The following is a 57,447-nucleotide window of genomic DNA, read 5'->3' as shown; positions in this document are numbered from 1 at the left end:
ACAGTGATCGTCATCGCGACGTTGTGGCTACTGGGCACCTTCGGCCTGATCGGGACCTGGGTTGGGCTCGACTACTCCTGGCTCGAGTCGCCACTCTGAGCTGAAAGTGGCTTGTTAACTTCAGTCGGTTGACTCGTCGGGTCGGCAGGGTAGATAACATGATCGTGCACGTGCTCGCTGTGGGTGCGATGCACGATTTACTAGCCGCAATACATTAGGAGCACATCGCCGTGACCAGTCCCGCGCCAGAGCACTCAGCCGCCCCACTTCGGGTGCCCGCGGGGACGACCGCCGGGACTGCGGTGCGTGAAGCTGGATATCCCACGAAGGGGCCGGACGTCATTGTTGTCGTTCGTGACAGCGAAGGAACGCTCAAGGATCTGTCGTGGACCCCGGAGGTCGACGTCGAGGTGGAACCCGTTGCAGCCTCCACCGAGGACGGCCGCAGCGTTATCCGTCACTCGGCCGCGCACGTCTTGGCGCAGGCAGTGCAGAAGGAATTCCCCGACGCGAAGCTGGGAATCGGCCCGCCGATCACCGATGGCTTCTACTACGACTTTGCCGTCGATCGTCCGTTCACTCCGGAGGATCTGACCAAGCTCGAAAAGCGGATGAAGCAGATCATCAAGGGATCGCAGCGATTCTCGCGTCGAGTTGTCGATTCCATCGAGGACGCTCGCGTCGAATTGGCAGACGAGCCGTTCAAGCTCGAGCTCATCAACGACAAGTCTGGCATCGATGATCCGGAGATCATGGAGGTCGGTGGCAACGAACTGACCATCTACGACAATCTTGATCCGCGTACCGGCGACACCATCTGGTCCGACTTGTGCCGTGGTCCGCACATCCCGACCACGAAGCACATTCCGGCCTTCAAGTTGACCCGAAGCTCCGCAGCCTACTGGCGCGGCAACCAGGACAACGCCGATCTGCAGCGTGTCTACGGCACAGCCTGGGAGTCCACCGAGGCGCAAGACGAATACCTGGAGCTCCTGGCCGAAGCCGAGCGCCGCGATCACCGCAAGCTCGGTACCGAGCTCGATCTCTTCAGCTTCCCGGACGAGTTGGGCTCCGGCCTGCCGGTCTTCCATCCGAAGGGCGGAATCATCCGCACCGAGATGGAGAACTACTCACGTAGCCGCCACATCGAGGCCGGCTACGAGTTCGTCAACACCCCGCACATCACTAAGGGCCACCTGTACGAGGTCTCGGGTCACCTCGACTGGTACAAGGACGGCATGTTCCCCGCGATGCACGTCGACGCGGAGCTCAACGAGGACGGCACGGTGCGCAAGCCGGGCCAGGATTACTACCTCAAGCCGATGAACTGCCCGATGCACAACCTGATCTTCCGTGCGCGTGGCCGCTCGTACCGCGAATTGCCTTTGCGGCTCTTCGAATTCGGCTCTGTGTACCGCTACGAGAAGTCGGGCGTCATTCACGGTCTGACGCGCGTGCGCGGCATGACTCAGGACGACGCGCACATCTACTGCACCCGCGAGCAGATGCGCGACGAGCTCACCACCACGTTGCAATTCGTGCTGAATTTGCTCAAGGACTACGGTCTCGACGATTTCTACCTGGAGCTGTCCACCAAGAACCCGGACAAGTTCGTCGGTAGCGACGATGTCTGGGAAGAGGCAACCGCAACACTCGCCGAGGTCGGCGAGGCATCAGGCCTGAACTTGGTGCCGGACCCGGGTGGAGCCGCGTTCTACGGCCCCAAGATTTCCGTGCAAGTCAAGGATGCGCTCGGCCGCACGTGGCAGATGTCGACCATTCAGCTCGACTTCAACCTGCCCGAACGTTTCGACCTCGAATACACCGGCAGCGACGGCGTCAAGACCCGGCCGGTCATGATCCACCGGGCGCTGTTCGGCTCGATCGAACGATTCTTCGGTGTGCTGACCGAGCATTACGCAGGCGCGTTCCCGGCGTGGCTCGCGCCGGTGCAGGTTGTCGGTATCCCGGTCGCTGAGGCCTTTGTCGATCATCTCTTCGATGTCACCAAGAAGCTCAAGGCGGCAGGCGTCCGCGCCGAGGTCGATTTCAGCGACGACCGGATGCAGAAGAAGATCCGCAACCACACGACGCAGAAGGTTCCGTTCATGCTGCTCGCCGGTGAGCGGGACGTCGAGGCCGGAGCGGTCAGCTTCCGCTTCCGCGACGGAACGCAGATCAACGGTATTCCCACCGACGACGCGGTTCGGATCATCACGGAGTGGATCGCTCGACGCGAGAATGCTTCTCCGAGTGCAGAACTGGTTCAGTCAAGCGTGGCGCCATGAGCGCGCCGGGTAGTGAAGGCCCCGGTTCGTTGATCGATCAGGGTGTCGGAGATCCGGACCATCTTCAGCGGATCTGGTCGCCCCACCGGATGTCGTACATCACCGAGGCACCCAACACCCCGGGCACAACGGGTGAGCCGTTCATCGACATTCCCAAGATGTCGGATGAGGAGGGGCTGATCGTCGCCCGCGGTGAGCACGTGTACGCGGTCCTGAACCTTTACCCGTACAACCCTGGTCATCTGATGGTGGTGCCGTACCGCAAGGTCGCGGCGCTCGAAGACCTGACGCCGGAGGAAAGCGCCGAGTTGATGGCGTTCACGCAGCGCGCGCTGCGGGTCATCAAGAGTGTGTCCAATCCGCATGGCTTCAACGTGGGTCTCAACCTCGGCGCCGCTGCCGGTGGCTCGCTGTCCGAGCACCTTCATCAGCACATAGTTCCGCGGTGGGGTGGCGACGCCAACTTCATCACCGTATTGGGCGGGGTCAAGGTAATGCCGCAGTTGTTGCGCGAGACCAGGGGATTACTCGCTCGTGCTTGGCAAGAGTGAGCGGGCCGAGGTGATTCGTCGGGTCCCGGTTCGGGGCTCACTACGTGGAGGTTTCCAGAGGTGTTGAGCTTCTTCGGACGCGCATCGGTGTCCAAGGTGACGGCACCGATGGGTAAGGCTCTGATCAAAACAGGTTTGACGCCTGACGCGGTCACGATCATCGGTACGGTCGCAAGCATTGCCGGCGCCGTGACGCTGTTCCCGTCCGGGCATCTTTTCTGGGGAACTATTTTCATCTGGTTCTTTGTCATGTTCGACATGCTGGACGGAGCGATGGCGCGCGCACGGGGCGGCGGAACCCGCTACGGCGCGGTTCTCGACGCCACGTGTGATCGAGTTGCCGACGGCGCGATTTTCGCGGGTTTGGCTTGGTGGGCCGTCTACCACGAGAACAACAAGTGGCTCCTGGTGGCGACGCTCATCTGCTTGGTCACCAGCCAGGTCATTTCGTACGCGAAGGCCAGAGCAGAGGCGAGTGGCCTGACGGCCGACGGTGGCTGGATCGAGCGCCCTGATCGTCTGATCATCGTGCTGGTCGGTGCCGGACTCACCGGACTCGGATTGCCGTGGGCGATTCACATCGCGATGTGGGTACTTGCCGCAGGCAGTATTGTGACTGTTTTCCAGCGTGTGCTTGCGGTGCGGAATTCGCCTGGTGCGCGGGAACTTCTACCGATCGCACCGGCTGGATCCGACACCGAAGGTGAGTCCGACAAGTGAGTGTTGCCGAACGCGCTACTGATCTGGGTTACGCCGCGGGTTGGCGACTGGTTCGCAGCCTGCCGGAGTCCGTCGCGGTCAAACTTTTCAATGTCGGCGCGGATCTTGCGGTGCGTAAGGGTGGTCCCGAACAACTGCGGAAGAACCTGGCCCGAGTTCTCGGAGTCACGCCGGCTGAGGTTCCGGATCAGCTGGTCAAAGAGTCGATGCGCTCGTACGCGAGGTACTGGCGCGAGGCCTTCCGGTTGCCTTCGATGGATTTGGCTGCCACGGGCAAGGCGCTCAACGATCTGGTCGAGGGGCAGGAATACCTCGAGAAGGCAATGGCCGACGGCAAGGGCGCAGTGTTGGCCTTGCCGCACAGTGGCAACTGGGACATGGCCGGCGTGTGGTGCGTTCAGCAGTGGGGTGGTTTGACCTCGGTCGCAGAGCGATTGAAGCCGGAATCGCTGTACGAGCGTTTTGTGGAGTATCGCGAGAGCCTCGGTTTCGAGATATACCCGCTCAGCGGCGGGGAGCATCCGCCGTTCGTGGAATTGTCGAAGCATCTGCACGAGAACAAGATCGTGTGTTTGTTGGGGGAGCGTGACCTGGCAAAGAAGGGCGTGCCGGTGACGTTCTTCGGCGAACCCACTCGTATGCCGGCGGGCCCTGCAAAACTTGCCATCGATACCGGAGCGGCCTTGCTGCCGGTGCACTGCTGGTTCACCGACGACGGTTGGGGATTCAAGATCGATCCACCGGTCGATGTGTCTGAGGGAATCGGCCCGGCCACTCAAGCGCTAGCCGATCAGTTTGCGATCAACATCGCGGCGCACCCGGCAGATTGGCACATGCTGCAACCACTCTGGCGTTCCGACCTTTCCGAATCGCGGCTCGCCCGCATGGAGGGTGAATGAAAATCGGCATGATCTGCCCGTATTCGTTCGACGTACCTGGTGGGGTACAGGCGCATGTGGTGGATCTGGCCGAGGTGTTGATCGAGCGCGGGCACAAGGTGAGCGTGTTGGCGCCGTCGTCGGATGACGACGAGCTGCCGGAGTTCGTCGTGTCGGCGGGCAAGGCCGTCGCGATTCCGTACAACGGTTCCGTTGCGCGGTTGTCGTTCGGCCCCACCGCGAATGCGCGCCTGCGTAAGTTCATCGCCGAAGGCGGCTTCGACGTATTGCATATTCACGAACCCAACGCACCCAGTCTGTCGATGCTCGCGTTGCGTATTGCGGAGGGCCCGATCGTCGCTACGTTCCATACCTCGACCACGAAGTCGTTGGTACTGAGCACTTTCCAAGGCGTGTTGGCTCCCTATCTCGAAAAGATCAGTGGTCGCATCGCCGTTTCGGAGCTGGCCCGTCGGTGGCAGGTCGAGTCTCTGGGATCGGACGCCGTCGAGATCCCGAACGGCGTCGACGTTGCTGCGTTTGCCGGGGCGGAACTTCTGCCCGGTTATCCACGCGACGGTGGAACCATCCTGTTTCTCGGTCGCTACGACGAACCGCGCAAGGGGATGGCTGTGCTGTTGGGTGCATTGCCGGCGCTGGTCGAGCGTCATCCGGATCTCGAGGTCATCGTGGTGGGACGCGGCGACGAGGACAAGCTTCGTAAAGAGGCGGGGAAGTACTCCCGTCACCTGCGGCTGCTCGGTCAGGTCAGTGACGAGGAGAAAGCGTCGGCGTTGCGCAGCGCCGACGTGTATTGCGCGCCCAACCTCGGTGGAGAAAGTTTCGGAATCGTGCTGGTGGAGGCGATGGCAGCCGGTACTGCTGTCGTGGCCAGCGAGCTCGACGCCTTCCGCCGGGTACTTCGCGACGGACAGGCCGGATTGTTGGTTCCGATCGGGGATTCCGACGCGCTGGCCGTGGCCATCGATTCGGTTCTCGGCGATCCCGACCGTCGTCGGGCATTGGTCAATACCGCGACTGCGGTGGTTGCCGAATACGACTGGCCTGTGGTGGCTGAACAGATTCTGCGGGTCTACGAGACGGTGACTGTGGGCGGCACCGGCGTGCACGTGGTGGGATCGTGACTTTTTCTGCACTGACAATTTTTGTCCTCGGGCTCATTGCTGCCGTCGTTCTGGTTATCGGACTGTGGGCGTACGGAACGGCAAACCGGTTGGACCGCTTGCACGTCCGTTCGGATCAGTCGTGGCTGGCGCTCGATGCGGCTTTGTCGCGTAGGGCCGCTGTGGTTCGAGCTGCGGCGGTCGACATGAGTGCCGAGGATGCTCGACGGTTCGTGACGCTGGCGGATGCGGCGGAACGTGCCGATCGGCAGGACCGTGAGCTGGCAGAGAACAGACTGTCGAATGCTCTCGCCGCATATGGAACGACGTCGTTGCGGCCGCAGCTGGTTGCGGAGTTGGCTGACGCGGAGGCCCGGGTGCTGATCGCTCGGCGGTTCCATAACGACGCTGTGCGTGACACCCTCGCGCTGCGAACCCGCAGACTGGTCCGCTGGCTTCACTTAGGCGGAACCGCCCCGCTGCCACAGTATTTCGAGATCACCGAACGAACGACAGCTGCCGCAGTGCCCGAGGGAATTACCGTGGATACGGCTCGGACGTCGGCGCGGGTGGTGCTGCTCGATCAACAGGACCGCGTGCTGCTTCTGCGCGGACACGATCCGAAGATCCCGGACCGGCAGTTCTGGTTCACTGTCGGTGGGGGAATCGAACGGGGTGAACAGATTCGCGGCGCCGCAGTTCGTGAGGTTGCCGAGGAAACAGGGTTGGCGATCGCGCCGGAAGACCTCCGTGGTCCGCTGTGGCGTCGCGTCGCGATTTTCCCGTTCGACGGCGAGTTGATCCGCTCGGAGGAGTTGTTCTTCACCACTCGAACCTCTGGCTTCACTCCGGTGTTCAAGGGTCACACCGAATTGGAACAACGCGCGATTTCCGGTTTCCGCTGGTGTAGTGCCGACGTCATTCGCGAACTGACAAAGGCCGGTGAGCCGGTGTACCCCCTCGATTTGGCAAACCTGCTGGCAGAAGCTGCGACCATCGCTGACGGCACCGAAGATCCTGAAGTGCGCTCGATCCGCTGATCGTATTTAAGGCCAGCAATGGCAAATTGGCTACGGAATCAAAGGCCGGTTCGTTCTACAGTTCTGGGGTTCGATCATGACGCCACTATTGCAGGAGTTTGCTGTGAGCACCCCCGATTCCGCCCCCACCACTGCCGTTGGCACCGCACGCGTCAAGCGCGGTATGGCCGAGATGCTCAAGGGCGGTGTGATCATGGATGTGGTCACCGCCGAGCAGGCCAAGATCGCCGAAGATGCCGGCGCGGTTGCCGTCATGGCACTCGAGCGTGTCCCGGCCGACATTCGCGCCCAGGGCGGCGTCTCGCGGATGAGCGACCCGGACATGATCGACAGCATCATCGCCACCGTCAGCATCCCCGTCATGGCGAAGGCCCGCATCGGCCACTTCGTGGAAGCGCAGATCTTGCAGAGCCTCGGCGTCGACTACATCGACGAGTCCGAAGTTCTCACCCCGGCCGATTACGCCAACCACATCGACAAGTGGAAGTTCACGGCACCTTTCGTCTGTGGCGCTACCAACCTCGGTGAAGCACTGCGTCGCATCAACGAAGGTGCGGCCATGATCCGTTCCAAGGGTGAAGCCGGCACCGGAGACGTCTCCAACGCAACCACCCACATGCGCACCATCCGCGCCGAGATCCGTCGCCTCACCTCGCTCAGCGAGGACGAGCTGTACGTCGCGGCAAAGGAACTGCAGGCTCCGTACGAGCTGGTCGTCGAGGTTGCCAAGGCCGGCAAGCTCCCCGTCACCATGTTCACCGCCGGTGGCATTGCCACCCCGGCTGATGCCGCGATGATGATGCAGCTCGGGGCCGAGGGCGTTTTTGTCGGCTCGGGCATCTTCAAGTCCGGCAACCCGCAGCAGCGTGCCGAGGCCATCGTCAAGGCCACGACGTTCTTCGACGACCCGGACGTGCTCGCCAAGGTCTCCCGTGGACTGGGCGAAGCGATGGTCGGCATCAATGTCGACGACCTGCCCGTCGGACATCGTCTCGCCGAGCGCGGTTGGTGATTTTTTCCAGGGCGGTAATCTGACTCGGTGCCTGATCGTCAATCCCTTGCGGCTCTACTCCCGTTGGGGTTGGCGATGGCATTGGTCGGTGCTTCGTTCGGAGCGGTTGCGGTAGCGGCGGGGGTGTCGTTGCCGCAGGTTATTGCTCTGTCGGGCATCGTCTATGCGGGCGGAGCTCAGTTTCTCGTGGTGGCGGCGGTGGTTGCAGGTGCAGCCCCCGCCGCCGTCGTTTTTGGTGGGCTGCTTCTCAACGCACGTCATCTGCCGTACGGCTTGGTGCTTGCCGACGTTCTGCGGGGGAGTTGGCCCTCACGCATCTTCGGCGCGCACCTGATGACCGACGAGGCCACGGCGTTCACCACAGCGGAACTTGCGTCGCACGGTGATGTGTCCCGGGCCCGCAAGACATTCTTCGCCGCTGGGATCACGCTGTTTCTCGCGTGGAATATCGGCACGGCAATAGGCGCGGTCGGCGGAAATCTTCTGGGCGATCCCAACGCGCTGGGGATCGATGCTGCATTTCCGGCCGCTCTGCTGGCGCTCACAGCCGGCGCGTGGCGAGACCGTGTCGATCGTCGGGTTGCGTTGCTGGGGGCGGCAATTGCGGTGGTTCTGACGCCCGTACTGCCTGCCGGTCTCGGCGTCATTGCCGGGTTGCTCGGTTTGATCGCGGCGGGCCGCAGCCGATGAGTTGGTGGATCATCGGTCTGATCGCCCTGGGGACCTTCGGGTTTCGTGTTTCTGGACCGCTGTTGCGGGATCGGATACACCTGAGTCCGCACACAGTGCGCATGCTCGGGTTGGGTGCCACGGCACTTCTGGTGTCGCTGGCCGCTACCCAGACGGTCTACTCCGGCGACGGTTTTGCCGGGTGGGCGCGAGTGCTCGGCGTCGTCGTGGCAGGCGTTCTGATTTGGCGTCGTGCACCATTCGTGGTGATAGTCGTCGGTGCGGCGACGGTGACCGCGCTGCTGCGAGTCGTCGGCATCGCTTGAACGGTATGTGTGTCACATGGTTTCGACGGCCGAGGTCATGATCCATGGAATGGATGTCGGCACCGGCAGAATTCGAGCAACCCAGCGTAGTAGTCCATGGCCACGATCTCGGCACACCGAGCGGGCTGTGGTGTGAGTTTGAGGCAGCGTTCGATCCACCCGCGTCCCAGGGAGGGAGCGGGGTGAGTGCAGTTCACGCATTGACCGGGGCGATCCGCGACACGGACGCCGGCTGAGTGCATCACGGGCATGAGCCCAGGCTGACAGCATCCGCTCACGAGATCAATGATTTGGCTCGAGCGGAAACTATCTGGGCAAGGTTGACGACGGCGTTCGTAGCTTGAAACGTCGAAAGCTCGATTCCTAGCGTCGAGGCTACAACCGAACAGATTCGGATCACCCCGAAATCTGGCAATTCATTCTGAGAGAATCGACGCGATGACACAGGCAAGCGGCGATTTCGAATTGACGATGGACGAGTTGCGCACGGTCGCACGGTTCGCTGCCGAGAGCGCTCAACAGTTGCTGTCGGCATTCGAGGCCGAAGCGCCTGACGACCGACGTCCGCGAGCGGCACTCGACGCTGCATGGGCTTTTGCCGATGGGGATCCGAGAACCAACCTGCAGCGTGTCACCGCCCTCGATGCCCACCGGGCTGCAAAGGAAAACGGAAGCGAGATCGGACAACTCGCAGCGCGTGCGTGCGGGGACGCCGCTGCCGCCGCCTACTTGCATCCCATCGCGAGAGCGACGCAAGTCGGCCACATCTTGCGAGCGGCGGCGTGTGCCGCTCGAGTCGCTGAGTTGGATGCAGACGGAGATGAAGCCGCCGCAGCACAATCCATAAAGTCGACGTGCGATCGCGCTACATCCGTGTTGCTCGACGTCCTCGGGTGGTACCCGGCCGCACCTGTGGGGAAGAGCAGGCTTGCCCAAATCATGAGCACTCTCGACGTTTCCCTACGCCGACGCGAGCCCTAGCTCCGAATCACCTTCTCGCGGAATTGCGTTTCGATCAGATTGGCCCCGGTGCTGCCGTCATCGCCGACTGTTCGGACCGGACCGCTCAGGCAACCCTGAGGTCGCTGATATAGAACACAATTTCATTTTATCTGACGGGCGATATGACGGGCAGGCCCGAATCCGATGGTGCACCAGTATTCGAACCAGTGCCGATAACTTGATGTTTAGTGGATCCATGGCGGCTCTGGACTTCAGCCCGACCAGGCTCTACTCTCAGGACAATCGATCAAATAGAACACAGTTTCATTATTGACCATTGGGTCTAGTGGATCAAAGGTGGAGGAGTCACAGGTATGACGCCATTCGAGGGCATTCCCATCGTCGACACACTTATCGGGTTTCGTGAGTCCGGTGGGCACGAGTACGACTTCATCACCAAGCAGACCAAGGACCGGGAAAGTCGCGAGTCGTTCGAGTTCCCGGCCGAGTATATGTTCAAGGGCGTTCCCAAGGATCTGTCTACCGCCGACCCGGTGTCGGTGACGTTGCACGAGATGGACAAGCACGGTATCGAAATCGGCATGGTCACTGTGGCGACCGAGTCGGGTAGGAGTGCAGTGCAGCAGTTCCCCGACCGTTTTGTGCCACAAGGTTCGGCGGTGGACCCCAACAACATCATGGGCACTCTGTCGACGATGACGCGGGAATACGAGGAATTCGGCATCAGATCGGTGAGTTCGTTTGCCGCGGGCACCTTTCCGCAGGTGGCTCTCAATGCAGCGCAGATGTATCCCATCTACGCGAAGTGCGTCGAACTGGATATTCCGATCTTTGCGTGCGCCGGTATCGCCGGACCTCGATTGAAATCCGCGGTACAGCACGTGGAACTCATCGACGAGGTGATGTTCGATTTCCCTGATCTGGTGTTCGTCACCAGGCACGGCTGTGAACCGTGGGAGGAACTGGCCGTCAAGCTCATGCTCAAGTGGCCCAACTTGTACTACTCGACGTCGGCTTTTGCGCCGAAGCACTACCCCAAGTCGATAGTCGACTACGCCAATTCGCGTGGTGCCGACAAGATTATCTACGCAGGTTACTTTCCGGCCGGGTTGACATTGGACCGTATCTTCGCAGACATGCCACACGTACCGTTCAATGCAGACGTGTGGCCGAAGTTCTTGCATCTGAACGCCCGCAAGGTTTTGAAGCTGAAGGAGTGATCGAGCGATGACTGAGGTGGCTGCCGCAGCACCGATGAACGCCGACAACATGACGGCGTCGCAGCAGGAGCGTCGGAAAGCGCTCACCGACACCGTAATCGAGATGCTCGCGGAAATGAGCCCGGACTCCGTCCAGATTCGCGAGGTTGCCGAGCGTGCGGGCGTCGCCTTGGGAACTCTGTATCGCTACTTTCCTGCCAAGCAGCATCTGATGGCAGCGTCGATGGTTGCGTGGAACGCACGTTTCGACGCCGGCGTTACCGGTGAGCGTTCAACGCGTTCCGGTAGTGAATCGGTCCTGAATCGAGTCCTCGAGATGTACGCCAGGCAGATGGATGCATTTCACCGCAGACCGAATTTCGCTCGCCTCGAGATCGAGCTGCAGACTTGCGCAGACCCGTACGTCCGAGACGAGATGGACGACCGCGCCGCCGCCAATCGGACAGCGCTGTTCGGCGTGATGAACGGGGTGCCACCCGAGCTTGCCCGGGTGGCTTCACTGTCCATCGGCAGCACGATGTTGAATTCGATGATTCTCTGGACCACGGGGCGTATCGGCTTCCCGGAGGCCCTTCGGAACGTTGAGGATGTCTGTCGGTTGGTTCTCGCCGACTACGCCTGAGACTGTCGATCGCCCTGTGCCCTGTAGATCCCCAGGTCGGAGATCTGGGGGATCGGGTCCGGCGGATAGGGGTTGGGCGGCGGTGGGGTCGGAGGCACAGGCGGCGGTGTCGGCGGGACAGGGCCAGGCGCTGGCGGGATTGGTTCAGGCACAGGGTTCGGCGGCACTGGATCGGGCCCGGTATCCGACGGAAGCGGAATGCTGTGCGCCAACGCAAAAGGATCGATCATGCGGGTCATGTACCCCGATACTCCGGTCGCAAACACTGATGCGGGTGGGGCGTCGGATAGGTTGGTCGTATGGGGGAAACCAGGGGACCTGATCCGATTGCCGTCGAGTCGGATTCGGAGGAGCAGACCGATATTTCGACGGTTCGGAGGCCGCGGTGGCGATTCCTTCGCGTCGTGCGATGGATCTGCGTCGCGATACTTGCGATAGTTGTTGGTGCTGTTTCGATTTCGACCATCGATCATCGGTGGCAAACTCCTCGGGACAAGCAAGCCATCGAGCAACTTGTCGGACCTTCGCACCGCTATGTCGATGTGGACGGACATCGGATGAGCGTCGCTGTTCAAGGCTCAGGCCCACGCACCATTGTTCTCATGCCTGGTATGGGTACGCCTGAGCCGATCCTCGATTTTGCGCCACTCGCACGACGTCTGGCGGAGGCGAACACGGTGGTCACCGTCGAGAACTTCGGGTTGGGGCTCAGTGACGGCACAGACGCGCCGCGAACCAGTGAAGCAATCGTCGACGAGACGCGTTCTGCGCTGAGCGCCCTGGGATTGAACGGTCCCTATGTTCTCATGCCACATTCCATTTCCGGTCTGTACGCGATGTGGTGGGCTACCAACCATCCTGACGAGGTTGCCGCCGTCGTGGGGTTGGACGACGAGCGCTACACGTCCGAACTTGCCGAAGGGCTACCGGAGTGGCCGGGCTGGATGTCTACGGTTACGGCACTGGGTGGGGTCCGGGACTTGATCTTCCTGGATATGCACACCGATTATCTGGGGCTGGCGGCCGACTACCGAGAAAGCCTCGAGGACGCCGGTGAATACACCCCGGAGCAGCAAGAACTCTATTTACGCTCGTACTCCTGGGTCTTGAATTCGACGATGCTCGCCGAGACAGCTCACGAAGCTGAGAACGTGCGCGGCGCCGAGGGCGCCACTTTCCCTCCGACGATGCCGGCCATGTCGATCCTGGCGTCGTCGTCACTCACAGCCGACCCGGAATGGGAGTCTTCCCACCGCGCGGCAATCACCAACTCGTCCATTCAACAGGTCGAAATAATGGACGGCCACCACTACCTGTTTCATGCACACGCGTCCGAGATTGCCGAGATGACTCAGCGATTCCTCGATGAAAACGTACCGCTTCGCTGAGTCAGTTCGGGGGTGGTGGTGAACCCGCGATAGTTGTCGGCGGCGATCTGAGTGCAGAGGTTTCGATAGTTTCCGACCCCACCGAGATAGGGCATGAAGATTCTCGGCTTACCGGGTACGTTGGCGCCGAGATACCACGAATCTGCCTGCATGTAGAGACTTTCCGCGGCAATCGAGGTCACGTGGTCTACCCACTGCTCCTGCGCGGAAGTGGTCGCTTCGGCGAAACGCGCGCCGACGCGGCGCATGTGGTCGATGTAGTCCGCGACCCACTCGACGTGTTGCTCGATCGAGACCACGACGTTGGACAATACCGAAGGACTGCCCGGTCCGGTGAGGGCAAACATGTTGGGGAAGCCGGCAACCGCGACGCCGAGATACGTGCGTGGCCCAGCCGCCCAGGCCTCGCGTAGTGGGATGCCACCTCGCCCGCGGATGTCGATGGCGTTCAGCGCCCCGGTCATGGCGTCGAATCCGGTGGCAAAGACGATCATGTCGAGTTCGTGCAGACCAGCCGACGTCTGGATTCCCTCGGGTGCTATTCGCTCGATCGGTGAGACGCGGAGGTCCGCCAGTGTGACGTTGGCTCGGTTGTAGGTCTCGTAGTAGTCGGTGCCGATGCACAGTCGTTTCGAACCCAAGGGATACCCCTTGGGGCACAGCGCCTCTGCCGTAGTCGGATTTTCGACGGTTTCGCGGATTTTCGACCGGACGAATTCAGCGGCGGTCTCGTTGGCGTCGACGCTCATCATGATGTCGCCGAAGGTGTTCTGGAACGCGATTCCGCCGCCGGCCCAGCGGCTCTCGTATTCCTTGTCGCGGACCTCGGGAGCGGTCTCGAGTGCCAGTCCGACGGGCGGCGGGAGAATCCAGCCACCGTGGGATTCGCGCAGATTCTGGCGACGAGTGGGGTAGTCGGCCTTGATCTCGTCGAGCTCGTCCGGTCCGAGTGCCCGGTTACGTGCCGGGATAACGAATCCCGGTGTTCGCTGAAAGACGGTGAGGTGTTCGGCCTGCTCGGCGATGAGCGGGATTGCCTGTACTCCGGATGATCCGGTGCCGATGACACCCACGCGCTTGCCCGTGAAGTCGACACCGTGTGACGGCCAGTGCCCGGTGTGATGGACCTCGCCGCGGAAATCGTGCTGGCCGGCTATGTCCGGCATTCGGGCGGAGGACAGTGCGCCGGTGGCCATGATCAGCCACTGACTGGTGACAGTCTTTCCGTCGTCGGTGGTGATTGTCCACAATCCCGTCGTCTCGTCGAAACGAGCAGATGTCACGCGAGTTCCGAACGTGATGGCTTCCCGCAGATCGAACCGATCGGCGACGTGCTCGAGATAGGAGAGGATCTCAGGCTGCGCGGGGAAGCGTTCTGTCCACACCCACTCCTGTTGAAGGTCGTCGTCGAAGGAATACGAGTAGTCGGCGCTGTCGACGTCGCAGCGCGCGCCGGGGTAGCGGTTCCAGAACCACGTTCCGCCGACGCTACTTCCGGCTTCGAACCCTCGCACGGACAGGCCGCGCTCTCGAAGGCTGTGCTGCGCATAGAGACCGGCGAATCCGGCGCCCACGACAATTGCATCGAAGGTGGGCGACTGCGAAGGGTTGTTCAACATGGGGACTGCCTCGTTTCACGGTGAGAGGTGGGGACGACACGGCGTGCCAGTAGCATCAGTGCAGGCAGTGTGAGTACGCCGCACGGTGTTCGGGTGTAACGGGAGGAATGCAAACGTGGACGCAGGGCCCAACGACAGGCCGGCGCAGTTGGATCCCGCGTCGTTGCCCAAAGGTCAACAGGCGCGGCGCCAACACATCATCGATGTCGCCAGCGATTTGCTGGTCGCCGACGAGTTCGAGCGCATCCAAATCCGTGATGTTGCAGAGGGTTCCGGCGTTGCACTCGGCACTGTGTATCGATACTTCACGTCCAAGGAGCATCTGTACGCGGCGGTGTTGCGCGACTGGTCTGCGACGGATCCGATCAAGCACGGAAACCCGGTTGATGTATCGCGCTCGCCCGCCGAGCGGATACGCGAGCGCCTGCATCACTCGGTCCGTCGGTTCGAGGAGTTTCCGACTTTTCTTCGGCTGCAAAGCAGTCTCCGGCAGTCCACTGATCCGATTGTGTCCGAGATCTTCGCCGAGTTCTCCGATCAGGTGCTGACCTCGTATCGCGCGCAACTCGCCGATCTGCCCGCTGGCGATGCTGCAGACGTCGTGTCGATCGTGACCGCTGTGTTGACTCACCAGTTGGTGCTGTTCGGTTTGGGACGCCAGGACGCAGCAGAAGTGCATCGACTGCTCGATCGCACTGTTGACATGATTTTTTCGTTGAACGGCACGAGCTGAGCGACGGCAGCATTCCGCGCTTGTAGGCGCAGCCGCGTACCGACTCGCGGTTCAAGTGTGACCGTTGTCATATTCACAGACTAGAGTTAGATTCTAGTTCATGACAAGTGGCGTGCAGGAACGAAGCGAGTTGGATCCGGCATTGCAAGCCGTCGCCGATGCGGCGTCGGGGGCAGGGCTCCCGCCGATGGTCGAACTCACCCCGCCGCAGGCGCGTGAGCGGATTCGGGGTGCGCTGCAAGCCTGCGCGCCCGGACCGGAGGTGGCGTCGATCGAAGCGTGTTCGGTGAGGGACGGTGTTTCGGTGCGGATCTACCGGCCGACACAGGTGACACGCGCCGGTACCGTCGTACATTTTCATGGTGGTGGTTGGGTCACAGGGGATTTCGACTATGCCGACCCGCTGTGTCGACTGCTTGCCGATACTGCGGGTGTCCCGGTGGTGAGCGTGGATTACCGGCTCGCGCCGGAGCACCCATTCCCTGCAGCAGTCGACGATGCGGAGACGGTGCTGCGCTGGGTCGCTTCAGGATCCGAGGGGCTGGATCCGCGAATCGTTGTCACGGGCGACAGCGCCGGTGGAAACCTGGCGGCCGTGAGCGCACTGTTGATGCGGTCCGATGATGAGGTCGCGCTGGTAGGGCAGGTGCTCATCTATCCGGTGGTGGATGCCGACCTGACGCGGGACTCGTACGTCGACAACTCCGGAGTGTTCCTCGGTGCGCGGGAGATGGGATGGTTCTTCGACCATTACTGCCCTGATGTGAACGCTCGGACCTCGCCGGACATTTCGCCGATTCACGCTGCGGACCTTTCGGGACTGCCGCCGGCTGTTGTGGTGGTGGGTGGGCACGATCCGCTCCTGGATGAGGGGCTCGAATATGCCGAGCGACTGCGCAGCGCCGGGGTACCCGTCGAGGTGCAGCACTACCCGACTCTGCCGCACGGTTTTCTCCAGTTCACTGCCGTATCGCGTGCCGCTGCAGCGGCTGCCGAGGCTGTGGCATCATCCACGCTGCGTCTCTTCGAAGGCGCTGCCCGGCAATCTGATTCGATCGAGGCGGTAGATCATGCATGATCTGGTGATTCGCGGCGGCACCGTGGTGGACGGAACGGGCAGCGCGCCGCGGCGAGCGGATGTCGCTGTCGACGGCGGCACGATCACGGCAATCGGTGAGGTGCCCGAGGCGGGACGTCGTGAGATCGACGCTTCGGGCAAACTTGTCATTCCCGGTTTTGTGGATATCCACACGCATTACGACGGACAGGTCACCTGGGACACGTTGCTGACACCGTCGTCGCTGCACGGCGTCACCACCGTGGTGATGGGTAACTGTGGTGTGGGCTTTGCGCCTGTCAAACCTGAGCAGCGCGATTGGCTGATCAGCTTGATGGAAGGCGTCGAGGACATTCCCGGAAGTGTTCTTGCCGAAGGGATGAGCTGGAACTGGGAGTCTTTTCCCGACTATCTCGACGCGATCGATACGCCACATGCCATCGACTTTGCCGCCCAACTGCCACACGGCGCGCTTCGGACCTATGTGATGGGGGAGCGCGGAGGTGACCATCTGGCTCGGCCTACCGAAGCCGAAATGGACCGGATGCGTGATCTTGTCGCCGAGGCAGTCGAGGCCGGTGCACTCGGGTGGTCGACGTCGCGGTCTGCGGTGCACAAGACGTCCGCCGGCGAGCCGACACCCAGCCTGACGGCATCTCGCGAGGAGTTGACCGGGCTGGCCCGGGGTCTGGCAAAGGCGGGTGCGGGTGTCATCGACTTCATCTCCGATTTCATGGACGAGCCGGAGGAGATGGAGTTTGTCAGCGCGATAGTCGAGGCGGCGCAGCGGCCGATGTCCGTGTCGATCGTCCAGAGCGACCGAGCGCCGGACAAGTGGCGGTCACTACTCGACGGCTTGGCGGAAGTCTCGGCGCAGCAGAACATTCCGATTACGGGTCAGGTGGCGCCGAGAGCCGTCGGCGTGATGCTCGGCTGGGAGTTGAGTTGGCATCCGTTCATGGCGTATCCCAGCTACGCGGCGCTCGCGGATCTTCCTCGCGAGGAGAGGGCGGCGCAGCTTGCTCGCCCAGAAGTCAAGGCTGCGCTGCTCGCCGAGCAACCCGCCACGGAGAGTGAGTTCGTCCAGAAACTCTCGACTCGATTCGACAGTGTTTATCTTCTCGGTGATCCGCCCAACTACGAACCGGGGCCCGATGATTCGGTTGCTGCGCTTGCCGAGCGCTCCGGTGTGTCACCCGTCGAGGTTGCGTACGACGCAATGATGGCGCAAGGTGGGCGCGGACTGCTGTACTTCCCGATGCTCAACTATGCCGGCGGGAATCTGGATGCGGTTCGCGAGATGCTGGCTCGGCCGGATACCGTCCCGGCGCTCGGTGACGGCGGCGCGCATTGCGGCGCTATCTGTGACGCAAGCTTTCCGACAACACTGCTCACTCACTGGGGACGTGACCACCGAAAACCCGAATTGTTGTTCCCCATCGAATGGTTGATCAAGCGGCACACCGCCGACACGGCAGCTGTGGTCGGTCTGCTGGACCGTGGTCAGCTATTGCCGGGATATCGGGCAGACCTGAACGTGATCGATTTCGGACGCCTCCAGGCCGATCACCCGGAAGTGCTGTACGACTTGCCAACCGGCGGTCGTCGGCTGATGCAAACTGCCACCGGCTACGTGGCTACCGTCGTCGCGGGTGACGTTGTATTCGAAGAGGGCGAGCACACCGGTGCACTACCCGGACGACTCGTTCGTGGTGCTCAGCCCATTCCCGAATCAATCATGCGCTGATCGATATATCCTCCACGAACTTCCTAGGAAAGAAGGTCTACATGCTGCGTAGTTCATTCGCTCGTGCCGCGACCACGTTCACTGCCTTGGCGGCGGCGACGGTGCTGGTTGCCGGCTGCGCCGGGGGCGGGTCCGGTTCGGAGACCGATACGTCGGACGTGACAACCGGACTGGTTGGCGAACAGGGGGACGGCGGTGACCCTACGTCTGGTGGAACACTGTCCTTTGCGACGTACAACGGCGTCAGCAGCCTGGATCCAGCCGACCGGCAAGATGGCGGCGCGACCGGCGGCAACGAGATGGCCGCGATCTACGACCTCCTCATGCGGTACGACCCCGAAACGAAGACGTTCGAACCGCAACTCGCACAATCGCTGAAAGCCAACGCAGACAACAGCGTATGGACGTTGACGCTGCGTGATGGCGCGAAGTTCAGTGACGGTACAACTGTGGACGGCGCCGCCGTGTTGTGGAGCATCAACCACTATGTGGAGAAGAAGGGAACCCACACGCAGGTGTGGAAGGCGACCGTTGCCGACGTACAGTCACCGGATCCGGCTACCGTCGTCTTCACACTCAAGCAGCCGTGGAACGAATTTCCGATCATGTTCACCACCGGTCCTGGGATGATCGTGGCACCGTCCTCGATGACATCAGGGACCTTCGCGCCGATCGGAGCCGGTCCTTTCGTCGTCGAGAAGTTCGCTTCGCAGGATGAATTGGTGCTCGCCGCCAACCCTGCGTACTGGAACGGCAAACCGAACCTCGACAAGCTGCGATTCCCGGCGATCGTCAGTGAGCAGGCCAAACTCGATGCCTTGCATACCGGCGGTGTTCAGGCCGCATACCTGCGTGGCGCGGACGTTGTTCACAACGCTCTGAGCGCTGGAGACGTGGGATACGTGTACACCGTGAACATGGGCGGCGTCGGCAACATCAATCAGCGTGAGGGACGGGCCGCGTCTGATGTGCGGGTTCGCAAAGCAATCGTGGCGGCATTCAACCCCGACACCTTCAACGAGAGGGTCGAGGGCGGCAACGGAATGCCCGGTAGCGACATGTTCCAATCGTGGTCGCGGTGGCATGGATCCGTTGCCGGGAACGGGTACGACCCCGAGGCTGCAAAGAAGTATCTCGACGAAGCCAAAGCGGACGGATACGACGGCAAGCTCACCTATGTGGGCTTGAACGACCCGGCAACTCAGCGGAGTGCGCTCGCGTTCCAGGCAATGCTGCAAGCCGTCGGATTCACGGTCGACATCGTTTACACGACGAGCATCAACGACCTCGTGAAAACCATGTACGCCCAACATGATTACGACATCGGCTATGCAGGATTCAATGTGCTCGACGAATCACCCTTCGTCCGGATGTACGGCAACCTGTACAGCGAATCGTCGTCGAATGTGATCGGTTACAAGAACGCGACCATGGATAACCTTCTCCTCGAGATGCAATCGGCCCCAACCGATGAAGATCGCAAGAAAGTGATCGAGGAAATCCAGACTCTTGTCAACGAGACGGCTCCTATGCTGGTCGTCAACACAGGTAAGTATTTCATTCCGTGGAGCAAGAACGTCTACGGAATCACGCCGAGCGCCGACGGCATCATGCTGTTCGGAAATGCTTGGATCGCACCTGATTCGACGTCGTAAAGAGTCGTAGCGAACAGGGGGAGGCGGGGCCGCTCGGTGGGTTATCCACTCGGCGGCCCCGTCGTTATCTTTCAGCGTGATGGAAAATCTTCCCGCACCCCACCAGGTTTGGTAGACATCGATGGTGGACACTTCGCGCAGATACCGATCGTTTGCCGAAGTGGAAGCGCGAGGAAACTCCGCAATCTACGAGGAGTGGGGTCTCGGAGTAGCCGCGGACCCACCGATCCTCACTCTCATCGATCGACTTCCCGAGCCACGACGGCAACCCAATCTGGTATTCGGTGCCAGTCGTCACCTCGGCGCACCTCCCAGTTCGTATGGCTTGTTTCGTCATTGGTTGACAGTTCACTGGCCTGACGTCGAAGAACTGGCACGGACCAGGACGACCCAGACCAACGAAGCCGGCCGCGCCGCCGTACTGCTTCCTCTACTCGGACTGCTGGGTGGCCCGCTCTCCCTGATCGAGGTCGGGGCCTCGGCTGGCCTGTGCCTCTTTCCGGACCGCTACAGCTATTGCTACGACGGCAACCGATATCTGCATCCGGTCGATGGTCCGTCCGCTGTTCTGCTCGACTGTGAGACGTCTGGCTATCCGCCGATTCCCGAGAAGCTGCCTGAAGTGGTCTACCGGTCGGGTGTCGACCTGAATCCACTTGATGTGACCAACGCCGACGACATGAGGTGGTTGGAAAGTCTCGTGTGGCCTGAGCAGGATCATCGTCGACAGCGTTTGCGCGATGCTGCCGCCGTCGCCCGGAGGGATCCGCCGCGTCTGGTCCGCGGTGATCTCAATTCCGCCGTTGCCGATCTCGTCGAGCAGACACCTCGAGGAACCAAGGTGGTGGTCTTTCACAGTGCCGTCCTCAACTACCTCGTCCCGGCGGATCGAGAGGCGTTCGCGGACGTTGTTCGCTCGTTGCCATGTCATTGGATTGCGAATGAAGGGGTCGGAGTCCTTCCCGCCATCGACGCCAAGTTGACAACGTCAGCGGAGAATAACCGCGGCAAATTTGTTGTCTCTCTGGACGGAGTGCCCCGTGCAGTGGCAGGCGGTCACGGACAGTTCCTCGACTGGACAGATCAAACCTGTACGGCACCACATTGATTGAATGGAAATCGGATTTTCGCGGAGCGCTTGACCTTCACATTGATGTGAGGGTTGACAATCGGTCCATGGCAGATGACATCGCTTCACAGCAACAAGTTTTCGGCACCAGTGAACATCATCCGGACAAGCTCCCCCGCGTCCCGCTTCTTGCTTTGTTCGCGTCCGTCTTGATCACCAGCCTGACGGAAACTCTCCCCGCCGGAGTGCTACCCGCTATGAGTGACAGTCTCGCTGTCAGTGAATCCGCTGCCGGGCAGACGATCATGATTTACGCGGTGGGTACGGCGTTGACGACGGTTCCTTTGGTTGCCGCGACGGCATCGTGGTCCCGAAAAGTGTTACTGCTGGCCGCGATTGTCGGGTTCGCGGTCGCCAACACCGTTACGGCATTTTCGGTCGACTTTGTACTGACAATGGCTGCGCGCTTCGTCGCGGGAGTTGCGGCCGGTGTCGCGTGGGCATTGCTGGCCGGATATGCCAGAAGTCTTGCCCCGAAACACCTCGAGGGTCGTGCGATCGCGGTGGTGATGGCGGGAATTCCGCTTGCTCTCGCGTTCGGCGTTCCGTTCGGGACCTCCTTGGGGTACGCGGCCGGGTGGCGGGCACCGTTCTATCTCATGTCAGGTTTGGCTGTTGTGCTTGTCGTCGTAATCGCGGTGGCGGTTCCGGATCGTCCAGGGCAGCCGCGAAACCAGAAACGGCGAAGCATTTTCGAGAGTGCACGAATTCCCGGTGTCGACGCGGTTCTGATCGTGACCTTCACCGTGGTGTTGGGGCACACGATCATGTACGCGTACATTGCTCCGTTGCTCGAGGCGATCGGTATGGGTGTTGACACGGACCTAGTGCTGCTGACTTTCGGAGTTGCATGTCTGATCAGCATTGTTGTTGTGGGAAATCACATCCACACGAAGCTCCGGACCTTCGGCGTCGTCAGTGCTGTGCTGATCGCCGTTGCCGCAACCATTCTGGCCGTCACTATCGACAATCCACTGTTCGTCTACGTCGCTGCCGCCGTATGGGGGTTGGGGTGGGGAGGGATTCCCACTCTGCTGCAGACATCGGCGGCAGTTGCTGCAGGCCCACATGCAGACGAAGCTCAAGCGCTTCTCACGACGCTGTGGAACGGCGCCATGGCTGCCGGTGCAGTGTTGGGTGGAGTTCTGTTGCCCCTCAATGGTGCTCGATCATTACCGTGGTGGACGGTGGTACTCGCCCTACTGTCAGCGGTGATCATGATGACCGCTCGCGGACGCGGGTTTCGATCCCCTGCACAAATTCACCAGGAAGGTCAGGTCCAGGTATGAATGCTCGAAAGTCAACCCGCCACTTGCCCGTCATCGGCATCGCGTTGGAACCTGCAGGATGGCATCCAGCGGCGTGGCGACTACAAGGTCACACACCGTCCGAACTCTTCACAGCTCCGTACTGGTCGGCGTTGTTGCACGACATCGATGCATCCGGCGTAGATTTCGTGACATTCGAGGAATCAATCGGACTTCAATCGTCGGACTTCAGGGCAATGGACAGCAAACAAGACCAGGTCCGCGGCCGACTGTCGCCGGTGGCACTGACCGCGCTGGCCGTATTCGGAACGCAACAGCTCGGTGTGATCGCCGCGAGAAATCTCACCCACAACGAGCCGTACAGTATCGCCACCGAAATTGCTTCGCTCAACCTCCTTAGCGGAGGCCGAGTCGGACTTCGCGCCCAGATCACGTCGCGAAGCATCGACACACAACATTTCGTTCGCCCGCAGCCCGTTCCCGACCTGAAAGAGTCCGACATCTACTGCCCCGAGAAGGTCGGAACCCGGCTGGCGCCAGTTTTCTCGGATGCGACCGAGTCGATTGAAATACTCCGAGCACTGTGGTCGACGTGGGCGGAAGACGCACTCCACGACGGAACGGACGGCCGATTCCTCGATATCAGTCAGATCTCGGCCCAGCCCATCACGACCGCGACCTTCGGCATCGCGGGCCCACTCGGCGTTCCGGTCGCGAAGGATATGCAACCCGTTGTTCTCGCGCTGGCGCATCACGCCCATGTGCCGTACCGGCTGGCGACCGCGGCGGCCGACGTGATCCTGGTGACGCCGACGCCGAACGGCAATGGGGTCACCATCGGCGACGTTCTCGCCGCCGTGGAAACCGAATGTGATGCAGTGCAACGAGACTTGATCGAGAAACCTCTGACGATTCTGGTGGATCTGGTCGTCTTCCTCGGTGCGACCCACGCCGAAGCGGTACAGAAGAAGCGGGCCCTCGACGAGCTGTCAGGTGCACCGTATTTATCCGACACTGATGTTTTTGTCGGTTCGGTAGGTGAACTTGTACGCCGGATCGACGAACTTGTGGTAGCTGGTGCACACGGTGTGCGACTGCGGCCGGCAGTGAACGGCTCGGATATCCCACTCGTCCTTCAGCAACTCACCGCAGCGTTCGGGTCGAATTCTCGGGTCGTCACATTGCGTGAGCGTCTCCACCTCGGTTCACTCGAAATAGCCTCGGCGATATGAAGATCGGTGAACTGTCGACGGCGACGCAGGTATCTCGGCGGCTCTTGCGGTACTACGAGGAACAGGGCCTGATCGCTCCGAAACGATCCCAAAACACCTATCGAGACTACGACGAACGTATGGTCGATCGGGTTTTCCAGATACGAGGTCTCTTGGAAATGGGATTCCCGACTCGAGTGATCCGGCAGATCCTTCCGTGTCTGGACCAAGAGCGCGTCATCCATATGAACGATGTGACACCGGAAATGCTGTCGATGCTCGAGGCGGAAGCGTCCGGGCTGGACGAGAAGATACGCTTTCTCGTCAAGAATCGCGACGCCATCCGTGAGTACATTGCGGAAGTGCGACAGCGACATACCGTTCCAACAGGTGCATGAGCGAATAGGTGGGCGACGAAGGTATCGACCTCGTTCGTGAAATGCGGGTGGAAAGAGCGCCTGCCGACGGACCAAGTGAACGATGTCCGTCCTGGTCACGGTGGGTGCGGCAAGTGTTCACCCGTTCGGGGTGATGTCCGGTTTGCTGAAACTCGGTTGACTGTCCTCACGCTATTCTGCCGACGAAGGGGACGTCATGACTGCTTCGCATCAAGCTCCCGCAAACCATCCTGTGCGACAGGGCATTGCGATTGGTACTACGGTAGCGGCGGCCGCGCTGCTCTTCGTTGCGGGAATTGCTTCTCTCCTGCAAGGTATCGCAGCTCTCGCCGACAACGATATCGTGATCGTCGGAATCAATTACACATACAAATTCGACGTCACAACGTGGGGTTGGATCCACATCGTCCTGGGAATCATCGGAATTGTGGTGTCGTTGGGGCTGTTTGTGGGTCAGACGTGGGCTCGTGGAATGGCCTTTGTGATCGCAGCACTCTCGATCGTGGCGAATTTCTTGTGGTTGCCTTATTACCCGCTGTGGTCGATCGTGATCATCGCACTTGATGTCGTGGTGATCTGGGCGGTCGCGACCTGGCGGCCCGACGCTACAGATTCGATCTGATCGACATCCGAGGCGGTGAAGCCGCTGGCACCCGACGGTGTCCAGCGGCTTCTCCGTGTCAGGTGCCCGTTCTGTGATCGGCGGGAAATACGCCTTCCAGAAGGGCGACTGGGTCATGGTTGTCCTGCAGCGAGTCCACCCTGACAAAGCCGTTTGGGGCGCCGACGCAGACGAATTTCGCCCGGATCGTTTTCTGCCCGAGCAGGTCAGGTCGCGGTCCGGTGCCGCGTACAAGCCGTTCGGCACCGGACCGCGCGCGTGCATCGGGCGCCAGTTCGCCTATCACGAAATGCTGATGGCACTAGCCGTCATCTTGCATCGCTACGAGTTAACAGCCGACCCGACCTACGAACTCGAGGTTCAGGAGCAACTTACGATGCGACCGAGCGGGTTCACCGTGACGGTTACTCGCCGCTGATCAGGAATTGTTTCCCGTGTAATCGAGAACGATACGGCCGTCGATTTTTCCGGCTTCCATGTCGGTGAAGATGGTGTTGATGTCCTCGAGTTTCCGGAGTGAATAGGTGGGTTTGATGAGCCCTCGGGCGAAGAAGTCCACCGCTTCGCTCATGTCCTTACGGGTTCCGACAATCGATCCACGGACGGTCAGTCCCAACAGCACTGTGGTGAAGATATCGAGGGGGAATTTCTCCGGGGGGAGTCCGACCAGGGAGACGGTGCCGCCGCGGCGCAGACTGCCGACTGCTTGTGGGAAGGCGTGTGCGTTGACGGCGGTGACCAGTGCCCCGTGAACTCCGCCGTCAGTGAGGGCGCTGATGGCTGCGGCTGGATCTTCTACCGTCCTTGCGTTCACGGTGTGTTCGGCGCCGTGCTTGGTCGCGAGCTCTAATTTGGCGTCGTCGACATCGACGGCCACTACTCGAAGTCCCATCGCGACGGCATACTGCACCGCAATGTGTCCGAGCCCGCCGATTCCGGAGATCAGAACCCATTGCCCGGGTCGGGTGTCGGTGACTTTCAGACCCTTGTACACCGTGACGCCGGCGCACAGGATGGGTCCCACGGCGGACAGATCGACGCCGGCCGGAATGATCGGCGCGTAACGGGAGTCGACGAGCATGTACTGCCCGAAGGAGCCGTCAACCGAGTATCCGCCGTTCTTCTGGTTCGGGCACAGGGTTTCCCACCCGGTTTCGCAGTACTCACATTCACCGCACGCACTCCACAGCCACGCGTTTCCGACGGTGTCGCCGATGCTGATCCGGGTGACCGACTCGCCAACCGAGATGACCGTCCCGACGCCTTCGTGGCCGGGGACAAACGGTGGGGATGGCTTGACCGGCCAATCGCCATGCGCTGCATGTAAATCGGTGTGACAGACACCTGAGTACTCGACGCGTACCAACGCTTCGAAGGGGCCTGGTTCCGGGACTTCGATGTTGTCGATCGTCAACGGTTCCGTGAACGAATGCACAACCGCGGCTTTCATGGTGCCCATAACTGCACTACTCCTCGCATTACTCGACTACTTGTTCCACATGACTGGACCGTATTCGGCATGTTCCTGCAGTGTTCGTATGTCCGTGTTCATCATGGACCCTTCCGGTCTGAAGTGTGAAGGTTCGAAGCAATCGTGCCTGGCGGGGTTACTGCGGGGGCGGCGGAGCTGCTATCTTGAACGTCGTTCAAGTATCTGGAGGAGTGGGCATGTCAAGTCTCGAGGGCGCCCAGGCGCCGCAGGTCGGCGTTCAGGCAAGGGAAATGGCTCAGATCGCGGTGTTCGCTGCGTTGATCGCTGCGTTGGGCCTGCCCGGTGCGATCACGATCGGTATCAGTGGTGTGCCCATCACACTGCAGACGCTCGGAGTCATTCTTGCTGGAGCCATCCTCGGTGCGCGGAAAGGTGTTGCGGCAGTTGCCGTCTTCCTGGCACTGACGATGATCGGGTTGCCGCTGCTGTCAGGTGGACGCACCGGATTGACCGCCCTCGCCGGACCTAGTGCCGGCTATCTGGTCGGGTGGCTTCCCGCGGTCCTGTGCATCGGTTGGCTCACCGCCCGGATCCTGCCCAAGTACCCGCTTGTGCTGGGCATTCTGATCAATGCGTTTGGCGGTATCGCCGTCGTGTATCTGTTCGGCACGGCGGGACTGGTACTTCGTACGGACATGGGTATCGGTGCCGCGCTGAGCACAAACGTGGCATTTCTTCCCGGCGACGCGTTGAAAGTGGTTGTCGCGAGTGTTGTCGCCAAGGGTGTACACCGAGCTTATCCAGGACTGATTCGTCGGTGATCGGACAACTCGGGGGACACGGCGATCAGTGCGCGCTTGATCTCGGGGGCACAGTTCTCACGTATGCAGAACTTGACGCCGCGATCGAGCGATCACCTCAGGTTGCCGTGTGCGACGCGTCGGCGCTGCCGGTGCTGGAAGCGCTGATCTGCGTCTTTGCTGCCGCGAGGCGCGGAACTGCGGTGATCGTGGAGGATCCAGCGGCGAGACCCGAGCGCAGCGAGATCGATCCATCGTCGTTTCTGCTCGTCGCCACGTCTGGTTCCAGTGGACGACCGCGTCCGCTGGCCAGGACAGTGGCGTCGTGGTTCGACAGCTTCCCCGAGTTCACCGCCATCACCGGCATCGAGGCACACGATCGCGTGCTCATCAGCGGTCCGCTGCACGCGACGATGCATCTGTTCGGTGCTGTTCACGCACTGTGGCAAGGCGCGTGCGTCACCGACGACCCTACGGATGCGACGGTCGTGCACGCGGTTCCAGCCGTTCTACGACGCATCGTGTACGAGGCGCCGCGGTTGCGGACGGCGATAGTAGCCGGGACCATGTTGGACGACGGAGCCCGGGCTGCGGCGTCGGGGATCGAGATAGTCGAATACTACGGCGCTGCAGAGCTTTCCATTGTCGCTGCCCGGCGGGTACCTGATCCGATGCAGCTTCTTGACAGCGTCGACGCCGAGATCCGCGACGGACTCTTGTACGTCCGTTCGCCGTATCGTGTGCTGGGTGCGGCGGAGTGGTTCGGAGTCGGAGACAGAGCGGTCCTCGGAGCGAACCGGGAACTGACGATTCTCGGGCGCGGGGAGTTTGCGATCAACGTCGGCGGAACCACGGTCATGGCCGAGGACGTCGAGCGAACCCTGGAAACCGTGGACGGTGTCACCGGCGCTGCCGTCATCGGCTCCCCGCATTCGGTTCTCGGAGAGACGATCACGGCAGTAATCGAGCACGACGACGCCGTAACACTTCATGCAATTCGTGCGCAGGCGCGTGCGTTGTTGGCGAGAGAAGCTATGCCGAGTCGCTGGATCACCGTCGACGAGCTGCCACGCACCGGTAGTGGCAAAGTCGCGCGAGGACGCGTGAAAGAGTTGCACTCATGAATTCAGCTCCTGTTCTGGTGGCCGCGCGGCGAACCCCGATCGGTAATGCAGGCCATGGATTTGCCAACCTGACCACGACGGACCTTGCCGCTCCGGTATTGAACGAAGTGCATGCTGTGCTGCGGCGATCCGGTATCGAGGTCGAGGTGGACGACGTCATCCTCGGAAACTGCATGGGTCCCGGTGGCAATCCCGCTCGTATCGCGGCACTGGCAGCAGGGTTGGGTTTCTCGATCCCGGGCGTCACTGTTGACCGGCAATGCGGTTCGGGTCTCGATGCCGTCATGCACGCTGCGTTGCGGGTGCGTAGTGGGAACGACACACTGATCCTGGCCGGTGGCGTCGAATCCGCCAGTACCGCGCCGTGGCGATTCTGGCCACCAGTTCAGGGCGGTGAGCACACTCGGTACACCCGGGCACCGTTTGCTCCGCAGGGATTTGCCGATCCCGATATGGGTTGTGCCGCAGATGATCTTGCGCGGTTGCGCGGTATCAGTCGTGAGCGGCAGGATGCATACGCAACCCGTTCGCACACGCTCGCTGCTGCCACAGATTTCTCCGCCGAAATCGTGCCGATCGGCGGTGTCGACACTGACCAGCGAATTCGCCGCGGCATGACCGAGGCGCGGTTGGCGAGGCTCCGTCCAAGTTTTGGGGCTGACGGAACAGCCACGGCCGGAAATTCGTGTGGCATCTCGGACGGCAGCGCAGTGCTGGCGGTGACGACGGAGTCTCTCGCACAGGGAATGCCGGCTCTGCGGATTCTCGGCACCGCTGTAGCGGGGTCCGATCCGGCTTTGCCGGGACTTGGCCCAGTCCCTGCCATTGCGGCGCTGTGTGCAAAAACCGGAATCAGTGTCTCCGACTTGGGAATTGTCGAGATCACCGAGGCATTTTCCTCCGTTGTCCTTGCTGTTTCGGACGAACTCGGACTCGATGAATCCATCATCTGCCCCCAAGGGGGTGCCATTGCGATGGGCCACCCGTGGGGCGCATCGGGAGCTGTCCTCTTGGTGCGCTTGGCAAGTCAGATGCTGGCCGACGGTGGACCGGACCTGGGACTCGCAGCCTGCGCAATCGGCGGCGGTCAGGGTATCGCGATGCTGGTCGAGCGTGTTTCGTGAGGGCGCAACGATGAGTGAACTTCTCGCGGAGCGGATTGCTCACCGAGTTCGCGACAATCCGTCGAGGATTGCGGTTGTCTCCGCGCGCGAGGAGATCAGCTACGCCGACTTCTGGGCGAGGGTGTCCCGGGTTGCATCGGGACTGTCGTCGATGAACCGAGTGGCGGTACTGCCGACGTCGGATGTCGAATCCTTGGTGGTTGTCACGGCAGCGATGCGCGCGGGTACCAGTGTGGTTCTGTTGCACCGACACCTTCTCGAGGCTCAGCTTGAGCGCGTCCTCGAACTGACCGTTCCTGGAGCCGTTGTCGCGGAATCGAAGCAGCACAGGCGGTTACGTCGTCGAGGGTTCTCCGGTGAACTCGTCACCGCGGTCGACCTCGAATGTGACGGGGCGTCGAATCAGGCGTCGGCCGACTCTGAACTGCTGGTCGGTGTCACGTCGGGCACCACCGGTGAGCCCAAGCTTTTCGTCCGAAACCAGTTGTCCTGGGCGCGAACTCTTGATCGGTCGGATGCGGTATTCGATGTCGGCGTCGGAGACAGAGTCTCGGTGCCGGGCGTCCTCGACCACACACACTTTCTGTACGGAGCTCTCCATGCGCTCACTCGCGGTGCCCTCGTCGACCTTCGCGGTGCGGAAACGGCAGTGAAAGCCGGTGCAACTCACCTGTATTCGGTACCCACGATCGCCTGGGACCTCGTGCGATCAGGTATCGAGCCAGTCGAGTGTGTCCGCGAGGTGATCTCGTCAGCCGCTCGGTGGCCGCGCTCCGGACGCCGCGCGCTGCAGGCAACGTTGCCACGTGCGTCGTTGGTGCACTTCTACGGGGCTTCGGAATTGAGTTTCGTGTCTTTTGATCGAGGACTCGGTGACATCGACGAGTTTTCGGCCGGGGAGTTGTTCGACGGAGTTGACGCCGAGATTCGGGACGGTCTTGTGCATGTGCGGAGCGACATGCTGTTCGACGGCTATCTGACCGAAATGGGAGTGGTAGACGGCCCGCTCGACGGTTGGATGACTGTCGGTGACCGAGGACGTGTGGAGGTCAGACGCCTGCAATTGCTCGGCCGCGAGAGCGACATGCTGATCCGTGCGGGCCTCAAAGTGGAACCGGCCGCTGTCGAAGCGGCGTTGACTGCTCTGCCCGGTATCGCAGAGGCCGCGTGTATCGGCGTACCGGATGCACGAATGGGGGAGGCTCCAGCGGTCGCCATCGTTGTCAACGACGACGCATTGCAGACCGAAGCGATCTGGCGGCATCTGAGAACTACCCTCCCCAGTCCGAGCATGCCGGTGCGGATTCTCCGGGTCGATCGGTTACCGCGCACGCCGCGGGGAAAGCTCGACCGCGTTGCTCTTGCGATTGCCCTCTCGGATTCGGAAAGGTAGATCACACCGGGCTTCGGCGGTTTCGCGTGGCTGCTACACGGGATGTAACAGACAATTCAGTAGTGCACATGAAGCTTCAGGAAGTTGTTGACGAGCTTGCGCAGGTGCTCGAGCGTTCCGTGGTCATCAACGATGCGGAATATCGTCCAGTCGCCGCGAGCGCACAGGGAAACGACATCGATCGAATACGCGCGGAGAGTCTGCTACGAAGATCGACGCCGGACGCTGCCCGTCGCTATCTCGAGGGATTGAGCGTCGACGATCTTCGGTATCCGACTACGATCGATCTCTCCGGGTTCGACGCGCGCGAACGTCTTGCCGTACCGATCCGGAGCGATGATCGGCTGTACGGAGTGCTGTGGCTCATCACCGGTGGTCTGCCGGCCCTGACGGAGTCCGATCTTGCCGCCGTTGACGTTGCAGTCGACTCTGCTCTTCCAATGTTGTTCTCGGACAGCCTAAGTCCCGACGAGTCCTATGGTCGCGAACGCAGTGACGGTTACCTCATGCGACTACTGTCCGACGACATGGCAGTGCGGCGGCAAGCATTCACCGAAGCGCTCGGGCGTCACGCCCTGGTGCGAGGGCCGGATACCGTCATTCGTGCGGTGCTCGTCGACGGCCAGGAAAACTCGATCGCATTGAGCGTTTTCGGGCGATGCCTCGACAGATCGCGGGATTCATCCGTCCGATTTCTCGGGTTGTGTGGTGACTGCCTGATCTTTGTGAGCCACGCGCACGACATTGCCGTGCTCGAGGAGAAGATCCGCACCGAATCTGCGGATAGGGTGTTCACCATTCGCAGCATCGGATCCGCCGCGCACCAGCACGACGACGATGATCTCCGAGTTGTTGCGGATCGGGCCGTGACGGCCGCGAAGACTGCAGCGGTATTGCCGGAGTTCGGAGCGCGAGCTGACTATTCGGAGCTCGGCAGTTGGATTCTCCTGCAGGCAGTGGGCGGTGATCGATCATTGCTTTCCTCGTTTTCCCCTGCCGCTTACGAGCTGTGGGAACGCAGCGATGCCGTGCAACGACAGACAGTCGAGACTTATCTCGATTGCGGCGGGCACGCCCAAGTTGCGTGCGAACAACTTCATATCCACCGCACCACGTTGTATTACCGACTCGAGAACATGCCGGAATCGGTGCGTCACGCGCTCGACGACGGTTTGGCTCGCAGTACGTTGCACGTCACTCTCAAGTTGATCCGACTGTGGGAAGCAACAGGACGCTTGTAGATCGGGTGGTGTTCGACATTTGTAGGAAAAGGTGTCGATCTTTGTCTCTGTTGCCACCGGCGTGGGCATCCGTAGCGTGAGGGAGGTCGGGCAGCCGGCACGTGCACGCTTTCAGATCTCCTTCCACAACAAGAGAAAAGAGCACAGGATGCCGTACATCACCACCTCTGACGGAACCGAGATCTACTACACAGAGCAGGGCACCGGCCAACCCGTACTGCTGAGCCACGGTTGGCCGCTGAGTTCCGACGCATGGCAAGTCGAGCTCAAGTTGTTCGCGGATGCCGGGTATCGGGCTATTGCACATGACCGTCGTGGACACGGCCGTTCGTCGAAGACGTACACCGGCAACGACATGGATACGTACGCGCGTGACCTCGCTGAACTTGTCGAAACACTGGACCTGAAAGACCTTGTTGTCATAGGTCATTCGACGGGCGGCGGTGAAGTTGTCCGGTACGCCGCCCAACACGGAAAAGGTCGTGTGGCAAAGGTGATCACTGCGGGCGCGGTCCCACCGCTCATGGTCCGAACCGAAGAGAATCCCGAAGGCACGCCCATCGAGGCGTTCGACGGAATCCGCGCTGGTGTACTCAAGGACAGGTCACAGTTCTACAAGGATCTGAGCGATGCGTTCTACGGCGCCAATCGTGAAGGCGCGGAGGTCTCGCAGGGCGCGAAGGACGACTTCTGGCGACAGGGGATGTTGGTGAACCTTGCGGCAGCATACGACTGCGTCAAGGCGTTCTCCGAGACGGATCAGACCGCGGACCTCCAGGCGATCGATGTTCCGATGCTTATCGCGCACGGCGATGACGACCAGATCGTTCCGATCGCTGCGGCGGCCGAAAAGTCGGTCAAGCTGGTCAAGAACGCCACTCTCAAGGTGTACCCAGGAGCCCCGCACGGCATCTACGGCGCCTATCAGGATGCCCTGGACCAGGACATTCTCGAGTTCATCAAGGGCTAGCGTTCTGCAAAAGGTGGTCCCGCTCGGTTGGGCTGAGCGGGACCACCTCTGCGTAGTCGACCGAGTTCACAACGAGCAGTGCCAGTAGCCCGTGAGCTCGGTCGAAGAGTTGATTCCACTTGTACCGCCTTCGGTGACTGAACAGTCCCTTAACGTTGCGGACTTCGGGTATCCCGATCCTGAACATGGAAGTAGTGCCAGGGCGCCGATCAGTTCCAAAGTTCGGCGACTTGCGTGAGGATTGTCAGTTGGCATTGCGCGCACCAGTCATGAAGTGGCAGAATTGTTTTGAAGTTCAGATTTGCAGCCGGCGCGGAGTTGGTATTTGAGAACTTTGCCGGAGGGATTACGAGGCAGTTCGTCGACGAGGATCAGTCGAGTGGGGAGTTTGTATCGCGCTAGCCTGCTCGCTCCGTAATCTCTGAGGTCTTCGAGTGTGAGGCTATGGCCCGGAGTTGGGGCAACAATTGCGGCTACGGCCTCACCCCAGCGGTCGTCGGGTAGACCGACGACCGCAACCTCCGTGACTGCCATGTGCCCGTACAGCACGTTTTCGACTTCTGCGGGGTAGACGTTCTCTCCACCGGAGATGATCATGTCCTTGATTCGGTCGACGACGTACATGAAGCCTTCGCGGTCGAAGTAGCCGACGTCTCCGGTGTGGAACCAACCGTCTTGATCGATTGCCGCGGCAGTGGCTTCAGGATTGTTCCAGTATCCGCGAGTGACATTCGGGCCGCGGACACAGATTTCGCCTTGATCGCGCACGCCGGTCAGTTGCGTACCGTTGGCATCTACAACTTGTACTTCCGTGAAGAGTGGGGCTTTTCCGGCTGAGCCGAGTTTGGTAAGGGCATGTTCGGCGACCAGAAAGGTTGCGCTCGGCGCGGTTTCGGTGAGGCCGTATCCCTGTAGTACTGCGATGCCTCTAGCGGCGAAAGTATGCAGTAGGGCTTCGGGGACCGGCGCGCCGCCGCAGATGATCATGCGGAGACTACTCAGGTCACGGTCACTGAACGACGGGTCTTGGCTCACCGCTGACAGCATCGCAGGCACGCCGAACAGCGTGGTGATACGTCGGTTCGAAATTTCGTTCAAACATGCTGTCGGATCGAATCTTCGGTGAAGTACGACCTCGCCGCCCTTCTGCCATGTTGTGAAGGTGGTGACGTTGAGTCCTGCGATATGGAAGAGGGGAGCGACGACTAGCGTTGCATCGTTTTCGAGAACGTCGAAGAGATGAAGCAAATTTGTGTTATTCCACCACAAATTCGTGTGAGAGAGCATGACTCCCTTCGCTTTGCCGGTGGTGCCCGACGTGTACATCAGAAGGGCAATGTCCTCGTTGTCCACGTGTACCGGGCTCGTGATCGGATTCGCGGATTCGATGAGTTCGTCGTAGCTGGACCACAATCCGTCGGAGCGGTCGACGTTGAGGTAGCGGACTGTGCACAATTTCTCGGCAATTGTATCTATCGTTGCGCTATGTTCTCCGTCGACGACGAGGGTATGCACGCCCGCATCGTTGACGATCATCTCCAATTCTGCGCCTGCGAGCCTGAAGTTGAGCGGAACGAATATTGCTCCGAGTCGCGATGCAGCCAAGAAGGTTTCGAGCAATGCGGGTTGGTTGGCACCGAGAAAGCCGATGCGCGAACCGTGGACGATGCCACCGCGAGCGAGGACAGTAGCGAGTCTGTCGATGCGATCGAGCAGTTCACCGTATGTCCAAGTGGTACCTTCGAAACTCAAGGCGCGTCGATGTGCGGAACGGCTGGCTCTGGCAGCAAACCAGCTGCCGAGGGTGAAGTTCGGCGTACTCATCAGATACTCCTTTTAGTATGCAGCGGCCGTCGGCGCGGTCAGTCGTGGAAAGAGCAGTGCAGCGTCAGATTTTTGATCGCGGTGTGATCCGTCTTGCGATGGGCGTCGGGCATGTTGCGCGCGCAGCGGGCGCATACGGTCTGTCGATTACTGGGAAATGAGGGAAGATCTGGAATTGTGCACGGCGGCGGGTACGAGTTGTGTTGTGTTTTTCCGGGTTGGGACGAAAGCGATGAAGGTGCTGCCGAGGACTGCAGGGATTGCCAGGGCGTAGAATTTGGCTTCGAATCCGATGCCCCCGGCAACCAACCAGCCGAGGTACATCGGGCCGAGAACTCCACCGATCCGTCCGATGGACAGGTTCAATCCGAGGCCGGTGGCGCGCACTCTGGCGGGGTAGTAAGTGCCTACGAATGCATTGATGAGGATCTGTAGGCCTGTCGTGCCGAGTCCGATTACGGCGACCAGGATGTACGCGACCACAACATGTGGTGTCAGCGACAAGAGGATGAGGCTTGCTGCAGCAGCCATGAATGTTGCAGTTACTATCGGTTTCTGGCCGAAACGATCGGCCAGCTGGGCGGCGGCAAGTACTCCGACTACTGCGCCACCCTTGAGTGCGATGACAAATCCTAGCGAGGCGGACAGGCCGTAGCCGCCGGAACGCATGAGTTCAGGTAGCCAGGTTCCGACACCGAATGTAACGAGTAAGCAGAAGAATGTCGCGATCCAGAAAAGTATCGTTCCGGTACGGCGTCCGTCGGCGAATACGAGTGCAAAACGGTTCTCCGAACTTTCGGTCCTGGACTCTGCAGCGACGCTCGGTTCGCGGTCCACTCCGTATTTCTCGGCTAGTGCACGTGCTTCGTCCATACGCCCGTTCTTTGTCAGTATTTCGACAGACTCGGGCAGGTACTTGATCAGTGCGGGAACGAGGAGCACCAGCGGTAATGCTCCTACGATGCACATCGATCGGAAACCGAACGTCGGTACCAGCCAGATCGCAAGACCACCCGAGATCATGCCGCCGATCCCGACACCGATGAAACCGAGGGCGGAGTTGCGTGTCTTTCGGTCTGCGGGTGCGTATTCTATGAGTGTTGCAGCGACCGTTGGCATTACGGCTCCGGCTCCGATGCCGATTATCAGTCTGAGAGCAAGGAATATTTCAGGATTGGGTGCGAGAGCGCTGAGTCCCATGGCCAATGAGAAGAGTGACACGGCGGCAATGATGACTGGTCGCCGGCCAATGCGGTCGGCCAGACCTGCTGCGCTGAGGGCGCCGAGAAGCATTCCGAAAACTGTCGCCGATCCCATGTAGCCGATCGTGGAGGCGCTCAGGGCCCACGCCTCGTACTCCTTAAGTGACGGCACGATGCTTCCGAACATCGCCAAGTCGTAGCCCTCGATGATGAGAATCGAGAAACAGACGGCGATGATGCTCCAGCCCTGTCCTGTTGGACGCGAGGACGCCGTTGGTGCGGTCATCAAATCTCCAGTGTTTTCTGGGCGCGGAGCGAATACCGATCGCTCATTGAATGTTTTTGCGTGTTGTGAACAAGCGTGACAGGCGTCACGAGGATTGTCAATGAACTGACAATTGCTACCTTGTTGACGTTCTGTTGACGTGGCTAGCGTTGTGAGAGAACGAGAGGGGTGCCGGTCAGCGAGGGACGTACCTCTGGCCTGACGGTGCTGGAATCTGGGTCAATTCCTCTTTTTTGCGGAGTCCGCGATACTGATCGAGACCTTGTCGAGCAGTGTTTTCAATTGGTGTCGTTCACCGCGGCTCAGAGCGCTGAACCATTCAGACTCGAGACGATTTTGTTCGGCGAAGACGTGTTCGATTTCTCTGTGCCCGGCTTCTGTCATTTGCACTGCCACCAAACGCTTGTCGGTGTTTGACGTTCGTTCGCGTCTGATGAGTCCGCTGTTTTCGAGATTGGCCAACACAGTAGAGGTCGTCTGCCTGCTGACTCCGGCCAAACGAGCCAGGTCGCGAGCTTCGATCTCCTCGAAGAGCCAGATCATGTACATGATTCGAAAACCGCTGAAACTTAATCCCTTTGGGCGGTGAACGATGCGCTCGAGCTCGTGCATGTGTGAGGCTGCCGTTCGCACGAGAGTGAATCCCAGTTCGACGGCTTGTTCGTCCAGGCCACTCATGCGCTGACTAGTCAGTTCGCTGGCAACTCGTCCGAAGTCGGATCCAGAGACTGCCCCGGCCTGAATTTTGGGCTCGGGCAGGTGCTTACTCACGGCCGCTTCCAATCTCGAGACGCATTCTGGCAGCATACCGACAGCTCCTCCGATGATTGAGTGCACATGCCTGCTGTCAATGGAGCGCACGACGAAGGATCTTGCCGCTCGCCGTTTTGGGTAGGTCTGTCAGGATCTCAATTGATCGCGGATATTTGTAAGCGGCCATACCGTCGCGACACCACTCGACCAATTCATGCTCGGTTGCCCGAGCGCCTGGAACGAGCGCGACATAGGCCTTTACTGCCTCACCGCGGTACTCGTCCGGAATGCCTACCACTGCTGCTTCGCGTACGTCGGGGTGCGTATACAGGACGAATTCGACTTCACCCGGCCAAACTTTAAAGCCCGAAGCGATGATCATGTCCTTCTTGCGATCGACGACGTATAGCAGTCGGTTGTGATCGAACAGCCCGATATCGCCGGTGAAGAACCATCCGTTTCGAAACGCCGCAGCGGTCTCTTCAGGCTTGTTCCAGTACCCGCTGGAGGTTAACGGTCCTCGGATGACTATTTCGCCGCGTTCGCCGACAGGTAGATCCGCCCCTGCCTCGTCGACTATTCGCAGTTCTACGCCGGGGAACGGGTAACCGTTCGCTAGTGCCGATGTCGCGCTGTCGACCGGTGCGCGCTGGCCTATCGGCATCAGGACACACGCGGCCGACGTTTCTGTGAGCCCGTAACCGTTGATGATGTAGTGGCCGGTCAAAGACTCGAATGCATCGACCAACGGAGGAGGGAGAGGGGCGCCGCCGGCCAGAAGGATTTCGAAGGACCGGAAATGTTCGCGATGAACTCCCGGTGTTGCCAAGAGTGCAGAGTATGCCGTGCATGGACCGACCGCGAAGTGCGGCCGGTACTCGAGGAAGAGGTCCAATGCAACGGCGGGATCAAAACGGTACGGAAGGATGAGTGTGCCGGCCAACGCAATCGACTGCAAGAACTCCACAACAAGGCCCGTGACGTGAAACAGTGGCGCCATTGCGAAGATTCGACTACCCCTCGCCAAACCCAGTATCTGGACAGTCGATTCGATATTCGTGGAAAGATTTCTGTGCGTGAGCATCGCACCTTTCGAAGGCCCACTGGTCCCGGAGGTGTAGCAGATGAGTGCAAGATCGTCGTATGCTGATTCCTCGAACTCGTGTTGCGGTGAGTAGTGCGCGCGAGCCAAGGTCAGCAGATCTTCCGGAGCGGGACTCGAGGTGCTTGGTTGTCTGTCGAACACTCGTGGATCATTGCGTCTCTGCATCGCGCTCTCATCGCATGTGAGGACGACCCGCAGGTCGGTGTTTTCCAGGATTCCGGCTATGCAGGCCGTGTATCCAGCCTCGGACGAGATCAAGGCGCTTGCACCCGAGTCGAGGAGCAATTCCAGGATCTCGCGGTCGCGATACATCGGATTGACCGGCACCACAACACATCCTGCACGCCAGGCCGCGAGTGTCGTGATCACGAACTCGGGTGAACTTTGCAAGTAGATGGCAACGCGAGCGCCTGCGACGATTCCGCGAGTTCGAAGATAGTGGGCTAAGCCTGAGACTAGATCGTCGAGTTCTCGATACGTGATCGAACGGTCGAAGTACTGCACAGCGATTCGGGCAGCTGCAGTCGCGACAGCCGCGTCGAACTGGGCGGGCATTGTCATCGTCATTTTCCTGAGCCCTTCCCAGGAACCTCGAGCGATCCGTACGTCAGGGTTTGCCCGCGTACCAGGGCGACCTTCGTGCCGTTCTGCGTCGTGACAGTCACGTCGAATACTCCGGCTTTCTGGCCCTGGTGCACGGCAATGCATTCGGCAGTCAATGTATCGCCCAGCTGGGCCGGCGCCGGGAAGATGATCTGCGCTGAGGTGGTGACCATTGCTCCGCCGCAGGCGTATGCCAGGGCGGTGTCTGCCAAAAGGAAGGTCATGCCGCCGTGACAGATTCCGTGTGGGTTGAGCATGTCAGCTCGGACTTGCATCTTCAGTCGCGAGTAGGAAGGTACTTGGACAAGGACTTCGATGCCGTGCGACTTCGCGCATTCGTCGCCGTTCAAGAGTGGAATGGCGCTTTCCGGGCGGATTGGGTCAAGCGATCCGTGAGCTTCGAGCATTGTGCCTCCTGGGCTGTGTGCAATCAGCACAGTATTACTGTCAATGAATTGACAGTCAATGTCTTGCGCGTCTACAACTGACGGTACCGCGAAATCCGAAGCTCGTTACCTCTGGAGAGAACATGACACGATCCATCTATAACGACGACCAGAATTCATTTCGCGACGTGGCGCGCGAATACGTCAGGCGAAGCCTCGTTCCCCGTGCGGAGGAATTTATCGACGCACGCATGATCGATCGACAGGTATGGAAAGAGGCAGGCGCTCAAGGGTTGCTGGGGCTGAATGTTCCAGAAGCGTACGGTGGATCGCAAGCGGATGATTTTCGCTTCAATGCAGTTCTCGGCGAAGAGTTGGGTCGCTTCAATGGCGCAGCTGCATCTTCGTTCGGTATTCATATTGATTGCGCAGCACCGTATCTGGTGGATTTGGGTACTGACGAGCAAAGAAATCGTTGGTTGCCAGGCTTTTGTACTGGAGATGTGATCGCGGCAATCGGAATGACGGAGCCCAGTGGTGGTTCCGACTTGGCTGCGCTCAAGACGCACGCTGTACGTGCTGGAGACGATTGGATTCTCAACGGATCAAAAACATTCATCACCAACGGAATTCAGGCTGACTTGGTGATTGTTGCGGTTCGAACCTCGGCGGCGAAAGGTCACAAGGCAATAAGCTTGTTCGGGATCGAGACCGGCATGCGCGGATTCGAACGAGGCCGTAAACTCGACAAAGTCGGCCAGGTCGAATCTGACACCGCCGAGCTCTTCTTCGACAATGTTCGGGTGCCTGCAGCGAATGTGATCGGCGAAGTCGGAAAAGGCTTCGTGTACATGATGGAGCGGTTGCCGCAGGAGCGAATCAGTGGGTCGATCAACAACATTGCCAACGCTGCACAGATTCTCGGCGAAACCATCGAATATGCCAAGGAGCGCAAAGCATTCGGCCAGAGTGTCGGTTCCTTCCAGTACAACAAGTTTGTCATCGCCGAAATGCAAACCAAGGTTGACGTGACGCAGGCGTACGTGGATCAGTGCATCGTCGAACACGCAGACGGCAAACTTTCCGCGGTAAACGCGGCCAAAGCGAAATGGTGGACTGCCCAGGTGCAAAACGAGGTCCTCGACACCTGTGTGCAACTTTACGGTGGGTACGGCTTCATGAACGAGTATCGGGTTGCTCGCGCATGGCGAGACGCCCGGGTTACCAAGATATGGGCAGGAACGAACGAAATCATGAAGGAATTGATCGGACGCGACCTCGGGTTGTGACGATTTCTCGGCGCCGAATCCCGTGATGGTGCCTGACGTGACAGCGAGGTCGGTGGACGCCCCGAGGATCGACCGATCGATTGAAATTAGCGTCGAGTGCCCCGATGGCCTGACTCTCGACCTCGTGGTCGCCCATCGGGCGTACCGAATTGGTGCTTGACTCGAATATGTCCCGGCCATATTGTGGTGCTGCGCCTTTCTGTAGTGATCGTTACGGAAAGGTGGAGAGTTGATTCTGTTGACGACGTCTTGCCGTGTGTCGAACGGGCGAAGGGAAGGGCGCGTTCTGGCTGGAAAGTATTACTATGCATCGTCTTTGGGGAGAGTGCACATGGTCTTGTTTCTGTGGTAGCGCTCTCGGCCGACGATGTGTGGTCATCTGTACGACGTCACTTCTGTTGATCTTTCAACGCCCACGGCCATTGCTTGTACTTGTCCCACATATCTGGAGGGTTAGACCATGGATGCGTCAATCATCATCGCGGGAGCAGGGCCAGTCGGGACATGCCTGGCAATCGACGCCGCGATGCGGGGACTCGACGTGATAATTGTCGAACCGCGGGCGGCCAGCGATCCACCTGATGCGAAGTGCAACACAATCGCTGCGCGGACCATGGAGACCTTTCGGCGTTTCGGCATCGCAGAAGAGGTTCGGGCTGCGGGACTACCAGATACCTATCCAACCGATACCATCTATGCGACGAGTCTTGCAGGTCCAGAACTGACACGCATCGTGATGCCGGCCCGCATCGAGCGTAGCCAACCTGGATTTCATGACAGTGATTGGCCTACACCTGAATTCATGGTGCGCGAAAGCCAGCTCTGGCTCGAACCTATCCTTCGAAAGAAGATGATGTCACTCACCAATATCCGGTTCTTACCGCGGACGGAGGTTGTTGGATATACCCAGGACGGCGACGGTGTCACCGTTCAATGCCGCGGACTGGACGAGGATCAGGTGTTCGAGCTTAGGGGATTGTATCTGGCAGGGTGCGATGGTGGCGCAAGTCGGGTACGAAAGACGATGAACGTGAAACTCAGCGGTGACGCTGAAATTGCACGTACTCGCACGACTCTGGTCCGTTCGCAGTCGATCAGGGAGCTCTTCGGCGATCGTCGGCCGGCGTGGATGAGCTGGGTCGTAAACCACAAAGTGCGTGGCAATGTCGTAGCCATCGACGGGGAGGAACTGTGGTTAGTTCATCGGGCACTGTCTGACGGCGAAAAAGACTTCGAGGCGATCGATCTCGAACAGTCGATTCGCGATGTGCTGGGTGTCGATGCCGACTTTCCCTTCGAAGTGATCCGTCACGAGGATTGGGTTGGTCGACGATTGGTCGCCGAGAGTTTCCGCGACGGAAGGGTCTTCATCGCAGGTGATGCCGCTCACCTGTGGGTACCGTTCGCGGGCTACGGGATGAATGCCGGCATTGCGGACGCGATGAACCTGTCGTGGGTGTTGTCTGCGGTCGTCAACGGTTGGGCTGACCCTGCGATGGTCGATGCCTATGAGGCCGAACGCGCCCCGATTACAGACCAGGTCTCTCGGTTCGCGATGGCAAACCTGGAAGCGAACATGGCGGCGATCTCAGGAAGGACCGTACCGACGTTCCTCAGCGCGCCGAACTTCTTCGCGCGCCTGCTCCGTCGGCGGCTCGGCAAGAAACTGTTCGATATCAATCTCGCGCAGATGTCACCAGAAGGACTCAATTTCGGCTATTTCTACGAAGGTTCGCCAATTATCGTCGGCGACGGCGAGAAAGCCCCAGCGTACGACATGGGTAAGCACGTCAAATCGACAGTTCCGGGATGCCGACTCCCACACTTTTTCGTCGGGGGCACCAGCATCTTGGACCTCCTCGGGCCCGATTACACGATCATCCGTTTCGATCGAACGGTAGATGTATCGGCTATCGTCCGCAGCGGACTCCCTGTCAAGGTCGTCGACGTAGACAATCCGCCACACTCGGCATTCGTGCACAAACTCCTGATCGTCCGTGCTGATAGCCACGTTGCCTGGCGCGCCGATGCACTACCCGATGACATCGGGCAACTCGTTGACCGCCTGCGCGGACGAACCTGCAGAGATCGTACGACTGTCTCTTGAATCGGCGGTTGCCACATCTGGTCGAAAAGTACTCTGGCACTGCGTGAATCCGCGTATCTGAGGTGCAGGTTCCAGTGGACCTGGATGACATCAAAGGGCGGGCGCTTGCGGCGTCCGCCCTTTGATATTTGGTCGCAGTGTCGATGAGGTGGCAGTTCTACTCCTGCGTTGAGGTCTCATAAACCTCAACGGTTTTGCCGTTCGATCGACCTCCGGATGAATCGGAGTTGCCCTCTACACAACTCCGATTCACAGCGAACTAGTGCATCGCCGCGCGTGCGAATCGCGGGAACAGTCGCCCCGCGTTGAGATTGTTGACTGCGGCGTGGTCAATCGCATCGTATTCGTCAAACGCCTTGGTGAATGTCTTTGATCGTTCGGCCGGAGCGTACGGAAAGTCGCTGCCGTACAAGATCCGGTCGGGTTCGGCGAATGCCGTAAGGCTGGGCAATGCCGAATCCGATGCTGACAGTGCCGTATCGAAATAAAAGGTGCGCAACAGTCGCAGGCCGTCCGTCGAGTCCCCGACTGGAGAGGCGCCGACCGCGACCCGGGCTGCGGCGAAGGGCAGGAAACCGCCGGCGTGCGAGAGGATGAACTTGATTTTCGGAAACGAGTCGAGGGTGCCGGTGCGTGCCAGATTGATCGCAGCTCGGGTCGTATCCAGCAGGAAGTCCGCAACGTACGGAGGAATACCTTCGACCGGAACGGCCGGCAGAGAAGACGGGTGGACGAACACCACGGCCTCGCGAGAGTTCAAGTACTCCATCAACGGAAGGTACTGTGCATCACCGAGATACACACCGCGAGTATTCGACAGGAGTACAACTCCATCAGCCGCGAGGGTGTCGAGCGCATAGCCCGCTTCGGCGATTGATCCGTCCATGTCAAGCGAAGGGACAGTGGCAAAGAAGCCGAACGTACCAGGATTGTCTGCTGTGATTGTTGCGGAGTACTCGTTCACCTGTCGCGCCATTGAGCGTGCTTCGTCAGGGCATCCGGGCTCGACGCCAGGGGTGGAGACAGACAGAATCGCGGTAGCGACGTCCGTGGAATCCATGAGCTCGAGCGCGGCGTCGCGAGTCCATTCCGGGATCGCCTTGCCGCCGGCAGTCAGCCCTTTGTCCTGCAACCATTTTCGATAGAAAGGCGGAACCACGTGGTGGTGGGTGTCGATTCGTCCCGGCGTGGAATGGGAATTGGCCGTGTTCATGAAAGTGTCCTCGAGTTTACGTGCGGGGGTGGTCAGTTGTGGAGCATGCGCCAGATTCGGCGCTCCTCCGTTGCCAACTCAGGGCTGTGTTGAAATTCCTCGGTCCGTGGGCGCGGTGCTGTCACCGGCACGATCTCGCGGATCGCGCCAGGGTGAGCGGACATCACGGCGATGCGATCGGACAGGAACACGGCTTCGCGGATATCGTGTGTCACCAATACTCCAGTGGTTCCGACCTGGGAAAGGATCCGAGACACATCGATCTGAAGTTTTTCCCTGGTCAGCGCATCGAGCGCACTGAATGGTTCGTCAAGCAGTAGAACGTCCGGGCGAACCGCGAGAGCGCGTGCCACGTTGACACGCTGCTGCATTCCGCCTGAGATCTGGTCGGGGTAGAAGTCTGCGTAACGACTCAATCCCGTGAGATCGAGTAATTCATCGACCGCATGATTGCGCTCCTGCTTGTTCGCGTAGATATTGCGTCCTGCTGCAAGTGTGAGCCCGAACGCGACGTTGCTGCGGACGTTGTACCAAGGCAGCAGCGACGCACGCTGGAACACGTAGCTCATGCGTGGTGTCGCCCCGCTGTCGGTCTGATTGAGCACAGTTCCAGTGGTTGCCACGTCCAAGCCTTGAATGATGCGAAGCAGCGTCGTCTTACCGCATCCAGACGGTCCGACGATAGCGAGGAACTCTCCCTGTTCGACCGTCAGTGATACGCCTTCGAGGACTGGGGCGTTGTTGCCGAACGTCTTTCCGACATCGGTCAGGGTCAGGGCTGGTGCGGTGAGCGTGGTGGTCATGGAGTGACTCCTCGGTATGCACGTCGTTCGAAATATTCCAGGGCGGCACTGGACGCGATACCCAGGAACGCCAAAAGCAGTGTTACCGCGAAGATGTCGACCGTGTTGAAGGCCTGTGCGGATCGTTGCAGGTTTAATCCGAGACCCTTACTGGCACCGAACAAATCTGCGACCACAACTCCGATGAGACCGCGGCCGACTGCGAGTCGGAGTCCGGTGAGAATAAAGGGTGTCGAACCGGGAAACAGAACTCGGGTGAAGGTCTCGAATCGGTTGGCCTTGTACACAATTGCGAGTTCTTTGTGGTCGATGCCGACGGCACGTGCTCCCGAGACCGTATTGATGAGAATGGGAAAAATCACCAGTGCGATCACGACCGCAATCTTCGACGTGAGTCCGAATCCGAAGATGATGATGAACAGGGGGGCCAGACCGATGATCGGTGTTGCGTAGAGAGCGTTCACCCACGGGTTGGCGAGTTTGTAGAGGAGCGGACTGGCACCGATTGCCAGACCCAGTGGGATCGCAACCGCGGCCGCGAGGATGTAGCCGACGGCGAATCCTTGCAGGCTGACAGACAGGTCGGGCCAGATCTCACCGGTGACGATCATCTCGAAAAGTCTGGCCAGGATCTCGCTGGGGGCGACGATGATCAATCTGCTGGGCTCGATGACGCGGACAAGGATTTCCCACAGCGCCAGCCCTGAGAGAATAGATAACAGTCCGTACGGAATTTTGTTGCGATGTTGCTTCTTTCGCGAAGAATCCGTACCTGGAGTGGTGGTGTTCGGGCTCGTGCCGTGGGCGAGGTCGGTCATGGTCACTGGACATCCGCGATTGCTCGGTCTGCGAACGTGTAATCCATGTATTCGTCTTCGGAGATGGAATCCTTGAGCAGTCCGAGGTCGAGGTATGCCTGAACGGTGGCGTCGAAAGCGCCGTCAACATGGTGGAAGTCGGCAGGAAACAGACCGCTGTCGGAATTCTTGTCGTAGTAGTACAGTTCGAGGGCCTTTTTGATCGACTCGGGGCTTTCGCCACTGATCTCCGATGTACGCTTTGCAACATCATCTGCATTCGCCGGATCCTGGACGTACTGACGCGCTGCTGCAATGGCTTTCAAATATGCGACCACCTGATCAGGTTCCGATTCGGTCCATCGTTTCGAGGCCTCGATGTCTGTCGTCATCAAGATCGGTGCCCCGCCTCCGGAAGGCGTAAAACCGAGGTCGGTGAAGCCTGATTCAATGAGGCCGTACGCAGGCGGGTAGGCCGCAATAGTGGCCGCGGCTTGGCCGTTCTTGACGGCGGCAACACGTTGAGGAGTAGCGCCCAGCGCAACGTATTCGAGGTCTGTCTTGGGATTCAATCCGGCTTCGCTCGCCAGGCGATCAAAGACGCTTCGAGTAATGTCGCTTACCGAACCCAGAGCGATGGTCTTTCCTCTGAGATCGTCCCAGGTCTTTACGTCGGCGCCGGCTACCACTGTCCAGATCGAAGCGTCTGTGTTGGCGCCGATTCCGACAACCGGACCGCCCTGGGATGCAGCGACGATGCCGTCGGCCCCGATGTGAGCGACCTGAACGTCTCCGGACATCAGTCCGGCGATGGCGTCGGATCCTTTCGTTACCGAGACGTACTTCTCCACGCTGAGGCCCTCGGATTCGAAGAAACCGAGTTGGTCGGCGAGATGCGGAAGCATGCCGGTGGTGACGCCGCCGTTGCTCTGCTCGGCGATCACGATGCTGGCGAGTCCGGAATCCGACGATGCCGAGTCGGAGGACCCACACGCGGTGAGAGCCAGTGATGTGACTGCGGCGAGGGCGAACCCATGTGCCAGGCGTCTCTGGTGCCAGTTTCGGTTGAACATCTGCGCTCCTACGTTGCTTTGTGACTTGAGTCTCAACGTAGGGCTATTTATCCAATAGGTCTAATACAAAGTTTGTCACCAATTCATAGCCAAGACGCTATCTATTCTCAGCGGAGTTGTTCTGCGATCGACTCGACGATGACGGCCTTGAGTCGACGCTGTAGGGCGGTGAGTTTGTGATCGCGGCGCTGCACGAAGTAGAGGTTGTCTCTGATGTCAGCACCTGCGATCTCGATCTCACGGAGAGTGCCTTGCTTGAGTTCACTCTCGATGGACGTCCTCCAGAGCAGGCACACGCCCAGGTCCTGTCCTACGGCGTACTTAATGGATTCGGCACTGCCGAGCTCGATCGACACCTTCCTGTCGGATAGGCCCAATGAGGCCAATGCGGCATCCTGGCTCTGGCGAATCGCCAAACCTGCAGGTGGAGAAACGAATTCCAGATCGGCTAGCTGTTCGGCATTGATTCGCGTTGGAATCGCCGTGTTCGACGCAGCTGCTGCTAGGGTGAATCGCGGTCTGCCGAGAAGGTGTGTCTCGAAGATTCGGGCATCATGCGCGAGTTCGGTTCCGACGACGGCGAAATCAACCCAGCCTGAAGTCAGTCGGTCCAGCGCTGCCTCGACCGACGCGATCATCAGGGTGAGATTCGCTGCGGGATTTTCCTTGCGGAAGGTAACCAATGGAGCTGGGAGCAGCGAGTTTCCTGCCGACATGCTTGCTGCGATACTTGCGGACCCGGTTATCCCTTGTCCGAGTCCTTCGAGATCTTTGGCCAGCTCGACTCGGCCACGAAGTACCTCGACTGCCCACCGATGGACTGCTTCGCCTGCTTCGGTCAATTTGAGGCCACGACCGTCCCGCGTGAAGAGGTCGGTCCCCATTCGCAGCTGCATCGACTTGAGATGGGCGCTGACGACAGGTTGAGACAGATAGAGTGCCTCCGCTGCCTTACCGACACCGCCGAGTTCGACAACTTTGCAGAATACGTCGATCTTCTGCAGTGAAATGCGATTGTCTAGGTCCATGGGTTAACAGTAAGGCTATGAGTTAGATCAATGCCTAATGCTGCGGCTATATGTTGGGGCGCGCTCGCGTGCTGCAGCAGTGGTGTCGACAGCGTCGTCGATGGCGTCGGCGGCAACACGACACCAGCGTCTGGTCGGGGACAGCGGCCCCGGTGAGAGACCCGGTCAAGAACTAGGCGTTGCGGGTTCTCGAATCGCGAATGCCGTTGCCACTGATTGCCGGAACTGTTTCCTCCTTGGCTAGAAGCGAAGTGCCGGCGGTTCTGAACTGTGTGAGCTTGTCGACGATCGTTTGTCCGACCATCGAATGGCCCCAGATGCTAATTCCCTTGTGGGTGCTCGGTTCCCAGGTGTTCTCGTCGATCACGATGGGATTCCAACCGACTTCCCATTCGAAGCCTGACGGTGTGATGGCGTAGTAGGAAAGTTCGCGATCGTTGGTGTGTTGGCCGACCGATAGCGCCATGCGAAATCCGAGTTCCTTGACTCGTGTGTATGAACGTGTCATGTCGTCGAGTTCGGCGACCTGGATGTTCAAGTGCTGTACGCGGGTTCGAATAGGGTCGATTGGAAGTCCTCGAACAGCTGCGATCGCCACCGAATGGTGGCGTTCGTTCACTCGGAGGAATCGGATCTTGAGCTTGACGCCGTTCATCGTTTCGTCGATGTAGTCGGAGAGTCGGGCGTCGAAGAGGGTGTTGTAGTAGCCACGGATCTGCGCGGGCTTCTTCGAGGTGATGGCTACGTGGCCCATACCGCCTTCGCCGGTGACGAACGCTGCAGTGTGCATCTGCAGGGGCTGGGCCGAGGTAAGCGCCTTTGTGAATATCTCTTGGACTATGCCTTTGGGTCCAGGGAAGCGAAGGAGGCGCTCGACGCCGCGTAGCGCTGTCTCCTCGGATGTGCCCTCGTGGATCGGGACGCCGTGGCTGGTGACTCGCGAGACGATGCGGTCGACGGTGCTGTGGTCGTCGACGTGCCATCCCATGGTGATGACGTCTTCGGCGGGGCCGTGTTGAAGAAGGAATCGGCATTCGTTGTCGTCGAGACGGAATCGCATGGTGTTCGAGTCGAGTTCGTCGAGGTGCATTCCGATGGCGTCTTTGCCGAATCGTCGCCATTCGCTGAACTTTTGTGTCTCGATAACCAGGTAGCCGAGGTGGACGTTTCCGAACACGGATGGGCTCAATCGTGGTGTAGGCATCGAAAAATCCCGTCGGATCAGGCGTTGAGGAACGCGCGAGTGATGTCGTTGAAGAAGTCTGCGCGTTCCCATTGCACCCAGTGGCCTGTCTTGGCGACAGTGAGTACGTCGCAGTTCGGCATCCGCTCGGCGAGCAATTTGCCACCGCTGGGCCTGTTGACCTTGTCGGCTGCGCCCCAGATCACCAGCGTGGGTGTCGCGAGCGTTTCGAGTCGGTTGTCGCGAGTGAAGTCCATCCGCCACATTGTCTTGAGCGCGTCCTTTCCGGACGGACGCCGCAACGGGGGATCGGCAACGACGACGGGGTCGATACTCGCTTCGTAACGCAGATCGATGAGGTCGGACGGTACGGATTCGCCTTCGTAGACCAGGTATTGACGGATGAAGTTCTCGAGCTTCTGACGTGACGGACCGGTTCCGGTGTAGTACGAGAGCAAGCTTTGCAGACCCGGGGTAGGTAAGCCGCGGGTTGTTCCGATGCCGCCCGGTCCCATCAAAACCATACGATCGACGCGATTCGGGGAATCGAGTGCGAGTCGCAGAGCACACGCGCCGCCGTATGAGTTGCCGACCAGGTGAGCGCTGTCGATGTCGAGGGCATCGAGTAGACCTCGAATGGCGTTCGCAAGGTATCCGAACGGGTCGGCCTGGTCGACCCCTTTGCTCGACTGTCCGTATCCGGGCAGGTCGGGAACGATCACGCGGAACGACTCAGCGAGATCTTCGATGTTCCGTGAGTAGTTCGAGACGCCCGAGGCGCCTGGGCCGCCGCCATGGAGTAGCACGACGACGGGACCTTCGCCGCTCTCTGCGTAGAAGATCGACTTGCCGTTGACCGTGATTGTCTTTTCGATCATGTTCTCGATACTCATCTTTGAACTCCACAGAGGTTGTAGTTAGCGGGAACTGCGCGCAAGTCGGCAGTTACGGGTGCACGGACAATCCGTGTGGCGGAGGAGGCAGGATGTCATCGTCGCCGGCCGCCGCATAAACGAATCCGTCGGGCCGTATGGCGATGGCGGTCACCTTCTTCTGTTCCATCCACTTGAACAGGAGGCCTTCGGTATCGACGATTGCGTTCGGTGTGCTGACGGACCCGGAACGCAGCAGTCGTACTGCCGGTGCGCCGGCGGTCGTCCACTGCCCCCACGGGCGTGCCGACCCGATGTGTACCACCGTCCATCGGTTGCCGAGAACGTTGTCGAGCCGTTCATGGTTGCCCTTTTCGTCGAGCACCCAGGGTTGGGGGATCTGCCAGCCGGTCGCACGGTTCTTGACCGGCGACTGAAAGCCTTTCGGGTAGTGAGCATGTGGGATCCACCGTCGTTCACGCATCCAGGCAGGGAATCCGGGGATGCGCATTCCGACCCGAAATGCATGATTTCTTGCGATCGCGCGAACCGGGTGGCGTTCGGTTATGATGCGCCCCACCGAAACTGCGCGTTTGGTAGTTTCGCGCACGTGGGGCATTCTCTCGGTTTGATAGGAGTCGAGCACGGAGTCAGGCAGCGATCCGGACAGGACCGCTCCGAGTTTCCAACAGAGGTTGGCGGCGTCTCTGACGCCTGCCGACATTCCCTGACCAATCCAGGGCGGCATGGCATGAGCGGCGTCGCCGGCGAGGAAGACCCGACCCACGCGCCAGCGGTCAGCGAATCGTACGTGGTGGCTGTAGACGACGGCTCTCAGAATCTTCACTTCGTCCGAGGTAATTCCCTGATTGTTCAGTACCCGCCAGATTGCCGCGTGCGTGACCAACTTCTTCTCGTCTTCACCGTCGCGAACCGGGAATTCCCAGCGATGATGTCCAAGTGGGGTGGGGCAGTCGACCGTCGGACGAGCCGGATTGCAGTGGAAGCGCAGATTGTCGTGTCCAGGCCATTCCGTGAGTACCTTTGTGTCGATGACGACCCATCGTTCTCCGAAAGTCTTTCCTTCGTAGCCGATTCCGAGCTGCCCGCGGATAGGGCTCGATCCGCCGTCAGCGGCGATCACGTACGAAGCACGGACACGCTTGAACGCGTCGATGCGAAGGTCGGCGAGGAGTAGCTCAACGCCGGTGTCGTCCTGCTTGACCCGTAGACATTCGTGTTCGAGTAGCAGTTCTACGTTCGGGAAGCGGTCGGTGCCGACGCGTAAGACTTTCTCGACAGCTGGCTGATAGATGAACTGTTGCGGCGGCCAACCGGAACCTCGCGAGACGGAGTTCATTTCGATGAACGGATTGCCATCCGCGTCGACGAAGGCGACGGGTCGACCACCGAGCATGTCGGCATCGAGTTGATCAGCCAGTCCAACTTGTTGCCAGATTCGCAGTACTTCCTCGTCGGTGGAAATCGCACGAGCTCGACTGTAGATATCCGGATCACGTTCGACGACGAGAACCCTGAGGCCCTGCTGGCCTAAGAGATTCGCTGCGGTCACTCCCGTCGGCCCATAGCCGACGATCGCGACATCGTAAGGTGCGTCGTCGCGTGCAGTCTCGGACGCAGGGGGATGGACGGTCATGTCGAGACCTCTCGTCATGTGATGGTGGGCGCCCGCGGTGCGCGTGGCACGAAGCCGAAAAATCGGGGGCTTGTTCCCGTAGCGATCATTACAGTAGGGTCATGTGAAGTGAGAGTCAACACACAACTTCAGGTAGGAGGAATCAGTGGTTGACATGTCGAAGCCCCGGAAGCGCAGAGCCAACGGGGAAGAGTCACGCCGCAAGATTCTCGATGCCGCAGAGGTTGTCGCCAGCGAACGTGGTTATGACGGAACAAGTATTGCGCTGGTCAGCAAAAAGAGTGGATTGCCGGCCAGTTCGATCTACTGGCATTTCAAGGACAAGGACGATCTGGTTGCCGCGGTGATCGAGCGAAGTTTCGGGACGTGGCTCGCGGCCGTTGCGATCCCGGATGGAGATGACCCGCGTGAGCAGGTTTCGGAGATGTCCATGCGGATTGTGAAATCTTTGCTTGATACGCCGCACTTTCTGCGGCTCGGGTTGATGCTTGCGCTCGAACGGCGTCCTGAAGAACTTCGCGCACGAACGGCGTTCCTCGAGGTCCGGGATCGCGCATTCGAACAGATTTCGACAACCTTGCGGGACTTCATGCCGGGACTGGACGACGGGTCCGTCAGGCTCCTCACAACCTATGCTATTTCGGCTGCAGATGGCCTCTTCATAGCCCGCGAAATCGGCGGTGATTCCGTCGACTTGGTTGCCTTGTTCGACTTGCACGCTCGCGTGGTCTACGACGCCGCGGCTCGACTGAAAGCCGAAGTGCGCACGAGGAATAGCGATTCAGATACCGAAACGGAGATCTCCACGTCATGAACCATCCGGACAGGATTGACGTTCATCAGCACATCCTTCCGCCCGAGTACAGTCAATGGCTTCGTCGGCAAGGTGTCGCGGGGGCGGGTGGCATCGATCTGCCTCGCTGGACCGTTGATGGCGCTCTCGAGGTGATGGAGGCGTTCGGAACGACCCGATCGATCTTGTCCGTTTCCACACCGGGCGTGCACCTCGGCGATGACAGAGAAGCTCGCGCCATGGCCCGCGTGGTCAATGACTACGCGGCGCAGGTTGTCAGTGAACATCACGACAAATTCGGCTTCTTCGCCACACTTACCCTGCCCGACGTCGATGGAGCGATCGCGGAAGCGAATCGAGCTTTCATCGAGCTGGGTGCCGACGGAGTGGTGCTGATTGCGAATTCGCGAGGCACATATCTCGGCGACCCCTCGTTCGATCCGTTGATGGAAGAGCTCAACCAACACAACGCTGTGGTGTTTGTTCATCCCGGTGAGCTTCCCGGCGAATCGGTTGACGGAATTCCTTCCTTCGCAATGGATTTCTTGCTCGATACCACCCGTGCCGCGTTCAATCTTGTCAAGTGCAACATCCCGCGACGTTTTCCCAACATAAGGTTCGTGCTCTCCCATGCGGGTGGATTCCTTCCCTACGCCTCTCACCGAATCTCGCTCGCGATGGTGGCAACCGGCGCTCGCGATCCCTTCGAAGCGTTGCGTGACTTCGCGGACTTTTACTACGACACAGCCTTGTCGGGGAGCCCGGCAGCGTTGCCGAGCTTGCTCGCTTTCGCAAATCCCGGGCACGTTCTCTACGGCAGCGATTGGCCATTCGCGCCGGTTGCGGCGGGGACTTACTTCAACAGCCTCCTCGATAGCACCGAGACATTGGATGACACAACCCGAGTGGAGATCAATCATCGCAATGCAGAGGTTCTCTTTCGCCGATTCGCCTCACGCCTGACAGTGAACGATGCGTGATGACAATTGCACTCTCGATCACCACAGCGCTCCTGATGCCTGGGCATCACTGTGCCCGATTGCGGGTGCATTGTAAGCCGCGAACACCGTTGCCCCGCTGATTTCAGTTGTGGCACAGCGCTACCTACGAACGTCTTGCTCACGCGCTGGCGGCGATTGCTGCGGCCAGTCGACATTGCAGGTCATCGCACTTCCTCCTATCGCAAGGACAATGATGGACAACAACATGCGCATGAGTCGACGAGGTGTGCTGGGTGCGGCTGTCGCAGGAGTGGGGTTGGCGGCAACTGGCCAGTCATACGCTTCGGCGAGTACCAGTCCGGCACGGACTGCGCTACCGAGTGGCGCCTATCGAATCGACATGCATTCGCACTTCCTCCCGCCGGAGTACCGCGCAGCACTCGTCAGCCGCGGAATGCTCACCATTGGGGGATATCCGCTCCCTGACTGGGGTCCACTTGCTGCTGTCGAGTTCCAGGATCGGTACGGGATCGCGGCCCAGGTCCTGTCGGTATCGGATCCCGGTGTCGAATTCTTGGAACCAGCCGACGCCAATACGATGGCGCGATATTGCAACGCTTATGCCGCTGAATTGATTCGCTCCCAACCAACCAGGTTCGGAGCCCTCGCTGTCTTGCCGATGCATGATATCCGCGCTGCGATCGACGAATTGGTCTACGCACTGGACACACTGCATCTCGACGGTGTCGTGCTGCTGTCCGCGTATGACGGCGTCTACCTCGGCGATCCCCGTTTCGAAGCCTTGATGTTCGAACTCAACCGGCGGAAGGCGTATGTGTTCGTGCACCCCGCGAGCATTCCGGCTGGATCCAAACCGGCGCTTCCTCTACCGGACTTCCTGGCGGAGTTTACGTTCGACACGACTCGCGCAGCGACACTCCTGATGGCCACGGGGACTCGCGACCGATATCCCGACATTCGCTTTCAACTGGCACATGCCGGTGGCACATTGCCCTACCTCGCCCACCGGATCGGAGTGGCATCACAAACTCCGATCGGTGACGCCTGGCCGGCGCAACTGCCGGCGCCCTCGCTGCTCGGCATCGGCAGACTGGTGAGCAGCTATTACTACGACACAGCCCTCAGCGCGGCGCCGGCATCGATGAAGTGTGCACTGCAGGTCTCGGATCTCAGCAAGATCGTTTTCGGTAGCGACTGGCCGTTCAGTACGTTGACCCTACTCGGATCAGGTGACCCCCAGCCAGAACTGAGCGAGACTTTCAGCGCAGATGAGCGCGTTCAGATCGAACGAGGCAATGCACTTCGTGAACTACCAGGGCTAGCCGAGCGAATCGGCTGAATTCCGACGAGACTGACTGGGCTGCAGATAATTTCAACTCTTGGAATTTTGTGCCACAGTCCTACGCCCCGTCCCTCGGAACAATTCGGTACAAGGTCTTGCGTCTCGCTGCACACCGCGAGACGCAAGACCTGTTTTCGCTGCGACTTCAATCGCGCTCGTTGTCGTAGCAGACGGACGAACGATGCCTTGATCTGCTTGCCCGAATCGAACCGAGAGATGTCCACACTTACCCTTTCGCTAGGCTTCGTGTGGTGTTCACTCAGGCACCGCGGCTGGTAGAGGAGACCACGTGAGCACAGATCCGAAGACACGGAAGCGCCGGGTCAACGGCGAGGAGTCGCGACGGAAGATACTCGATGCGGCAGCATCGGTGGCGAGCGAGCGTGGGTACGACGGCACCAGTATCGCGCTGGTCAGCAAAGCATGTGGGCTGCCGGCGAGTTCGATCTACTGGCATTTCAAAGACAAAGACGATCTGATTGCCGCCGTCATCGAGCGGAGTTTCGGTACCTGGCTGGCGGCCGTGAACGTTCCTGACGGCGACAGCCCACGTGAACGAATTGCCGAGATGTCCATGCAGATCGCCAGTGCTCTACTCGAGACACCGGACTTCCTCCGCCTCGGCCTGATGCTAGCGCTCGAAAAGCGGCCGGAGGAAGTCCGTGCCCGGACGATGTTCCTATCTGTCCGCGACGAGGCGAACCGCAGAATCGCGGCGACGATGCGCGACTTCGCTCCGGAACTCAGCGAGCATGCGGTCAAATTGCTGACGACTTATGCGATTTCGGCTGCCGACGGATTGTTCGTCGCCAAGGAAATCGGCGGTGACGACGTGGACCTGATATCGCTGTTCGAACTGCACGCGCACCTTGTCTACGACGCTGCACTCAGATTGGCTGCACAGAGCGCCGCTCGCTGATCAATCAACCGAGAGAAGTACGGCACTCGGACCATCGATTCTCACCTGGAAGCGGTAGTCATTGCTTCGAATCTCCTCATTCGCAATCGGAGTGAAGGTACCGTCCCTGGCAACGACAGATCCAGCGAATGAGGTGGCCTCGGTGGCGTCAGCGCTCGGAGCGGTCAGTCGTTGGACGTGAGCTGCAGTGCCGTCATGCCCGTCAATCTGGACGTAGATGTCTCCGGTGAATGTGGGATCCATATTGTCGACGATCACCTTTACGGTGCCATCCGGCATCTGCACCGCGTGGCTGGTGATGTGTGATTCACCGGAATCGACTGTCGTAGGGAGAATTTGGCCACCGGCAAGGCCGCTGACCATGAGCGCGCCGTAGTAATTCGGATTCACTTGGGCGTTGCCCGCCAGTCTCGCAGCGTCGTCGGCGAAACAGACCAGGGAGTAACTTTCACAATCGTTGGGTTGATTGTGGAGATTGACACTGACAACTCCCTCGCGCGCGGCAGTCATCAGATAGTCCACCGTCCACAACGCGGCACCGAACGAATTCGTGACTCCTTCTCGTCCTTCCTTGGCCACGGAATTGGTTTCAGTCAGCCGTGGCTCAAGACCGGCAGATTCGGCTGTAGCAACGAAGTCCCGAATGAACGTTGTTTGCTTGTCGGCGTTCTTGCGGGACATCAGCTTTTCGATCGAGGGGAGTCCGCCGATGAATTCGGAACTACCCGAGGAGAATCCGAGTCGCGCGGTGTTGATGAATGGGTAGTAGTGCTGGTTGAGATACTGGCTTTCCGACCCGAACGCCTCAATGTAGGGTCCGAGCCAAGGATTGACCAGGGCCTCGGAGAGCAGCGGGTCGAGGATCTCGTTGCCGACAGATGCGCCGGCAGTGTTCGGTCCCTCGATCCGAACCTCCGGTGCTGCTGCGCGAATTGCAGTGCGGTAAATCTGTGCATCGGTGATATACGTCGATGGGATATATATTTTGCGGTCACCGGACTTGGTGATCGGCGCAAGCATGTAAAAATTGGGTTCGTTTCCGATTTGGATCGAACGAAGTGAATCCCCGATTCGGGCTTGGGCTTCCCGGGCTTGGTCAGCCGCTGCGGCTGGATCGAAGTGGCCAAGATTTACACCGAGATCGACGCTCCATCCGGTGGCCTCGGCGAGTGCCCCCACTCGTGAAAGATCCTCGGGTGTGACGTGCTGTCCATTCTTTGCCCAGTTCGGGACAGAAGCGGCTGGATCTGGCATCCAAGCTGTGTTGTCCACTTGGTTCGCGGAGAACCGAAGGTTGCCTGCCCCAAAGTTTTCGAGCAGCGTGTCGATGTTGCCGAAGGCTGGGTCGATCCACTCCTCGTGCATGAGGTCGGCCTCGAAAGACAGACCGAGAAAGTCTGGCGCGATGGTGCGACCGGGGCGGGACGTATCTACGTGGATGACGACGTCGGCGTTGGGTTCGGCCGTGGCCGGAACTGCGGAAAGCGAGAGCGGCAGTGCAAGGCAGATTCCCACCGTTGAGAATCGGTATGTCCGAATGAGTTTCGAGCGCATCAAACAGCGTCCTTCTTGTGTTTGTCGGGCGAGCCGGCGTACGACTGTGTCGTGCCTCGCAAGTGACAATAATGTAATGATCGTTACAGGACTGGAGATTGGCAAAAATAGGCAAGACTGGGAGAGCGGTATCGCTGGCTTCGGTGAAGTACGTTGCCCCAAAGGCTGGATTTCCGCGCTATGGGGTCGGTTCCGCGAGTGGTCGACCATGATCCCTTATCGGATTGGCTGTAGTGGTGTGGGCGAAATGTTGCCGCTGGGCGGCCCAGTCTCTCGGCTGCGCCGTGTTCGAGCAAACTGTGTGCCTTCGCGAACGCCTCGTGGAGTCGAGCACGCAATGACGAGGTGGTATCGATGAGTTGCCTCAAACCGTTGTCACGATCAGTTCACGTGTTTGTGCTGTGTGCAGAGCCCTGGCAGCGGGCGCAGGGAGATGATCGTTCCCACCGTCACGGCAATTGTCGGTGACAGGACGTCGACCTAGCCAGCGCGGTTCGACTCGGTTCACGGAAATACAGCAGCGAGACTTGGCACTTTAGAGGTGTTCACGCAACCGGCCGGCGTATCCGTCAAGCAGCGTCGTAGTGCGAGAAGCAAGTTCAGCTGTTGACCCAATCCATCCCAGAATCCGAATCGATGCGTCGGCAATGACGTCGGGAGATGTGGGGATTCCGGTTCCTTCGGTTTCAGCGTCTGACCTGGTGTTGATCACGGTCTCGACGAGACGGAATGGTAGTTGCGCAGTGCGGAGATCGACGTCGCGGTCGGGATTGATCTGGACCAGCGCGTCTCGAGCGAATTCTGTGTACAGATTCATGAGTGTGCCGCGTTGCGCTCGGAACGGCTCGAATCGTTCGGTCCGCAGCTCCGGCAGCAGGTAGAGGGCACCAAGATTCCATCGGGACGCCGCGAGTTGCTGCGCGTCGAACCAGGCCAGGGCGTACATACGCACCGCGGCGGGTTCCGGACTCTCGCGCATTTCCTGCGCAAAGGCCAAGGGCGAGGTGACTGTCCCGACAAGAAGAGCCGTCAACAGGTCGTCCTTGTTGGCGAAGTGGTGGTAGAGCGATGCCTGCCGGATCCCTACCGCATCGGCGATCATCCGAGTGGACGTGCTGGTGAAGCCGCCGGTGGTGAACAACTCGGCTGCCGCATCGAGAATTTCGTCGCGTGCCGTTGCGCCGGGACGCTTGCGTGTCGACAGCCGTGGGCGGCCGGCTCCGGTGGTGGTCATGACTCCATCCTTCTACCGCTGTGCGCCTTTATTAACCGCGGGGGGTTGGCAGATTCGGGTGGTTGTCGCAACGTGCCTGATCATTAACGGGTGATGGTGTTGATGGTGGGTCGTCCTGCGTATTCGCATGAGGTTCGG

The 57,447-nt window shown here is 59.9% G+C and carries 53 protein-coding genes (1 of these 53 only partly in view); 36 read left to right on the top strand and 17 right to left on the bottom strand.

The genetic code is table 11. The features are described from left to right. The 14 genes from ACFRFQ_RS19000 to ACFRFQ_RS18935 form a co-directional block, all read left to right on the top strand. A protein-coding gene (locus ACFRFQ_RS19000) for a TIGR02611 family protein (protein ID WP_378661572.1) crosses the window boundary here: on the top strand, positions 1–99 show its end. 303 nt of this gene lie to the left of the window's left edge; only the last 99 of its 402 coding nucleotides appear in the window; the start codon falls outside the window, past its left edge; the stop codon is at positions 97–99. Positions 100–230: 131 nt separating this feature from the next. Beyond that, on the top strand, positions 231–2,288 hold the full coding sequence (gene thrS, locus ACFRFQ_RS18995; RefSeq protein WP_138868306.1) for a threonine--tRNA ligase: 2,058 nt from the start codon (positions 231–233) through the stop codon (positions 2,286–2,288). Continuing rightward, entirely contained in the window at positions 2,285–2,839 is a 555-nt protein-coding gene (locus ACFRFQ_RS18990; protein ID WP_378660787.1) for an HIT family protein, read from the top strand. Before thrS ends, ACFRFQ_RS18990 begins: the two co-directional genes overlap by 4 nt. Before the next feature lie 60 nt (positions 2,840–2,899). Beyond that, positions 2,900–3,559, top strand: coding sequence for a phosphatidylinositol phosphate synthase (pgsA, locus tag ACFRFQ_RS18985; RefSeq protein WP_378660785.1), 660 nt, complete (start codon positions 2,900–2,902; stop codon positions 3,557–3,559). After that, positions 3,556–4,458, top strand: a complete 903-nt coding sequence (locus ACFRFQ_RS18980; RefSeq protein ID WP_378660782.1) for a phosphatidylinositol mannoside acyltransferase — start codon at positions 3,556–3,558, stop codon at positions 4,456–4,458. Before pgsA ends, ACFRFQ_RS18980 begins: the two co-directional genes overlap by 4 nt. Further along, a complete protein-coding gene (locus tag ACFRFQ_RS18975; RefSeq protein WP_378660779.1) occupies positions 4,455–5,582 on the top strand; it encodes a glycosyltransferase family 4 protein in 1,128 nt (375 codons plus the stop codon). The genes ACFRFQ_RS18980 and ACFRFQ_RS18975 overlap by 4 nt, the downstream gene beginning before the upstream one ends. Next, complete coding sequence (locus ACFRFQ_RS18970) at positions 5,579–6,601, top strand: NUDIX domain-containing protein (RefSeq protein WP_378660777.1); 1,023 nt, start codon at positions 5,579–5,581, stop codon at positions 6,599–6,601. The genes ACFRFQ_RS18975 and ACFRFQ_RS18970 overlap by 4 nt, the downstream gene beginning before the upstream one ends. 103 nt (positions 6,602–6,704) lie before the next feature. Continuing rightward, on the top strand, positions 6,705–7,613 hold the full coding sequence (pdxS, locus tag ACFRFQ_RS18965) for a pyridoxal 5'-phosphate synthase lyase subunit PdxS (protein ID WP_317823298.1): 909 nt from the start codon (positions 6,705–6,707) through the stop codon (positions 7,611–7,613). A gap of 27 nt (positions 7,614–7,640) precedes the next feature. Then, positions 7,641–8,303, top strand: a complete 663-nt coding sequence (locus ACFRFQ_RS18960; protein ID WP_260684089.1) for an AzlC family ABC transporter permease — start codon at positions 7,641–7,643, stop codon at positions 8,301–8,303. Next, entirely contained in the window at positions 8,300–8,608 is a 309-nt protein-coding gene (locus ACFRFQ_RS18955) for an AzlD domain-containing protein (RefSeq protein WP_378660773.1), read from the top strand. The genes ACFRFQ_RS18960 and ACFRFQ_RS18955 overlap by 4 nt, the downstream gene beginning before the upstream one ends. A gap of 438 nt (positions 8,609–9,046) precedes the next feature. After that, entirely contained in the window at positions 9,047–9,589 is a 543-nt protein-coding gene (locus ACFRFQ_RS18950) for a putative immunity protein (protein ID WP_378660770.1), read from the top strand. A 335-nt stretch (positions 9,590–9,924) separates the two neighbouring features. Next, a complete protein-coding gene (locus tag ACFRFQ_RS18945) occupies positions 9,925–10,791 on the top strand; it encodes an amidohydrolase family protein (protein ID WP_378660767.1) in 867 nt (288 codons plus the stop codon). A gap of 7 nt (positions 10,792–10,798) precedes the next feature. After that, positions 10,799–11,413 (top strand): TetR/AcrR family transcriptional regulator, encoded by a 615-nt coding sequence (locus ACFRFQ_RS18940; RefSeq protein ID WP_378660764.1) that lies wholly within the window; start codon positions 10,799–10,801, stop codon positions 11,411–11,413. A 299-nt stretch (positions 11,414–11,712) separates the two neighbouring features. Then, positions 11,713–12,801, top strand: a complete 1,089-nt coding sequence (locus ACFRFQ_RS18935; RefSeq protein ID WP_378660761.1) for an alpha/beta fold hydrolase — start codon at positions 11,713–11,715, stop codon at positions 12,799–12,801. Here ACFRFQ_RS18935 and ACFRFQ_RS18930 read toward each other — a convergent pair. Then, positions 12,765–14,420 carry a flavin-containing monooxygenase gene (locus ACFRFQ_RS18930; protein WP_378660758.1) on the bottom strand — a complete coding sequence of 552 codons (1,656 nt, stop codon included), beginning with the start codon at positions 14,418–14,420 and terminating at the stop codon, positions 12,765–12,767. The two genes, ACFRFQ_RS18935 and ACFRFQ_RS18930, sit on opposite strands and share 37 nt — an antisense overlap. 115 nt (positions 14,421–14,535) lie before the next feature. Between ACFRFQ_RS18930 and ACFRFQ_RS18925 the strand changes: the two genes are divergently transcribed. The 10 genes from ACFRFQ_RS18925 (at position 14,536) to ACFRFQ_RS18880 (ending at position 24,658) form a co-directional block, all read left to right on the top strand. Beyond that, positions 14,536–15,153, top strand: a complete 618-nt coding sequence (locus ACFRFQ_RS18925) for a TetR/AcrR family transcriptional regulator (protein ID WP_378660755.1) — start codon at positions 14,536–14,538, stop codon at positions 15,151–15,153. Positions 15,154–15,253: 100 nt separating this feature from the next. Then, positions 15,254–16,231 carry an alpha/beta hydrolase gene (locus ACFRFQ_RS18920; protein ID WP_378660752.1) on the top strand — a complete coding sequence of 326 codons (978 nt, stop codon included), beginning with the start codon at positions 15,254–15,256 and terminating at the stop codon, positions 16,229–16,231. Further along, positions 16,224–17,957: an amidohydrolase family protein gene (locus ACFRFQ_RS18915; RefSeq protein WP_378660749.1), complete on the top strand. Its 1,734-nt coding sequence runs from the start codon at positions 16,224–16,226 to the stop codon at positions 17,955–17,957. The genes ACFRFQ_RS18920 and ACFRFQ_RS18915 overlap by 8 nt, the downstream gene beginning before the upstream one ends. A gap of 41 nt (positions 17,958–17,998) precedes the next feature. After that, positions 17,999–19,612: an ABC transporter substrate-binding protein gene (locus ACFRFQ_RS18910; protein ID WP_378660746.1), complete on the top strand. Its 1,614-nt coding sequence runs from the start codon at positions 17,999–18,001 to the stop codon at positions 19,610–19,612. A 121-nt stretch (positions 19,613–19,733) separates the two neighbouring features. Further along, positions 19,734–20,720 (top strand): DUF2332 domain-containing protein, encoded by a 987-nt coding sequence (locus ACFRFQ_RS18905; RefSeq protein WP_378660743.1) that lies wholly within the window; start codon positions 19,734–19,736, stop codon positions 20,718–20,720. Positions 20,721–20,788: 68 nt separating this feature from the next. Beyond that, a complete protein-coding gene (locus tag ACFRFQ_RS18900; RefSeq protein ID WP_378660741.1) occupies positions 20,789–22,030 on the top strand; it encodes an MFS transporter in 1,242 nt (413 codons plus the stop codon). After that, positions 22,027–23,241 (top strand): hypothetical protein, encoded by a 1,215-nt coding sequence (locus tag ACFRFQ_RS18895; protein ID WP_378660738.1) that lies wholly within the window; start codon positions 22,027–22,029, stop codon positions 23,239–23,241. The genes ACFRFQ_RS18900 and ACFRFQ_RS18895 overlap by 4 nt, the downstream gene beginning before the upstream one ends. After that, entirely contained in the window at positions 23,238–23,618 is a 381-nt protein-coding gene (locus ACFRFQ_RS18890) for a MerR family transcriptional regulator (RefSeq protein WP_378660735.1), read from the top strand. Before ACFRFQ_RS18895 ends, ACFRFQ_RS18890 begins: the two co-directional genes overlap by 4 nt. 196 nt (positions 23,619–23,814) lie before the next feature. Beyond that, positions 23,815–24,240, top strand: a complete 426-nt coding sequence (locus ACFRFQ_RS18885; protein ID WP_378660732.1) for a hypothetical protein — start codon at positions 23,815–23,817, stop codon at positions 24,238–24,240. A gap of 73 nt (positions 24,241–24,313) precedes the next feature. Next, positions 24,314–24,658: a cytochrome P450 gene (locus ACFRFQ_RS18880; RefSeq protein ID WP_378660729.1), complete on the top strand. Its 345-nt coding sequence runs from the start codon at positions 24,314–24,316 to the stop codon at positions 24,656–24,658. On the opposite strand, the gene adhP is transcribed toward ACFRFQ_RS18880, so the two are convergent. Then, entirely contained in the window at positions 24,659–25,699 is a 1,041-nt protein-coding gene (adhP, locus tag ACFRFQ_RS18875; RefSeq protein ID WP_378660726.1) for an alcohol dehydrogenase AdhP, read from the bottom strand. It lies immediately after the preceding gene. Positions 25,700–25,908: 209 nt separating this feature from the next. Here adhP and ACFRFQ_RS18870 point away from each other — a divergent pair, with 209 nt between their 5' ends. The 6 genes from ACFRFQ_RS18870 (at position 25,909) to ACFRFQ_RS18845 (ending at position 32,324) form a co-directional block, all read left to right on the top strand. Continuing rightward, the gene (locus ACFRFQ_RS18870; RefSeq protein WP_378660724.1) at positions 25,909–26,493 is read left to right on the top strand and encodes a biotin transporter BioY; all 585 of its coding nucleotides are present in this window, start codon (positions 25,909–25,911) and stop codon (positions 26,491–26,493) included. Then, positions 26,490–27,596 (top strand): class I adenylate-forming enzyme family protein, encoded by a 1,107-nt coding sequence (locus ACFRFQ_RS18865; RefSeq protein ID WP_378660721.1) that lies wholly within the window; start codon positions 26,490–26,492, stop codon positions 27,594–27,596. The genes ACFRFQ_RS18870 and ACFRFQ_RS18865 overlap by 4 nt, the downstream gene beginning before the upstream one ends. Then, positions 27,593–28,720, top strand: coding sequence for a thiolase family protein (locus ACFRFQ_RS18860; RefSeq protein WP_378660718.1), 1,128 nt, complete (start codon positions 27,593–27,595; stop codon positions 28,718–28,720). Before ACFRFQ_RS18865 ends, ACFRFQ_RS18860 begins: the two co-directional genes overlap by 4 nt. A gap of 10 nt (positions 28,721–28,730) precedes the next feature. Further along, positions 28,731–30,113 (top strand): AMP-binding protein, encoded by a 1,383-nt coding sequence (locus tag ACFRFQ_RS18855; protein ID WP_378660715.1) that lies wholly within the window; start codon positions 28,731–28,733, stop codon positions 30,111–30,113. A gap of 68 nt (positions 30,114–30,181) precedes the next feature. After that, positions 30,182–31,354 carry a helix-turn-helix domain-containing protein gene (locus ACFRFQ_RS18850; RefSeq protein ID WP_378660712.1) on the top strand — a complete coding sequence of 391 codons (1,173 nt, stop codon included), beginning with the start codon at positions 30,182–30,184 and terminating at the stop codon, positions 31,352–31,354. Positions 31,355–31,502: 148 nt separating this feature from the next. Next, positions 31,503–32,324: an alpha/beta fold hydrolase gene (locus ACFRFQ_RS18845; protein ID WP_378660709.1), complete on the top strand. Its 822-nt coding sequence runs from the start codon at positions 31,503–31,505 to the stop codon at positions 32,322–32,324. Positions 32,325–32,591: 267 nt separating this feature from the next. On the opposite strand, the gene ACFRFQ_RS18840 is transcribed toward ACFRFQ_RS18845, so the two are convergent. The 5 genes from ACFRFQ_RS18840 to ACFRFQ_RS18820 form a co-directional block, all read right to left on the bottom strand. Further along, the gene (locus ACFRFQ_RS18840) at positions 32,592–34,148 is read right to left on the bottom strand and encodes a long-chain fatty acid--CoA ligase (protein WP_378660707.1); all 1,557 of its coding nucleotides are present in this window, start codon (positions 34,146–34,148) and stop codon (positions 32,592–32,594) included. 147 nt (positions 34,149–34,295) lie between these two features. Continuing rightward, positions 34,296–35,636 carry an MFS transporter gene (locus ACFRFQ_RS18835; protein WP_378660704.1) on the bottom strand — a complete coding sequence of 447 codons (1,341 nt, stop codon included), beginning with the start codon at positions 35,634–35,636 and terminating at the stop codon, positions 34,296–34,298. Between the two features lie 219 nt (positions 35,637–35,855). Next, entirely contained in the window at positions 35,856–36,407 is a 552-nt protein-coding gene (locus ACFRFQ_RS18830) for a MarR family winged helix-turn-helix transcriptional regulator (protein WP_378660702.1), read from the bottom strand. Positions 36,408–36,483: 76 nt separating this feature from the next. Further along, positions 36,484–38,055 (bottom strand): class I adenylate-forming enzyme family protein, encoded by a 1,572-nt coding sequence (locus ACFRFQ_RS18825; protein ID WP_378660700.1) that lies wholly within the window; start codon positions 38,053–38,055, stop codon positions 36,484–36,486. 2 nt (positions 38,056–38,057) lie between these two features. Further along, positions 38,058–38,504, bottom strand: a complete 447-nt coding sequence (locus ACFRFQ_RS18820; protein ID WP_378660698.1) for a hotdog fold thioesterase — start codon at positions 38,502–38,504, stop codon at positions 38,058–38,060. 122 nt (positions 38,505–38,626) lie between these two features. Between ACFRFQ_RS18820 and ACFRFQ_RS18815 the strand changes: the two genes are divergently transcribed. Together ACFRFQ_RS18815 and ACFRFQ_RS18810 are read left to right on the top strand one after the other, a co-directional pair. Next, positions 38,627–39,772: an acyl-CoA dehydrogenase family protein gene (locus ACFRFQ_RS18815; protein ID WP_378660696.1), complete on the top strand. Its 1,146-nt coding sequence runs from the start codon at positions 38,627–38,629 to the stop codon at positions 39,770–39,772. A gap of 460 nt (positions 39,773–40,232) precedes the next feature. Beyond that, the gene (locus ACFRFQ_RS18810; RefSeq protein WP_378660694.1) at positions 40,233–41,879 is read left to right on the top strand and encodes an FAD-dependent monooxygenase; all 1,647 of its coding nucleotides are present in this window, start codon (positions 40,233–40,235) and stop codon (positions 41,877–41,879) included. Positions 41,880–42,138: 259 nt separating this feature from the next. Here ACFRFQ_RS18810 and ACFRFQ_RS18805 read toward each other — a convergent pair whose 3' ends face one another. The 8 genes from ACFRFQ_RS18805 to ACFRFQ_RS18770 form a co-directional block, all read right to left on the bottom strand. After that, a complete protein-coding gene (locus ACFRFQ_RS18805; RefSeq protein WP_378660692.1) occupies positions 42,139–43,092 on the bottom strand; it encodes an amidohydrolase family protein in 954 nt (317 codons plus the stop codon). A gap of 32 nt (positions 43,093–43,124) precedes the next feature. Next, entirely contained in the window at positions 43,125–43,895 is a 771-nt protein-coding gene (locus ACFRFQ_RS18800) for an ABC transporter ATP-binding protein (RefSeq protein ID WP_378660690.1), read from the bottom strand. After that, entirely contained in the window at positions 43,892–44,713 is an 822-nt protein-coding gene (locus tag ACFRFQ_RS18795) for an ABC transporter permease (RefSeq protein WP_378661569.1), read from the bottom strand. The genes ACFRFQ_RS18800 and ACFRFQ_RS18795 overlap by 4 nt, the downstream gene beginning before the upstream one ends. A 2-nt stretch (positions 44,714–44,715) precedes the next feature. Next, on the bottom strand, positions 44,716–45,765 hold the full coding sequence (locus ACFRFQ_RS18790; protein ID WP_378660687.1) for an ABC transporter substrate-binding protein: 1,050 nt from the start codon (positions 45,763–45,765) through the stop codon (positions 44,716–44,718). Positions 45,766–45,872: 107 nt separating this feature from the next. Then, positions 45,873–46,793, bottom strand: coding sequence for a LysR substrate-binding domain-containing protein (locus ACFRFQ_RS18785; RefSeq protein ID WP_378660684.1), 921 nt, complete (start codon positions 46,791–46,793; stop codon positions 45,873–45,875). A gap of 172 nt (positions 46,794–46,965) precedes the next feature. Continuing rightward, positions 46,966–47,997: a VOC family protein gene (locus tag ACFRFQ_RS18780; protein ID WP_378660682.1), complete on the bottom strand. Its 1,032-nt coding sequence runs from the start codon at positions 47,995–47,997 to the stop codon at positions 46,966–46,968. Between the two features lie 17 nt (positions 47,998–48,014). Next, positions 48,015–48,869 carry an alpha/beta fold hydrolase gene (locus tag ACFRFQ_RS18775; protein ID WP_378660679.1) on the bottom strand — a complete coding sequence of 285 codons (855 nt, stop codon included), beginning with the start codon at positions 48,867–48,869 and terminating at the stop codon, positions 48,015–48,017. A 52-nt stretch (positions 48,870–48,921) separates the two neighbouring features. Continuing rightward, positions 48,922–50,505 (bottom strand): bifunctional 3-(3-hydroxy-phenyl)propionate/3-hydroxycinnamic acid hydroxylase, encoded by a 1,584-nt coding sequence (locus tag ACFRFQ_RS18770; RefSeq protein ID WP_378660677.1) that lies wholly within the window; start codon positions 50,503–50,505, stop codon positions 48,922–48,924. A gap of 154 nt (positions 50,506–50,659) precedes the next feature. On the opposite strand from ACFRFQ_RS18770, the gene ACFRFQ_RS18765 reads away from it, so the two are divergent. The 4 genes from ACFRFQ_RS18765 to ACFRFQ_RS18750 all read left to right on the top strand — a co-directional run bounded on the left by ACFRFQ_RS18765 (position 50,660) and on the right by ACFRFQ_RS18750 (position 54,521). Then, the gene (locus ACFRFQ_RS18765) at positions 50,660–51,319 is read left to right on the top strand and encodes a TetR/AcrR family transcriptional regulator (RefSeq protein WP_378660674.1); all 660 of its coding nucleotides are present in this window, start codon (positions 50,660–50,662) and stop codon (positions 51,317–51,319) included. Next, the gene (locus ACFRFQ_RS18760) at positions 51,316–52,278 is read left to right on the top strand and encodes an amidohydrolase family protein (protein ID WP_378660672.1); all 963 of its coding nucleotides are present in this window, start codon (positions 51,316–51,318) and stop codon (positions 52,276–52,278) included. The genes ACFRFQ_RS18765 and ACFRFQ_RS18760 overlap by 4 nt, the downstream gene beginning before the upstream one ends. Before the next feature lie 214 nt (positions 52,279–52,492). Next, positions 52,493–53,599: an amidohydrolase family protein gene (locus tag ACFRFQ_RS18755; protein ID WP_378660669.1), complete on the top strand. Its 1,107-nt coding sequence runs from the start codon at positions 52,493–52,495 to the stop codon at positions 53,597–53,599. A 292-nt stretch (positions 53,600–53,891) separates the two neighbouring features. Continuing rightward, the gene (locus ACFRFQ_RS18750) at positions 53,892–54,521 is read left to right on the top strand and encodes a TetR/AcrR family transcriptional regulator (protein ID WP_378660666.1); all 630 of its coding nucleotides are present in this window, start codon (positions 53,892–53,894) and stop codon (positions 54,519–54,521) included. Here the strand turns inward: ACFRFQ_RS18750 and ACFRFQ_RS18745 are convergent, their stop codons facing one another. Both ACFRFQ_RS18745 and ACFRFQ_RS18740 read right to left on the bottom strand, forming a co-directional pair. Further along, entirely contained in the window at positions 54,522–56,075 is a 1,554-nt protein-coding gene (locus ACFRFQ_RS18745) for a glycosyl hydrolase family 79 C-terminal domain-containing protein (protein ID WP_378660663.1), read from the bottom strand. Between the two features lie 535 nt (positions 56,076–56,610). Then, the gene (locus ACFRFQ_RS18740) at positions 56,611–57,309 is read right to left on the bottom strand and encodes a TetR/AcrR family transcriptional regulator (RefSeq protein ID WP_378660660.1); all 699 of its coding nucleotides are present in this window, start codon (positions 57,307–57,309) and stop codon (positions 56,611–56,613) included. Positions 57,310–57,447: the final 138 nt, after the last annotated feature.

Origin of the sequence: Rhodococcus sp. NPDC056743 (assembly GCF_042790355.1) — a bacterium.
Classification (GTDB): Bacteria; Actinomycetota; Actinomycetes; order Mycobacteriales; family Mycobacteriaceae; genus Rhodococcus_F.
Note: the sequence above shows the minus strand (reverse complement) of the source record. Positions and strands in the feature narration are given on the sequence as shown.

What these genes read in the sequence shown, in the direction of transcription:
- ACFRFQ_RS18760 (WP_378660672.1), top strand. Translation starts at nt 51,316, where the DNA reads ATGAACCATCCGGACAGGATTGACGTTCATCAGCACATCCTTCCGCCC.
- ACFRFQ_RS18855 (WP_378660715.1), top strand. Translation starts at nt 28,731, where the DNA reads ATGAGTGAACTTCTCGCGGAGCGGATTGCTCACCGAGTTCGCGACAAT.
- ACFRFQ_RS18790 (WP_378660687.1), bottom strand. Translation starts at nt 45,765, where the DNA reads ATGTTCAACCGAAACTGGCACCAGAGACGCCTGGCACATGGGTTCGCC.
- adhP (WP_378660726.1), bottom strand. Translation starts at nt 25,699, where the DNA reads ATGGGCACCATGAAAGCCGCGGTTGTGCATTCGTTCACGGAACCGTTG.
- ACFRFQ_RS18765 (WP_378660674.1), top strand. Translation starts at nt 50,660, where the DNA reads ATGTCGAAGCCCCGGAAGCGCAGAGCCAACGGGGAAGAGTCACGCCGC.
- ACFRFQ_RS18920 (WP_378660752.1), top strand. Translation starts at nt 15,254, where the DNA reads ATGACAAGTGGCGTGCAGGAACGAAGCGAGTTGGATCCGGCATTGCAA.
- ACFRFQ_RS18755 (WP_378660669.1), top strand. Translation starts at nt 52,493, where the DNA reads ATGGACAACAACATGCGCATGAGTCGACGAGGTGTGCTGGGTGCGGCT.
- ACFRFQ_RS18785 (WP_378660684.1), bottom strand. Translation starts at nt 46,793, where the DNA reads ATGGACCTAGACAATCGCATTTCACTGCAGAAGATCGACGTATTCTGC.
- ACFRFQ_RS18990 (WP_378660787.1), top strand. Translation starts at nt 2,285, where the DNA reads ATGAGCGCGCCGGGTAGTGAAGGCCCCGGTTCGTTGATCGATCAGGGT.
- ACFRFQ_RS18795 (WP_378661569.1), bottom strand. Translation starts at nt 44,713, where the DNA reads ATGACCGACCTCGCCCACGGCACGAGCCCGAACACCACCACTCCAGGT.
- ACFRFQ_RS18835 (WP_378660704.1), bottom strand. Translation starts at nt 35,636, where the DNA reads ATGACCGCACCAACGGCGTCCTCGCGTCCAACAGGACAGGGCTGGAGC.
- ACFRFQ_RS18890 (WP_378660735.1), top strand. Translation starts at nt 23,238, where the DNA reads ATGAAGATCGGTGAACTGTCGACGGCGACGCAGGTATCTCGGCGGCTC.
- ACFRFQ_RS18975 (WP_378660779.1), top strand. Translation starts at nt 4,455, where the DNA reads ATGAAAATCGGCATGATCTGCCCGTATTCGTTCGACGTACCTGGTGGG.
- ACFRFQ_RS18910 (WP_378660746.1), top strand. Translation starts at nt 17,999, where the DNA reads ATGCTGCGTAGTTCATTCGCTCGTGCCGCGACCACGTTCACTGCCTTG.
- ACFRFQ_RS18885 (WP_378660732.1), top strand. Translation starts at nt 23,815, where the DNA reads ATGACTGCTTCGCATCAAGCTCCCGCAAACCATCCTGTGCGACAGGGC.
- ACFRFQ_RS18740 (WP_378660660.1), bottom strand. Translation starts at nt 57,309, where the DNA reads ATGACCACCACCGGAGCCGGCCGCCCACGGCTGTCGACACGCAAGCGT.
- ACFRFQ_RS18940 (WP_378660764.1), top strand. Translation starts at nt 10,799, where the DNA reads ATGACTGAGGTGGCTGCCGCAGCACCGATGAACGCCGACAACATGACG.
- ACFRFQ_RS18805 (WP_378660692.1), bottom strand. Translation starts at nt 43,092, where the DNA reads ATGAACACGGCCAATTCCCATTCCACGCCGGGACGAATCGACACCCAC.
- ACFRFQ_RS18950 (WP_378660770.1), top strand. Translation starts at nt 9,047, where the DNA reads ATGACACAGGCAAGCGGCGATTTCGAATTGACGATGGACGAGTTGCGC.
- ACFRFQ_RS18800 (WP_378660690.1), bottom strand. Translation starts at nt 43,895, where the DNA reads ATGACCACCACGCTCACCGCACCAGCCCTGACCCTGACCGATGTCGGA.
- ACFRFQ_RS18810 (WP_378660694.1), top strand. Translation starts at nt 40,233, where the DNA reads ATGGATGCGTCAATCATCATCGCGGGAGCAGGGCCAGTCGGGACATGC.
- ACFRFQ_RS18930 (WP_378660758.1), bottom strand. Translation starts at nt 14,420, where the DNA reads ATGTTGAACAACCCTTCGCAGTCGCCCACCTTCGATGCAATTGTCGTG.
- ACFRFQ_RS18895 (WP_378660738.1), top strand. Translation starts at nt 22,027, where the DNA reads ATGAATGCTCGAAAGTCAACCCGCCACTTGCCCGTCATCGGCATCGCG.
- ACFRFQ_RS18850 (WP_378660712.1), top strand. Translation starts at nt 30,182, where the DNA reads ATGAAGCTTCAGGAAGTTGTTGACGAGCTTGCGCAGGTGCTCGAGCGT.
- ACFRFQ_RS18825 (WP_378660700.1), bottom strand. Translation starts at nt 38,055, where the DNA reads ATGACAATGCCCGCCCAGTTCGACGCGGCTGTCGCGACTGCAGCTGCC.
- ACFRFQ_RS18780 (WP_378660682.1), bottom strand. Translation starts at nt 47,997, where the DNA reads ATGCCTACACCACGATTGAGCCCATCCGTGTTCGGAAACGTCCACCTC.
- ACFRFQ_RS18955 (WP_378660773.1), top strand. Translation starts at nt 8,300, where the DNA reads ATGAGTTGGTGGATCATCGGTCTGATCGCCCTGGGGACCTTCGGGTTT.
- ACFRFQ_RS18840 (WP_378660707.1), bottom strand. Translation starts at nt 34,148, where the DNA reads ATGAGTACGCCGAACTTCACCCTCGGCAGCTGGTTTGCTGCCAGAGCC.
- ACFRFQ_RS18775 (WP_378660679.1), bottom strand. Translation starts at nt 48,869, where the DNA reads ATGAGTATCGAGAACATGATCGAAAAGACAATCACGGTCAACGGCAAG.
- ACFRFQ_RS18945 (WP_378660767.1), top strand. Translation starts at nt 9,925, where the DNA reads ATGACGCCATTCGAGGGCATTCCCATCGTCGACACACTTATCGGGTTT.
- ACFRFQ_RS18860 (WP_378660718.1), top strand. Translation starts at nt 27,593, where the DNA reads ATGAATTCAGCTCCTGTTCTGGTGGCCGCGCGGCGAACCCCGATCGGT.
- ACFRFQ_RS18815 (WP_378660696.1), top strand. Translation starts at nt 38,627, where the DNA reads ATGACACGATCCATCTATAACGACGACCAGAATTCATTTCGCGACGTG.
- ACFRFQ_RS18900 (WP_378660741.1), top strand. Translation starts at nt 20,789, where the DNA reads ATGGCAGATGACATCGCTTCACAGCAACAAGTTTTCGGCACCAGTGAA.
- ACFRFQ_RS18820 (WP_378660698.1), bottom strand. Translation starts at nt 38,504, where the DNA reads ATGCTCGAAGCTCACGGATCGCTTGACCCAATCCGCCCGGAAAGCGCC.
- ACFRFQ_RS18915 (WP_378660749.1), top strand. Translation starts at nt 16,224, where the DNA reads ATGCATGATCTGGTGATTCGCGGCGGCACCGTGGTGGACGGAACGGGC.
- ACFRFQ_RS18845 (WP_378660709.1), top strand. Translation starts at nt 31,503, where the DNA reads ATGCCGTACATCACCACCTCTGACGGAACCGAGATCTACTACACAGAG.
- ACFRFQ_RS18935 (WP_378660761.1), top strand. Translation starts at nt 11,713, where the DNA reads ATGGGGGAAACCAGGGGACCTGATCCGATTGCCGTCGAGTCGGATTCG.
- ACFRFQ_RS18745 (WP_378660663.1), bottom strand. Translation starts at nt 56,075, where the DNA reads ATGCGCTCGAAACTCATTCGGACATACCGATTCTCAACGGTGGGAATC.
- ACFRFQ_RS18905 (WP_378660743.1), top strand. Translation starts at nt 19,734, where the DNA reads ATGGTGGACACTTCGCGCAGATACCGATCGTTTGCCGAAGTGGAAGCG.
- ACFRFQ_RS18870 (WP_378660724.1), top strand. Translation starts at nt 25,909, where the DNA reads ATGTCAAGTCTCGAGGGCGCCCAGGCGCCGCAGGTCGGCGTTCAGGCA.
- ACFRFQ_RS18770 (WP_378660677.1), bottom strand. Translation starts at nt 50,505, where the DNA reads ATGACCGTCCATCCCCCTGCGTCCGAGACTGCACGCGACGACGCACCT.